The organism is Brucella sp. IR073 (assembly GCF_049065735.1).
GTDB lineage: Bacteria > Pseudomonadota > Alphaproteobacteria > Rhizobiales > Rhizobiaceae > Paramesorhizobium.
This window is the reverse complement of the sequence record NZ_JBAKHD010000005.1, coordinates 392,545-449,486: the sequence shown is the minus strand read 5'-3', so window position 1 is coordinate 449,486 and position 56,942 is coordinate 392,545. Positions and strand designations below refer to the sequence as shown.

Sequence of the window (56,942 nt, the reverse complement as noted above, 5' to 3'; positions counted from 1 at the left end):
GCGCAACGCCCTTGTCGATGGCGGCTTTGTAAGGCGCGATGTCGATGGCGAATGCGTCGTGGCGGTCCCTTGTCACGAGCGGAAGTCCAATATGGGAATCGACCGACGCTGACCCGTGCCCTGGAAAATGCTTGTACACGACGATCATTTGTTCGCTACGCATCCCGGCCACGAGCTGCTCCGCGAGCTCAGTCACAAGCGAAACGCTATCGCTGAACGAGCGGACATTGATGACGGGATTGTAGGGGTTGGTATTGACGTCGACGCATGGCGCGAAATTGGTGTTGATATAGAGCGACCGCATGGTCTGCGCTATGCTCTTCCCTTGGCGAAAGGCGAGATCGCTGCCGGCTCCGCCCATCGCAGCGGCGCCCAGCGCCATATTGCCCGGATAGGAAGGGTAGATCCACCGCGGAAGCCGGTAGACATCTCCGCCTTCATCATCCGCTCCAAGAAGCAGCCTCGCACCCTGCGCGGTTTCGATCGTGGACAGCCAGTCCGTCAGTCTTTTGATCTGCGTCGTGTCCTTCAGATTGTTCGAGAACAGGATCACGCCGCCGATATTGTTGCTGACGATGAGAGATTTGACGTCCGCATTCGGCTCCGTCATGTCCTCATCATTCCAGGTTCTGAAATCCAGCATGATCTTCTGGCCAATCTTTTCCTCTGTTGTCATCGAGGCGACCATGCGTTTGATATCGTCTGTAATATTCATAGCTAATATCTCTCCAGATGGGCATCGCGCCGCAGCGAAGGTCTACCACTGCAATCTTAAGACGATATTTATCGCAAGTATCAATTTATAGGCGTATCAACCAAAAACATGCGTCGCGATGGAAATCCACAATCCGAGCGTCAGCGCCGAAACGCCCGTGGCGATCACCATCGAAGTGGAGGCGAGTGCCTGCCCCGTGCCGAACCGCGTGGCGATGAGGTAGGAGTTGATGCCGGAGGGAAGCGCCGCCGCGGTGACGGCGACCTTGGCGGTCAGCGGCGGCAATTGCAGCATATAGGCGACAACAAGCACGATCGCGGGCATCAGCATAAGTTTCAGCGTCGCGACGAGGCATGCCGCCCGGACATTGCCTGATATGCCGAATTTCTTGAGGCCCATTCCCATGGCGAAAAGCGCCAGCGGCCCGGCCACGCCCGCCAGCATGTCGATGAGCGTAGCGGCGAATTCCGGCATGGCGAGCCCTGACAGGCGCCATGCCCAGCCGGAGAGGATGCCGACCACAAGCGGATTGCGCAGCAGGCTCTTGAAAAACGTCGTGACCGTCGCCGTAAGGCTCGTCTCGCCCTCGGCCACCCCGTCGCGCCGCGTCGCCCACTCATTGAGCGCGATGGAGGCCGCCATCATCGAGGGCATGTGGATGGAGATGATGAGCGAGATCGTAGTCACCCCCTCCTGCCCGAAGATACCGAGCATCAGCGGTATGCCAAGATAGACCAGATTGGAGAACGCGCCCGACACGCCTGCGACGACGCCCGCCCTGCGGTCACGGCCGAACACGGCGCGCACAGCGCCATGCGATATAGTCCACGCCCCCACCACGCCGGCGAAATAGGCCACCCACAATGCCCATGGCGCGCTGCCGTGGAAATCTGCCGTACTGGTGGTTTTAAAGAGAAGAAGCGGCGTCGAAATCACGAAGACGAATTCCGAAAGCCCATCCCCCGCCGCCTCGGAAAGCACGCGGAACCGCGCCGCCGCATAGCCGATAAAAATGATGGCGAAGATGATGAATATCGTGCCGGCGAGTCCCATATCCCCGCCATAGAATTTGGCCGGGCCGGATGCAACTGGAAACGAGGGGAATTTTAGCAAACGCTTTACTGATGGGGCCTAGAGCATGATCCTGAAAAGTTGGAGACTTTTCGGAGAAGATCATGCGAAAAACAAAAAAATTAGAGCGTGATGCCCGCACGGGCTTAATCGCATCACGCTCTAAGAGTGCGCCACGCGGAAAACACCTATCGCCTTTCACATCTTTCCCTCTCGCGCGAAAAACGCTAGACACGCGCCGATTGATTACAAAAACGCCTCTTTAGGGCGTGAGCCAAAAGGAATTGGATAGTGTCCTCCACCTTCGATAAAGTCGCCGACATCATTTCCGAAACCAGCGAGATCGACCGCGACACGATTACGCCCGAAAGCCATACGATCGACGATCTCGGCATCGACAGCCTCGACTTCCTCGACATCGTCTTCGCCATCGATAAGGCGTTCGGCATCAAGATCCCGCTTGAGAAGTGGACGCAGGAAGTCAACGAGGGCAAGGTTCCGACCGAGGAATATTTCGTCCTGAAGAATCTCTGCGCCAAGATCGACGAACTGGTTGCCGCCAAGAAGGCCTGATCGGAGCATGGTCCCGAGAAGTTGCAGGCTTTTCGGAAAGGATCATGCGACCGCTAAAAAAAGCTCGGGAATCATGCAGAACAACCAAGTCCTCATCACCGGCATCGGCATCGTCTCGTCGCTTGGCGAGGGGGTGGATGCTCACTGGAACGCGCTTTCTGCCAAACCGGAGCCGAAGCTCGACACCACGAGCTTTGCGCCCTACACAGTGCATCCGCTGGGCGAGGTGGACTGGAACCTGCAGATCCCCAAGCGTAGCGACCAGCGCCAGATGGAAACCTGGCAGCGGCTGGGAACCTATGCGGCGGGCCTCGCGCTCGAGGATGCGGGCATCAAAGAAGATGAGGCGCTGTGCGCGACCATGGACATGGTCGTGGCAGCCGGCGGCGGCGAACGCGATGTCGCCGTCGATACGCTGATCCTCACCGAGGGCCGCACCAGCAACGACCGCGACGTCATGCTGAACCAGAGGCTCTCAACCGAGCTTCGCCCGACGCTGTTTCTGGCGCAATTGTCCAATCTGGCCGCAGGCAATATCTCCATCGTCCATAAGGTGACGGGCTCGTCCCGCACCTTCATGGGCGAGGAAGCCTCGGGCATCTCGGCTCTCGAGACCGCGTCTGCCCGCATCCGCTCCGGCCAGAGCACTCATATGCTGGTGGGCAGTTCCTATAATGCCGAGCATTGGAACATGCTTTTGGGCCACGAGCTTGGCGGCTATTTGAAGTCCGATGGCTGGGCTCCGCTCTGGCAGCGCCAGGGCAGCACGGGTGGCGGGCTCGTCTCGGGATCGGGCGGCGTGTTCCTCGTGCTGGAAAGCGCCGAACATGCCGCAAAGCGCGGCGCGCGCGCCTATGCTGAAATTGAGCAGATCGTCGGCAGGCAGATTCGCCGCGGCCGCGACGATCTGGCCGGTTCCATCGGCGAGATCCTGAAAAAAGTGGCTCGCGACAGCGAAGCACCCTTCGTCGTCTCGGGCGCATCCGGCGCGCATGAACCCACGGCGGCGGAAAAGGCGGCGCTCGACGCCCTCCCCGGCGCGGCCATTCGCGGCATTTCCGGCATCACCGGCCATTTGCGCGAGGCGCAGTTCCCTCTCGCGGTCGCACTGGCTGCGCTTAGCGTTTCCAAGGGCGAGGCCTTCGGCCCGCTGGAGACGAGTGAAAAGCCGCTGGACCAGCCCCTGACCGCCGCCATCGCCACCACCATCGGCGTGACCCGCGCCGAGGGTGCGGCTCGTCTTGTGAAAGCCTGAGGGAGAAAGCAGATGGCGAAATATACCGATCATCTTGGCCGTCCGATCGTTGCCGTCACCGGCATCGGCATCGTCTCCTCGCTGGGGCAAGGCAAGGAAGACAATTGGGCGGCGCTGACAGGCGGACGCTCCGGAATCCATACCATCACCCGCTTCCCCACCGAGGGCCTCAACACCCGCATCGCCGGCACGGTCGATTTCCTGCCCGAGAGCAGCGCCGGCCCCGTGCCGCTCTCCGAGAAGCTCGCGGCCCTCGCCGCCGAGGAGGCCGTTTCGCAGTCCGGCCTGTCCCAAAGCGATTTCGGCGGCCCCCTCTTCCTCGCGGCTCCCCCGGTCGAGCTCGACTGGAAAGACCGCTTCGCGCTCGACCTCGCCACGGTCGAGGATGGCGAAGCGAGCTATGAACGCATTCTCGCCGCCTGCCGCGCGAACCCGAACCGGGATTTCTTCAACACCACCCAGTTCGGTTACATTGCCGAGCGCATCGCCGACAAATTCGGCACACGCGGCCTGCCGATCACGCTTTCGACCGCCTGCGCCTCCGGCGCCACCGCCATTCAGCTCGGCGTCGAAGCTATCAGGCGCGGCGAGAGCGACCGCGTGCTCTCCATCGGCACGGACGGCTCCGTTTCCGCCGAGGCGCTGATCCGCTTCTCCCTCCTTTCCGCCCTCTCCACGCAGAACGACCCCGCACACAAGGCGGCAAAGCCCTTCTCCAAAGACCGCGACGGCTTCGTCATGGCTGAGGGCGCTGGCGCGCTGGTGATGGAATCGCTGGAAAGCGCGCTGGCCCGTGGTGCCAAGATCCTTGGCTTCCTCACCGGCTGCGGCGAAAAGGCCGACGATTTCCATCGCACCCGCTCCAAGCCGGACGGCTCCCCCGCCATCGGCGCGGTGCGCGCGGCGCTCGCCGATGCTGGTGTCACCACCGATGAGATCGACTACATCAACGCCCACGGCACCTCGACGCCGGAAAACGACAAGATGGAATATCTGGCGCTTTCCACCGTCTTCGCCGACCGCATCGGCTCGATCCCGACCTCTTCTAACAAGTCGATGATCGGCCATACGCTGACGGCGGCGGGCGCGATCGAGGCGGCCTTCTCGCTGCTGACGATCCAGACCGGCACCCTGCCCCCCACCATCAATTACGACAATCCTGACCCCACCATCCTGCTCGACGTGGTGCCCAACGTGAAGCGCGAACAGCAGGTTTCGACCGTTCTCTCCAGCTCCTTCGGCTTCGGCGGCCAGAACACCTGCCTTGTCATGGGCGCGGAACCGGTCCTGTAATTAAGGGAGTAAGGGAATAGGGGAGTAAGTGAGTAGGGAAACATACTCCCCCTATTCCCTTACTCCCCTACTCCCTTTTCAAGTGAAGAAAGACACATGCGCGCACTGCAACTCATCGAAGACCGCCGCCTCGAACTGACCGACATCGCCCCGCCGCCTCCACCAGGCATTGGCGAGGTGACAGTGCGCATCAAGGCGGTGGCGCTCAATCATATCGATGTCTGGGGCTGGCGCGGCATGGCTTTCGCCAAGCGCAAGATGCCGCTCGTCATCGGGGCGGAAGCCTCCGGCGTGGTGGAATCGCTCGGCCCCAACGTGGCGGGCATTCGCCCCGGCCAGCTCGTCTCCATCTATGGCGCACAGACCTGCGGCCTCTGCCGCCCCTGCCGCGAAGGCCGCGACAATCTTTGCGAGCACGTCTCCGGCGTCCACGGCTTCCATCTCGATGGCTTTGCGCAGGAGAAGGTCAATCTCCCCGCCCGCCTGCTCGTCCCCGCCCCTCCCGGCGTCGATGAAATCGGAGCGGCGGTCGCTCCCGTAACCTTCGGTACGGTCGAGCACATGCTGTTCGACAATGCGAAGCTGGAACCGGGCGAGACGATCCTCATCCAGGCCGGCGGTTCCGGCATCGGCACGGCGGCGATCCAGCTTGCCAAGAAGATGGGCTGCACGGTCATTACCACGGTCGGCTCGGACGACAAGATCGAGAAGGCCAAGGCGCTCGGCGCGGACCACGTCATCAACTACCGCGAAGACCGTTTCGAGGGCGTCGTGCGCAAGCTGACGAAGAAGAAGGGCGTCGACGTGGTGTTCGAGCATGTCGGTGCCGACACCTGGGCCGGCTCCATGCTGAGCCTCAAACGCGGCGGCCGCCTCGTCACCTGCGGCTCGACCTCGGGCGTCTCCACCAACATGAACCTGATGATGCTCTTCCAGCAACAGCTGAAACTGCTCGGCTCCTTCGGTTGCCGCATGGAAAACATGGCCGACGCCATGCAGAAAATGGCGCGCGGCATTGTGCATCCCGTCATCGATACGGTCGTCGGCTTCGACGACATCGACACGGCGCTGAAGCGCATGGAAGGCCGGGATGTGTTCGGCAAGATTATTCTGCGTGTGGATTAAGTGGGTCCCGGTTTGATCGATTTGCGAGGCACCCCCCTCTGGCCTGCCGGGCATCTCCCCCTCAAGGGGGGAGATCACGCCTTCATCGACGCTCGGCGCCAATCGCACACGTTGGCGGGTGGCAGCGAAGCGTCGCGCCAGCCAATCTCCCCCCTTGAGGGGGAGATGCCCGGCAGGGCAGAGGGGGGTGAGCGCCAACGACAGAAAACGCGCACCCCATGCTAAAGCTCAAACTCCTCCTCTGGCGCTACTGGCAGAAACTGCGCCTGGCCAATTACTGGCTATGGGCGCAGGCGGTGTTTGCCGTGCTGGGCCTGCTGCGTTTTCTCCCCGCCCGCAGTGCCATCGAATTCACCGCCAAGGCAGGCCGCGCTCTGGGTCCCCTCGTCCCGCGCCACCGCGTCGCGGTCGAGAATCTGAAAAACGCCTATCCCGAGAAAACGCCCGCCGAGATCGAGGCCATCGCCCGCGACATGTGGGACGGCATGGCGCGGCTTTTTGCCGAATATATCTTCCTCGACGCGGTGTTCGATTACGACCCCGACGCCACCGAGCCGGGTCTGATCGAAGTCCAGGGCCGGGAAATCTTCGAGCGCCTGCGCGACGAGAAGAAGCCGCACATCTTCTTCACCGCCCACACCGGCAATTTCGAGCTGCTGCCCGTCTGCGCCGCGACCTTCGGGCTCAACGTCACCGCCCTCTTCCGCCCGCCCAACAACCCCTTCATCGCGAAGAAGGTCCTGCAGGCGCGGCGCACCAATATGGGCCATCTCGTGCCGTCAAAGGCCGGAGCGGCCTGGTCGCTGGCCCATGAGCTGGGGGAAGGCGGCAATGTCGGCATGCTGGTGGACCAGAAGTTCCGCCGCGGCGTGCCGTCAACCTTCTTCGGCCGTCCGGTCCGGACGAACCCGCTTGTCGCCAAGCTCGCCCGGCAGTTCGATTGCGACGTCTACCCCGCCCGCTGCATCCGCCTTCCCGGCGGACGTTACCGCCTGGAGCTTTACGACCGCATGGAACTGCCGCGCGACGAAAAGGGCCAGATCGACGTCGAAGCCACGGCGCAATTGCTGAACGACACGGTGGAAGGCTGGGTGCGGGAGTATCCGGGCCAGTGGATGTGGTTCCACAAGCGGTGGGGATAGGAATGCTTGCTGACGCCAATCACTCCCCTCTGCCCTGCCGGGCATCTCCCCCTCAAGGGGGGAGATCGGCCTGCATCGATGGCACCGCTCCTTTCTCCAATGTTGGCGATTGAGTGCCGAACGTCTATGAAAGCGTAATCTCCCCCCTTGAGGGGGAGATGTCCGGCAGGACAGAGGGGGGTACTGCCCCGCCGACATTCATTTGGATAGGGGGAGCAGCCATCATGATATCAGCAACCGCCCGCAAATATGCGTTTCTCGCGCTGGCCGCGTTTCTCCTGTCGGCCACGACTGCCGCCGCCCGCTCCGACCTGACCCTGGCGATGGTGCTTGAGCCGCCGCATCTTGATCCCACCGCCAGCGCTGCCGGCGCCATCGACGAAATCCTGTATGCGAACGTCTTCGAGGGCCTGACCCGCATCGGCCCTAATGGCGAAGTGGAACCCGCGCTCGCCGCAAGCTGGGACATCTCCCCTGACCGCAAGACCTATACGTTCCATCTTCGCAAGGGCGTCAAATTCCACGACGGCACGCCCTTCGACGCAGGTGACGTGAAATTCTCGCTCGACCGCGCCCGCGCGCCCGATTCCACCAACGCCCAGAAAGCGCTGTTCGAGGCCATCGATAAGGTGGAGGTCATCGACCCCGCCACGCTGAAGGTAACGCTCAAACACCCCTCGGGCGATTTCCTCTACAATATGGGCTGGGGAGATGCGGTGATCGTCGCGCCCGAGAGCGCCGCCACCAACAAGGAAAAGCCCATCGGCACCGGCCCGTTCAGGTTCGAAAGCTGGGCCAAGGGCTCGCAAATCGCCCTCACCCGCAATCCCGACTATTGGGGCGCCAGCCCTGCGCTCGACAAGGCGACCTTCCGCTTCATCCCGGACCCCGCCGCCGCCACTGCTGCCCTGCTGGCGGGAGACGTGCAGGCCTTCCCCTCCTTCCCCGCCCCGGAAGCGGTACCGCAATTCCAAGCCGACCCGCGTTTCCGAGTGGAAATCGGCACCACCGAGGGCGAGATCATCATGGGTGAGAACAATGCCCGTCCGCCCCTCGACAATCCCAAGGTGCGCCAGGCCATCGCCCACGCCATCGACCGCAAGGCGGTGATCGACGGCGCCATGTTCGGCTTCGGCACCCCCATCGGCTCCTTCTTCCCGCCGCACCATCAGGCCTATGTCGACCTGACGGGGACAAGAAAATACGATCCCAACCTGGCAAAGAAGCTCCTCGCCGAAGCAGGCTTTCCTGATGGATTCAAGACGACGCTGAAACTCCCGCCCCCGGTCTATGCCCGGCGCGGCGGCGAGATCATCGCGGCGCAATTGCAGGCGGTCGGCATTGAGGCGCGGATCATCCCCATCGAATGGGCGCAATGGCTCGACCAGGTGTTCAAGGCCAAGGATTACGACCTGACGATCATCTCCCATACAGAGCCGAACGACCTCAACATCTTCGCCCGCGACGACTACTACTTCAACTACCGCAGCCCCGCCTTCAAGGCGCTGCTGGCGGAGATCGCGGCGACGGAGGCTGGGGAGGCGCGCAACGGCCTTTATGGGAAGGCCCAGAAACTGCTCGCCGACGACGCGCCGGTGGCGTTTCTGATGCAGTTTCCTAAGATCGGCATCTGGGATGCGAAGCTGGAGGGGATGTGGAAGAATTACCCCATCCCGGCGAATGATTTGACGGCGGTGAAGTGGGCGGAGTGAGAGGAAATCCGGCGTATCACTTGAGAACGCGGATAAAGATGGCATCGCTGAACACCCCCCTCTTCCCTGCCGGGCATCTCCCCCTCAAGGGGGGAGATTGGCTGACACAACGCTCCGCCTCCCTTCTGCAGCGTTTGCGGTTAGTGCCGAACGTCGATAAAGACGTAATCTCCCCCCTTGAGGGGGAGATGCCCGGCAGGGCAGAGGGGGGTACTGTCCCGCCAACGTTTCCAATAAAGTCAAGGGGAGGCCTCCAATGCTCCCCCACCTCCTGAAACGCCTCACCATCGCCCTCGCCACCCTCGCCGTCGCCTCCATTACCGTCTTCGCAGTCATGGAAATCCTTCCCGGCGACCCAGCACGCCTGATGCTTGGCATCGGCGCGAGCGAGGATGCGGTAGCGGCGCTCCGGGACCAGATGGGCCTCGACCAGCCGCTCGTCCTGCGCTATCTCACCTGGGCCGGGCACATGCTGTCGGGCGATTTCGGCCGCTCCTACACCTATTCCGTGCCGGTCGCCCATCTCATCCTCGAACGCCTCGCCGTCTCCCTTCCCCTGGCAATCATGGCGCTCGCCCTCTCCACCGCCATCGCCATTCCCGTCGGGCTCTATGCCACCAACCGGCATGGCAGCGCGTCGGACGCCGCCGTCATGGGCGTCACCCAGCTCGGCGTCGCCATTCCGAATTTCTGGTTCGCGCTGCTGCTCGTCTATATCTTCGCCGTCAGCCTGCGCCTCGTGCCCGCCGGCGGGTTTCCCGGATGGGGCGGCGGCATCGGCCCCGCCCTGAAGGCCCTGATCCTCCCCGCCATCGCCCTCGCCCTGCCGCAAGCCGCCATTCTCGCGCGCGTCACCCGCTCCGCCCTCATCGAAACCCTGTCGGAAGACTATATCCGCACCGCTCGCGCCAAGGGGCTAGGGCAATGGGCCATCCTCTGCCGCCATGCGCTGCCCAATGCCCTGATCCCGGTGCTGACGATCATGGGCCTGCAATTCTCCTTCCTGCTGGCGGGCACCATCATCATCGAGAATGTCTTCTACCTGCCGGGCCTCGGGCGGCTGATTTTTCAGGCCATCGCCCAGCGCGATCTGATCGTGGTTGAAGGCGTCATCATGGTGCTGGTCGCCGCCATCATTCTCGTCAATCTGATCGTGGATCTCGCCTATGCTTTGGCCGATCCGCGTCTGAGGGATGGGCCATGAACCGCTCCCTCCTCATCGGCCTTGCCATCACGCTCGCCGTGGTCGCCATGGCGATGACCTCCCTTATATGGACGCCCTACGACCCCGTGGCCATCGACATCGCCGCCAAGCTGCAGGGACCATCGACGGCGCACTGGCTCGGCACCGACCATTTCGGCCGCGATATTCTCTCCATGATCATGGCCGGCAGCCGCAATTCCATCGCCGTGGCGCTCGTCGCTGTCGGCATCGGCGCCGGGCTTGGCATCCCGCTCGGCCTTTTCGCCGCCACACGCGGCGGCTGGCTCGACGAAATGCTGATGCGTTTGCAAGACCTCGTCTTCGCCTTCCCCGCGCTCATCACCGCGATCATGGTCACTGCCGTCTTCGGCCCCGGCGCCTTCAACGCAATCCTCGCCATCGGCATCTTCAACATTCCGGTCTTCGCGAGGGTGGCGCGCGGCGGCGCGCTGGCCGTGATGCAGCGCGAGTTCATTCTCGCGGCAAAGGCGCTCGGCAGGAGTCCGGGCGGCATCACGCTTCACCACATCCTGCCCAACATCGCGAGCCTGTTGATCGTCCAGGCGACGATCCAATTCGCCCTCGGCATCCTCGCCGAAGCCGGCCTTTCATATCTGGGACTGGGCGCGCCCCCGCCGAGCCCAAGCTGGGGCCGCATGCTGTTCGAGGCGCAGACCATGATCGGCCTCGCCCCGCACATGGCTCTGTTTCCGGGCCTCGCCATTGTGGTGACAGTGCTGGGACTCAATCTGCTGGGTGATGGGTTGAGGGATTTACTCGACCCAAAAGGGTAGAATAGAGTAATTGCACCTTATACGATTATAGGATATGGTCGTAATTGCATAGCAGCTTTAGAAACTCCTAAAATACAAATTTGCTCCGGTTAGAGCCGGATGCAATCAATTGAATCGGGCATTTTGCTCTAACTATTTGTTTTCGATGCATAATCTTACCCGGAATGTCTGCTCCTTTTTGCTGACGCTGACCTTCGGTTCGGGATCATGCTCTATTTCATCCAAATAGATAGGTTTCGCCATGACCAACGACCCTTCTTCCGCTTCCGGCCTGAGCGCACAAGATACCACCACCGTGCCGCTGGCACAGCTGGCGCTCGTGCCGTGGATTCCGGTTGTTTCCATGACTCTTACGAGTCCGCCGTCAGTTCCTATTGAGGGAGAGACCTATCTCGTGCCGGCAAGCGCCATTGGGTTCTGGGCCGGCCACTCCGGAGAACTCGCCCAGTGGCACGATAACGCATGGAGCTTCAGCGTGCCGGTTGACGGTCACGGCATCGGCTTGCCGGACGGGCAGGTGTTTGAGCGCGTGAATGGCGTCTATATCGAGAAGATTGCTCAGGACGCCCAGTCGGGCCAATGGACTTATGCGTTGGCTGGAGGTACGGCGAACGCCCTTATGGCAAGCTTGGCCCCTGCGCCCGCGGCTCTTGTTGCAGGCATGAAAATTGATTTGCTTATCTCCGCAACGAACACGGGAGCCGTCACCCTGGACCTGAACGGATTTGGGGCGAAGAATGTGTATTATAACGGATCGAACGAGGTGCGTGCCGGCGATCTGCAACAGGGCGCCATTGTCACTCTCATCTACGACGGCGCCAACTGGCAATTGACGCCGACCGGAAGCCCTAAACGCTACCTGTCAACTAACCTCTTCATAGACGGCGGTGAGATCATTCCTAATTTCCGTGTGCCTGCCGGCGTCTACACAATAGATGTCCAGGTCGTCGGCGCCGGCGGAGGCGGAGGCTATGCCGCGGCCGGGGGTGCGGCCGCAGGCGGCAATGGGGGCAATGTCGTGCAGTGGGGGCTAGCGGTAACGCCCGGCGAGACGATAAGTGTGAAAATAGGAAAGGGCGGAAGCGGCGGAACCCCGACGGCCGATGCCCAGCCGGGTGAAGACACATTTTTCGGCACGGTTGTGGCAAAAGGCGGAACCGCGCCCGCCAATGTCGGCGCCGTTGCCGGCTCTCCGGCAGCGATCACAACACAGACTGGGGGCCATGTTTCGTTAGGCGAAATGGCCGAGGGCGGCTTCGTTGCCGGGACGCAGCAATGGGGCGGCCGTGGCGGCCAATCCGCGGTAGGAGGCTTCGGCGGCATTGGAGCACGCGGTGGCCCCTCGCCCGGTGCAGATGGTTATGACCGGGGCGGCGGCGGTGGCGGTGGGGCCAACGGTTCGAATGGCGGCAAGGGCGGCGATGGCGCTATAATTTTACGGTATTAACATAACCCGATCAAACCCAGCAGCAGCACGATGGTTGCAAGCACCGTCATCGACATCCAGAACAGCCTTAGCGCCGCTTCGATATCGCCGGCGCCGGCATCCTGCCGGCCCGCGCCATTGACCATCGGCTCGCTGACGGTCTCGCCGCCATAGACCCGGGGACCCGCCAGCGCCACGTCCAGCGCTCCGGCATAAGCCGCCTCCGGCCATCCGGCATTGGGCGAGCGATGCAGGCGTGCGTCGCGCATCATCACCTGAAACGAGCGCTTTGCCGCACCGCGCCCGCCATGGAACCACGCGGCGAGTACGATCAGGCAGCCGGTGAGGCGCGCAGGTATCCAGTTCGCCGCATCGTCCAGCTGCGCCGCGAACCGCCCGAAGGCGCGATAGCGCGGGTTGAGATGGCCGATCATCGAATCCGCCGTGTTGAGAAGCTTGTAGGCGAAGAGCCCCGGCAGGCCGAGCAGCAGATACCAGAAGGCCGGCGCGATGATCCCGTCCGAGCTGTTTTCGGCAAGGCTTTCGACGGCGGCGCGGCTCACCCCGGCCTGATCGAGCGATTGCGGGTCGCGCCCGACGATCATGGCGACGGCGCGGCGGCCTCCGTCCAGCCCCTCCTCCCGCAAGGCGGTGGCGACGCGCGATACATGGTCGGCAAGGCTCTTCTGCGCCAGGAGGATCGCCACCAGCGCGATTTCGATGAGCGCGCCGAGCCAGGAGAGTTGCCGGAGAAAGGTCTGGAGCAGCATCCCCGCCACCACCGCCGCCAGCAGCAGCGCGACGATGGTCCAGATGCCGAACTTCTCCCGCTCCGCCTCGCTCTGGCGAGCATCGTTATAGCGTTTGTCGATGAAGGAAATGGCGCTGCCGAAGAGAACTACCGGATGCGGCACCTTGCGCCACAGCCATTCGGGATCGCCGAGGAACCGGTCGAGAACAAGCGCCAGAAACAGGATAATCAGCTTTATTTCCATGGGCTTACCCAAGAACTAGGCCAATGTGGCAACAATATGCAGGTAGGGGTTATGCATCCCGCAATGTGTCTTCAAAACGGCGCAACTGTGACTCATCGAGGATAAGTCCGATGCGCAGCCAGTCCGGCGCATAGTCGAACCGGCGCGTCAGAATATGCCGCCGGCAGAGATGCTCGTGCAGCGCATGGGCATCCGAGTGCCGGATAAGCGCAAACAGCGCCGTACCGCCGAGTTCTTCGAACCCTCCCCGCTGAAGAACCCTCGAAAGCCCGACGCGGCGGATAGAAATGCGCTGCCGAAACGCATCGAGATTAGGGCCCGTCTCAAACGCATGAACGGCAATCGCCAGCGCCGGGCCGGAAACCGCCCATGGACCGAGCCGTTCAGCCAGTTTCCGTGCCATGCCTGCGCCGGACACCGCAAAACCCAGCCGCAAACCGGCGAGGCCGAAGAATTTCCCAAATGACTTCAAGATGATAAGGCTATCGCCACCCGCCTCCCCCGCAACGCTCACCTCCGGATGCGCATCGGCAAACGCCTCGTCCACGACCAGAAACCCGCCTCGCCGTTCCAGCCTTTCCGCCAGCGCCAGCAGTTCATTTGCCGGCACGATCCGGCCGTCGGGATTGTTCGGATTGACCACCACGGCAGCCTTCGCCGTCGCCGGAACGGAGCCGATATCGGCGCAAGGCACCACCGCCCACCCGGCCCGCGCGAAGGCGGCGTGATGCTCCTGATAGGTGGGCGACAGGATGGCGACTTCACCGGGGGACGTCAGTTCCGGCACGATCTGGATCAAGGCCTGCGTGCCCGGCGCGGCGATGATGGCAGCCCCCTCAGCCGCGCCGTAATAGCCTCGCGCCGCCGCCAGCGCCCGGGCCAAAAGCGAGTCATCCGGAAGCCTGTTCCAGATATCGAGCGCCATGTCAGGCAGGGGAAGCGCTTCCGGATTGATGCCGGTGGAGAGGTCGAGCCAGTCCTCCCGCGCCCCGCCGAAACGCGCAATCGCCCGGTCGAGAGCCCCGCCATGCTCGATGGTCATATGCCGTCTCCAGCCATGTCGATCACATGCATGTAGGAGCCCGCCACGGACCCGACGCGCAGGCCCGCCTCGCCCAGATCCTCATCCAGCGCATCGGCAACCCGGAACAGGCGCTGCGCCGCCCCCTCCCGCACGATGCTGGCATAATGGAACTCATGGCCGCGCAGCGGCATTTGCCAGGGCGAGCCAGCAAGCGGCGTCAGCTTGCGGTAGCCCAGATGCAGCTTGCGGCGGGCAAAGCTCGTCTCGAGAGGTAAAAGGCCCAGCATTTCGTGCCGCCGCCCTTCCGCATCCTCCAGCCCTTCGCCCAGCACCATATAGCCGCCGCACTCGCCATAGATGGTAATGCCCTTCGCCGCCGCCTGCCGCAGCCCCTCGCGGAAGGTCGACGCAGAAGCAAGCCGTCCGCCATGCAATTCCGGATAGCCGCCCGGCAAGTAGATCGCATCCGCCTGAGTATCGGGCGCTTCATCGGCGAGCGGCGAGAAGAAGCTCAACGCAGCCCCGCGTCTGCGCCAGCCATCGAGAATATGCGTATAGGAAAAGGCGAAGGCATCGTCGCGCGCCACCGCGATATGCTGGCCGGGCGCATGATCCGGAAAAGTTGACCTTTCGGATAAGATCATTGCGTTCTGCCCAAATGGCGGCAGCCGAGGCACACCGGCGGGCGCAGGGTCCGTATGAGCCTGCCGCGCAATGTCTTCGATATGCTTCAAATCCAGCCGCTCGCCCATCACGCGGCCCGCATGGGCGATGAAAGCCTCGAGGTCGCCATGCTCGCCCGCCTGCACGAGGCCCAGATGCCGCTCCGGCAAAGCCAGCTTCTCGTCGCGCGGGATCACGCCCAGCACGCAGATACCCAGGGGCTCCAGCGCCGCCCGCAGCATCGCCTCGTGCCGCGCGCTGCCGACGCGGTTCAGCACCAGCCCGGCGATGAGAATATTCGGCCGGAAATCACGGAAGCCCCTGACCAGGGCCGCCACCGATTGCGACTGCCGGCTGCAATCCACCACCAGAATCACCGGCAGGCCCAGATGTACGGCAAGGTCCGCCGCCGAGCCCGTTCCGTCGATGGCCCCGTCGAACAGCCCCATCATCGCCTCCGCGACCAGCAGCTTGTCGCCTGTGGTCATGCGCGAGGCAAGCGCGCTCAAAAGGTCGGGCCGCATTGCCCATGGATCGAGATTGAAGCATGGGGCCCCGCTCGCCGCCGCGTGAAAGGCCGGGTCGATATAATCAGGGCCGGCCTTGCCAGGGGCAAGCGCCACACCCCGTTCTTTCAGCGCGCGCAACAGCCCGAGCGTCACCGTCGTCTTGCCCGAACCCGAGGACGGCGCGGCGATCAGAAATCCCTTCATTTGCCTGTCTGTTCCGTTTCACGAGGGGAGATTGACATAAGGCCGCTTGCCGCCCCCATCCAGTCGAGCGTTTCGCGTAACCTTACCACTTCACCAATGACGACGACCGCCGGCGGTTCCAGCCCGGCCTCTGCCGCGTCCGCTTCTGCGCGCGCCAATGTCGTCACCAGCACCCGCTGGTTCGCCATAGTGGCGTTGCAGATGAAGGCGGTTGGCTCGTCGGGCGACCGCCCCGCATCGATCAGCCGCTGCGTAATAAGGGCGATATGCTTCATCGCCATATACATCACGATGACAGGGGAGCCCTTAGCCGTCGCCTCCCAGTCGATCGTATCCGGCACGACGCCCGTCGCATCATGGCCGGTAAGAAACGTAATACTATGGTTGATCTCGCGCATCGTCGCCGGAATGCCCGCATAGGCCAGCCCGCCAATGCCGGCGGTAATCCCGGGCACGATCCGGAACGGGATTCCGTTTTCCACCAGCGTCAGCGCTTCCTCGCCGCCGCGCCCGAAGATGAACGGATCGCCGCCCTTCAGCCGCAGCACGCGCTTGCCCTCGCGCGCAAGCTCCACCAGCCGAAGCGAGATATCGCGCTGTTTCGGCGAAGGCTTGCCGCCGCGCTTGCCCGCATATTCGAGCACCGCCCCCTCCCGCGCCAGCGCCAGGCATTGCTCATCCACCAGCGCGTCATAGATGATCACATCCGCCTGTTCGAGCCCGTTGACGGCATGAAGCGTCAGCAGTCCGGGATCGCCCGGCCCCGCGCCGACCAGCCAGACATGGCCCGGCTCGAAGAGCGGCAGGCCTTTGCGCGCGCTCGTTGTGATCATTCTCGGTCTCCTAACGAGCTAGTGAGAGAGTCACTAACTAATTACTTATCAATCCGCTTGCTCTATAAAGCCCCCATGAACGACGAACCAGATGCCGGAACAAGAAAAACCGGCGACGAAAAAGCCCTGCGGCGCGGCTGGACCACCGGCGCCTGCGCCACCGCCGCGACCAAGGCGGCTTTGACGGCGCTCATTACCGGCGAGTTCCCCGATCCCGTCGGCATTATCCTGCCCAAGGGCGAAGTGCCATATTTCCCACTCGCCATCGAAAGCCTTGGCGATGGCTATGCCATGGCCGGCATCGTCAAGGATGCAGGCGACGATCCCGATGTCACCCACGGCGCGACCATAATCTCCACCGTCTTCCCGGCCCCGCCCGGAAGCGGCATTCTCTTTGCCGCGGGCGAAGGCGTCGGCACCGTCACCCGGCCCGGCCTGCCGATCCCGCCCGGCGAGGCGGCGATCAACCCCGTGCCAAGGGCTATGATGCAGGCGGTCTGCGAGGAAATTTGCGCGCAATATGGCCTCCCCGCTGATCTCGTCATCACCATTTCCGTGCCCGGTGGCGAAGAAATCGCCAAGAAGACCTGGAACCCGCGCTTAGGGATCATCGGCGGCATCTCCATTCTTGGCACCACCGGAATCGTCCACCCCTTCTCCTGCTCTTCATGGATCCACTCGATCCATCGCGGCATCGATGTCGCACGCGCCGCCGGACAAAAGCATGTGCTGGGCGCGACCGGCTCGACCTCTGAAGGCGCGGCGCAGAAAATCTATAATCTGCCCGATTTCGCGCTTCTAGACATGGGCGACTTCGCCGGCGGGCTCCTAAAATATCTCCGCGCCCACCCCATCGACCGCCTCACCATCGCGGGCGGCTTCGCCAAGCTGACCAAACTGGCGCAAGGCGCGCTGGACCTCCATTCCTCCCGCAGCCAGGTGGATATGGGCTTTCTCTGGGCGGAAGCGGAAAAAATCGGCGCACCGGCTGAGATGAAAGAGCGGATTCTGTCTGCCAACAGCGCGCTGGAAGTGCTTGAGATGACTCGGGAAACAGGCCTCGACCTCGCTCGCCCCATAGCCGAACGCGCCCGCGCCACCGGGCTGGAGGTGCTGCGGGGCGCGCCGGTGGAGGTGGAGGTGATTCTCACGGATCGCAAGGGGAATGTGCTTGCTAGGGTATAGTTTCAAATGAATGCGCCTTATGAGCACCCCCCTCTGTCCTGCCGGACATCTCCCCCTCAAGGGGGGAGATTAGCCTTCATCCGTGCCGGTACTTTATTTTGCAACATTGGCGATTGGCGAAAGCGGTCCTTCCAGCCAATCTCCCCCCTTGAGGGGGAGATGTCCGGCAGGACAGAGGGAGGTGTCACACGCTCGACGCTCGATCCGCTGTGACTCCCACCCTCCTCATTCTCGGCGGCACCACCGAAGCGTCGGAACTGGCGAAACGCCTCGCCCCCCTCCCCATCCGCGTTATCACCTCCCTCGCCGGCCGAACGCGTGATCCGGCTAAGCTTCCGGGCGAAGTGCGCAGCGGCGGCTTCGGCGGGGCGGAGGGTCTTGCCCGCTATATCGAGGCGGAAAATGTCACGCTGGTGGTCGATGCCACCCACCCTTTCGCCACGCGCATTTCTCCCAACGCGGCGAAAGCGGCCGAAATGACCAGGCGTCCGCTTATCCGGCTCGAACGCCCCGCGTGGAAAATATCCGAAGGTGATAATTGGCAGGAACTCGCCTCGCTGGAAGAAGCCGCGACGGCAATTCCATCGGGCGCCCGCGTCCTGCTTGCCCTCGGCCGCCAGCACATCGCCGGATTTGCCACGCGCCCGGACGTGCATTTTGTCGTGCGCATGATCGACCCGCCGGAAACGCCGCTGGGCCTTGCCTTCCATGAACTGGTGCTCGCCCGCCCCGGCAATGTGGAGAAAGAAACCGATTTTTTGCGCGAACGGCGCATCACCCATATCGTCTGCCGCAACTCAGGCGGCACGGCGTCCTACGCCAAGCTGGAAGCCGCCCGTCTGTTGCATCTGCCGGTCATTCTCATCGCCCGTCCGCCGCAGATCCACGCCAATGCGGTGAGTGATATCGAGGCTGTGCTGGAGTTCGTCAGGACCCACCTGGCGTAGCCGTCGCCTCGCCGTCATCCTCGGGCTTGTCCCACAGCTGTCCGGTTTAAATTTCTGGACAAGGTGCATGACATTGATTCTACTCGGTTTCAGACGTTTGGCATCGTTCTGGACACGAGTAGGAGACCAATGTCATGCGGCATGAGAATAGCGTTTTTCATGGCCTTCTGAAGCATATTGCGTGGAATGTGTTCGACCGGCTTGTGGACAAGTACAAAGCGGACCATCGGATTAGACGGCTCGACACGAAAAGCCAGTTCCTGGCGCTGTTGTTCGGACAGTTTTCGGGCGCGGCGTCCTTGCGGGAGATCGAGGCCGGGCTTGAGAGCCATCAAGCCCGGCTCTACCATCTGGGTGCCGGACGCCCGGCCCGCTCGACCCTTGCCGATGCCAATGCCAAAAGGCCGGCAGCTGTGTTCGCAGACCTCTTTGCCCATATGGCCGCGTCCGCCAGCCGCCGTACCCGCCGGCATGTGGCCGATGCGGTGCGCATTCTCGATGCCACGCGACTGCAACTGTCTTCGCTGAGCGATGGCTGGGTGGATACCGTCAAGGGCGCCCGCGCCATTAAGCTGCACATCGCCTTCGATCCGCGTGACGGCATTGCGCTGGAAGCCAGCCTCACCAGCCAGAAGATCAACGATATCACCCCGGCCAAGGCGATGACGATCGAACCAGGCATGACCTATGTGTTCGATCTGGGGTTTTATGATTTCCGCTGGTGGGCCGAACTCGACGCCAAAGGCTGCCGCTTCGTCTCCCGCCTGAAGAACAACACCATGATTGAGGTTGCCGCCGAACAGGCGATCCCCGGAGATAGCCACATCCTCAGCGACCGCATCGGCTTTCTGCCGCAGCGCACGGCCCATTCGCGCCGCAGTCCTTATCCCGATCCGGTGCGTGAAATCACCGTACGCATTGAAACGGGCACGATCATCCGTCTTGTCACCAATGATCTCGATGCACCCGTCGAGGAAATCGCCGATCTCTACAAGGAGCGCTGGCAGATCGAGCTGTTCTTCAAATGGATCAAGCAGAATCTCAGGCTGCGCCGGTTCCTCGGCACATCCGAGAACGCCGTGCGCATTCAGGTCTTCGTCGCCCTTATTGCTTATCTCGTGCTGCGCGCCGCTCAGGCCACGCAGCAAATCATAAAGCAGCCGCGCGCCTTCACTTGCCTCGTGCGCCTCAATCTCATGCATCGCCGCCCAATCGATGCCCTCAAAACACCGCCGACACCGTCTCCGATAGATCAAAGGCAAATGAGCTTGAATCTATGCGCGATTTAAACCGGACAGCTGTGGGACAAGCCAGAGAATGACGGCCGGATAGGCTACGTACTCCGTAGCGAGTGCACATGCTCCTTGTGATAAAGCGCTGAATCCCGGAAATTGCTCGGACCAAGCCCGCGCCCGACAAAGATCATGGCCGTGCGGCTGAGATTAGCGGCCTCGACCTTTTGCGCAATATCGCTAAGCGTTCCCTTGACGAACCGCTCGTCCGGCCAGCCGACGCGATAGGCGACGATGACCGGGCAGTCCGCGCCATAGAGCGGCGTCAACTCGCGCTTGATATGCTCCAGATTGCGAATGGAGAGGTGGATCACCAATGTCGCACCTGATTTGCCAAGCGTCGCCAATTCCTCGCCCTCGGGCATGCCCGAGGATTTCATCGAGGTCCGCGTCAGGATTACCGTCTGGTTGACTTCCGGGATCGTCAGTTCCTGCTTGAGCGCGGCGGCGGCGGCGGCGAAGGCGGGCACGCCGGGCGTCACGTCATAGGGAATCTCAAGCGCATCCAGCCGCCGCATTTGCTCTGCAATCGCGCCATAGATCGACGGATCGCCCGAATGCACCCGCGCCACGTCATGGCCAGCCTTATGCGCGGATTCCAGTTCCGCAATGATCTCGTCGAGCGTCAGGCTGGACGTATCGACCACCCGCGCATTTTCCGGCGCCGACGCCACCACCTCCCGAGGCACCAGCGATCCGGCATAAAGACAGACCGGGCAGCGCTCGATCAGTTTTTGGCCGCGAACGGTGATGAGGTCAGGCGCGCCTGGCCCGGCGCCGATGAAATGGATGGTCATGGCTGGAACACCCCCCTCTGCCCTGCCGGGCATCTCCCCCTCAAGGGGGGAGATTGGCTGATACCAACCGCGGCACCTCTCGCCAACGCCCGCGACTTATGCCAAGCGCCAATGAAGGCGTAATCTCCCCCCTTGAGGGGGAGATGTCCGGCAGGACAGAGGGGGGTGATGTGCCAGCCACGAACTTTTTCCATAAAAACCTACTACCTCACCGCCACTGCCACAGTCACGCCCTTCCCTCGCAGCTTCGGCACGATCAGCCTTGCCTCCGCCCCGGCCCCGGCCAGCGCCGCGCTTTCCGCCACGCCATGGCAGCCCACGGCGCGAAACACCGCCTCGGATGGGTTCAACAGCCGGGGCGTCTCCGCCTCCAGCCGTGCCACGTCGAAAAACACGATTCTACAGCCGAAATGTTCCGCCAGCGCCTGAATCGCCGGCTCGTCCTTTTTCCTGTCGAGCGAGAATATCCCCCCCAGCGAATCAACCGCGAGACCCGCTTCCTGCAAGGCGCGCTCCGCCAGACCGATCGCTTCCACCGGGTCCGCGCCCGTCTCGCACCCCACCCCAAGCGCCAGAAACGGTCTATTTCCGGTCTTTTCCCGGTGTTTTACTGGTTCATGCGACATTTCGGCCAAATATCATTTCTGCTAATCTTCGTCTCGCGAATCGGTTGTTTGTGTACGTGTCTGCTGCTTTGCAAACCAGCATGATCTTCCAGCTGTTGGATAAGATTATGCGGCTGATAAACGCCATGCAACTGATCCAGAGGGGACTTTATCTGGATGGTTGTTCACACCCTGAACCGACCCTCAAGGAGAGGAGCCTACTCATGAATCTTACCGCCCCCACACAGATCGTCTTTTTCCTCAGCGTCATCATCGCCATTCTGGCGCTGCTCGCATTCTACGGCACGCTGTCCTTCATTCCGCTCGCCGCCTTCTGGATCCTGCTGATCGCCTATGTGATCCTGGCCGTCGGCTGCCTGCTGAAGGGCGTGTAACATACCGATGCGGGCGGCCTCGCGCCGCCCGCTCCATATTAAAACTCGATTCCCTTCTGCGCCTTCACGCCTGAGCGGAACGGGTGCTTGATCATCTCCATCTCGGTGACGAGATCGGCAATCTCGATCAATTCTTCCTTGGCGTTGCGGCCGGTGATGATGACATGCTTCATGAAGGGCTTCTCCTTCAGCACCTCGATCACCTCCTCCACCGGCAGATAATCATACCGTAATACGATATTCAGCTCGTCGCAGAGCACCATGTCGTGCTTCTCGTCGAGGATCATTTTCTTCGCCTGTTCCCAGGCGTCGCGCGCCATAGCGATGTCGCGGACGCGGTCCTGCGTCTCCCAGGTGAAGCCCTCGCCCATGGCCGAAATCGTCACCTGCTCAGGAAATTTCTCCAGCACCCAGCGCTCGCCCGTATCCCACGATCCCTTGACGAACTGCACCACGCCGATCTTCATGCCATGGCCGAGCGCCCGGAACACCATGCCGAAGCCCGCCGTCGATTTGCCCTTGCCCTTGCCCGTGTTGACGATGACAAGGCCCTTTTCATCCGTCTTGGTGGCAAGGATCTTGTCGCGCGCGGCTTTTTTCTTCTTCATCTTCTCGGCATGGCGAAGATTGAGCTCCTCCTCGCTAAGGCCCAAAAGTTTTTCTGATTTTTCAGCCATTTGGCATCGCTCCCTGACTCACTTTATTAGAATTCGCTATTTCACTTAAATCGAAACGGGCGGAATTGGAGCGGGGCGTCCATAGCCCGCGATCGATGGCCTGCATCAGCTTCTGCGCCATCTCGCTGAGCGCCGCCGGGTTCTTGTCCGCGAGAAATTCGCGCACGTCGTTGTCCGCAAGCAAAGACTGATAGACCGCCTCGAAATGATGGTTCCTGACCGCGCCCGTCGTCGCGGCGAAGGCGAAGAGATAATCCACCGTCGCCGCCATCTCGAACGCGCCCTTGTAGCCATGGCGCATCACGCCGGCGATCCATTTCGGATTGACGACCCGCGCCCGCACCACCCGGCCGATTTCTTCCTCCAGCGTGCGGATCACCGGACGCTCCGGCCGGGAATGATCATTGTGATAAATTGTCGGCCTCACCCCATTGAGGTGCTCGACAGCCGCCGCCATGCCGCCTTCAAACTGATAATAATCGTCGGAATCGAGCAGGTCATGCTCTCGGTTGTCCTGGTTCTGAACCACCGCCTCGACCGATTTCAGCCGTTCCTCCAAGAGCCCGCGCTCGGCCCTGCCTTCCTCGCCCGCGCCATAAGCGTATCCGCCCCAGAGGAGCCAGCTTTCTGCCAGATCGCCTCGGTCCCGCCAGCCATTCTCATCCATCAGCGCCTGCAGCCCTGCGCCATAGGCCCCCGGCTTGGAGCCGAAGACGCGGTATCCCGCCTTGCGCCGCGCCGCCTTCTCCTCCTCGCCTTCGGCCTTCAGCCGCGTCTCCTCGCGCCGCATCCGCGCGGCTATGGGATTGTCGGCCTCGTCCTCATCGAGCGCGCCGACCGCCCGCACCGCCTGGTCGAAAAGCGCGATCTGGTCCGGAAAGGCATCGCGGAAGAAGCCGGAAATGCGCAAGGTGACATCCACACGCGGACGCCCCAGCACCGCCGGCGGCACGATCTCATAGCCGGTCACGCGCCGCGAGGCCATGTCCCAGACCGGCTTGACGCCGATCAGCGCCAGGGCCTGTGCGATATCGTCACCGCCCGTGCGCATATTCGAGGTGCCCCATGCGGTGAGCCCGAACGAGGTCGGCCATTCGCCGTGGTCCTGTGTGTAGCGGGTGACGAGCAACTCGGCCGATTTCCTGCCAAGCTCCCATGCGGCGGGCGTCGGCACGGCGCGGCTGTCGATGGAAAAGAAATTACGACCGGTCGGTAGTACATCCGGCCGTCCCCGCGTCGGCGCCCCGGACGGGCCGGGAGCGACGAACCGGCCATCGAGCGCGGTGAGCAGCGCTGATATCTCCGCCTCCCCGCAGGCTTCCACCACGGGCCGCAGACGCGAGGCGATGCCGTCGAGAACCGCCCTCGTGGCGGTCCACCCTTCCGGGCATGGGATATCGCCCGCCACCAATTTCGCCGCCAGCAGTTCGATCCGCTCGACGGTATCGCCGGTGATGCGCCATGGGTCGGTGGAGACGGATTGCAGGATTTCCGGTTTGGGGCCGGTCCATGGGGCGGCCATGTTGCAGTCGAGGGGATCGAACGCCGTAGCACCCCCCTCTGCCCTGCCGGGCATCTCCCCCTCGAGGGGGGAGATTGGCTGGCTCATAGCTCCGCCTTCATCCTGCAACGTCTGCGATTGGCGCGAAGGGCGATGAAGGCTGATCTCCCCCCTTGAGGGGGAGATGTCCGGCAGGACAGAGGGGGGTGCTGCCACGCACGACAGTCCCGCATCCTGCGCAATCGCCCGCTGCAAGCTCATATCCGCGTCGTTCAGCGTCCCGCGCGGCACCCGCGCCAGCGCCACGAGCAAATCCGTCAACAGCCTCCCCTCCGGCGATTGCCCGAACACATGCAATCCATCGCGGATCTGCATTTCCTTCAAATCGCAAAGATAGGCGTCGAGCTTTTGCAGCGCCAAATCCTCGCTATCGTGATCGTGAATGCCCGCGTCATGATCGAGGCCGATATCGCGCACCAGATCGAGGATCTGCCCCTTCAGCCGCCTGAGCCGCCGCGGATCGACGCCCGACGCCTCGTAATATTCGTCCACCAGCGCTTCGAGATCTTTCAGCGGCCCATAGCTCTCCGCCCGTGTCAGCGGCGGGGTCAGATGGTCGATGATGACAGCCACGGAGCGGCGCTTGGCCTGCGTTCCCTCGCCGGGATCGTTGACGATGAAGGGGTAAATATGCGGCACCGCGCCGAGCACCGCTTCTGGATAGCAAGTCTTCGACAGCGCCAGCGCCTTGCCCGGCAGCCATTCGAGATTTCCGTGCTTGCCCATATGGACGATGGCGTCCGCGCCGAACGCCTCGCGCAAGTAAGCGTAAAAGGCGAGATAGCCATGCGGCGGCACGAGGTCTGGCGAATGATAGCTGTCCTTCGGATCGATATTATAGCCGCGCGCGGGCTGGATGCCGACCAGCGTTTCGCCGAACCGCATGAGCGGCAGGGCAAAGCCGCTGATATCATCAAGAAAAAACGGGTCAAGCTCCGGCCCGCCCCATCGCGCGGTGATCTCACCTTGAATCTTTACCGGAAGCTTTTGAAGGAAGTGCTTATATTGATTCAGGGAAAGCGTTTCGCGGATTACCCTTCCGTCCGTCGCCGCATTGGTCGGCCCGGCCATGAGTTGCTTGATCAGCGCATCGCCGCTCTCGGGCAAATCAGCGACCGGGTACCCCGCCGCCTGCATCGCCTTCAACGCCTCCAGCGTTCCGGCGGGGGTGTCGAGCCCGACGCCATTGCCGAGCCGCCCGTCGCGGTTCGGATAATTCGCCATGACGATGGCGACGCGCCGTTCTTCCACCGGCTTGCGTCTCAACCGCGCCCAGCGAGCCGCCAGTTCCGCAACGAAAGCAACCCGATCCGCGCGCGGCTCATGCGTGACGATATTCGCCTCCACCGCCTCGTCATAGACCTGAGCCGATTTGAATGAGACCGCACGCGACAGCACCCGGCCATCCACCTCCGGCAGCGCCACATTCATGGCGAGATCACGCGCGGAAAGCCCCTGCGGCGAAGCCTCCCACGACTCGGCGGATGAGCCGGAGAAGATCGTCTGCAGCACAACAGCGCCGCGCTTTTCCAGCACCGTCGGCTCGCGGTGTGCTCCGGGAACCGAGACGGCAAAGCCGGTGGCGTTCAGCACCACGTCAGGGGGGAGTTCTTCGAAGATCGCATCGAGGGTTGCGACGGAAACGGGGTCCTTGAGGCTGGAGACGAAGACCGGGAGAGGGTTCAGTTCCTTGGCTGCGAGCGCCTCGACCAGCGCCTCCACGCCCTTGGTCTGGCCGCTCTGGACGAGGGCGCGGTAGAAGCAGATGGCGACTGTGGGATAGCCCGTATGGTTGATGTTCTGACGGCGGCCCTCACCCCCCTCTGCCCTGCCGGGCATCTCCCCCTCAAGGGGGGAGATTGGCTGGGAGGTCTCTTGGCTCCCATCCTTCAGCGCTTGCGATTGATGCGGACCTTGATGAAGGCTGATCTCCCCCCTTGAGGGGGAGATGTCCGGCAGGACAGAGGGGGGTATTGCAGCCCGCTGCCCTCTAACCTCCTCCACCGACACCACACCTCGCCTCGGCCACCACACCCCCGCCTTCAGCAGCGGCGCGGCCTCTGCTGGCTTCTCCCCGCGCCCCAGCATCGCCGCGCAAAATCCAAGAAACCCGCGCGCATTCTGCGCCCCGCCCTCGATCAGATAATGCCAGAGCGCATCGCGGTCTTCAGGTGCAATGGTCGAAAACCGATGCAGTCCCGCATCCGGCTTGTCATCCCCCGGCAGAACCGCCAGTTGAATGCCGTGATTGACCGCACAGGCATGCAGCGCCTCCAGCCCATAGGGCCAATAGCTCTCCCCGCCGATGACACGCACGACGATCAGCTTGGCGTACCGCGCGGTACGCTCGATGTATGTATCGACAGACATCGGATGCGCCAGCGCCATGATGCTGGCGAGCCGGAGGGTCGGCGCGCCCTCGCCTTGGCTGGCATGGGCCGCCGCAAGGCTGGCCAGTTCCGTATCCGCCGCCGAAAGGAACAGGATATCCCCCGGCGATTGGCCAAGATCCACCGCCTCACCGCCTTCGGCGATGGTTCCTTTCTGGGCTAGGAGAAGATGCATGTATGCTTCTCCTTCGCTGGCGTCGCTGGGAGATCGAAGAGCATATACTTTACCTAATTACGCGGCCGCCTTCACCGCCCGCTCAATCCCCTCCGCGTCGATATCATGCAGCCCGATCACCACCAGCCGCGAGGCGCGTTCCTCATCCGCGCCCCACGCCCGGTCAAAATAATGCTCGATCCGCGTCCCCACCGCCTGCACCACCAGGCGCATCGGCTTGCCGGGTACATCGACAAAACCTTTCAGCCGCAAAATGTCATGCGTCGCGATCACATCCTTCAGCTTCTCGACAAAAGCCTTCGGCTCCGCAACCGGCCCCAGCCCGACGACGAAACTGTCGAACTCGTCATGGTCATGCTCCTCGCCTGCCTCATGCTCCAACTCGTGATGGGACTTGCGGTTAGCGATATCGGCTTCCGTGCCGACGCCGAGGCCCAAAAGCACATCCGCGCCAAGCTTGCCGAAGCTCGCGGGCACCATGTTCGGCACCCGGGCGGCGCGGGCGGCGACGTCCTCGCGCACTTTTTCCAGTTCCACCAGATCGATGAGATCGGCCTTGTTGAGCACGATCAGATCGGCGGCGCGGATCTGGTCTTCGTAAAGCTCTTCCAGCGGGCTTTCATGATCGAGCGCGTCGTCCTCGGCGCGCTGCGCGTCCACTTTGTCATGGTCATCGGCGAAACGGCCCTCCGAGACGGCGGCGGCGTCGATGACGGTGATGACGCCGTCGACCGTCACCTGCGTCTTGATCTCCGGCCAGTTGAAGGCGGCGACGAGCGGCTGCGGCAGGGCGAGGCCGGAGGTCTCGATGACGATGTGATCGGGCCGGTCCGCCCGGTCGAGGAGCTTGGTCATGGTCGGAATGAAATCATCCGCCACGGTGCAGCAGATGCAGCCATTGTTGAGCTCGATCACATCCTCCTCGCGGCATGTCTCGATGCCGCAGCCTTTGAGAATGCCGCCATCGACGCCGAGATCGCCGAATTCATTGATGATAAGCGCGATGCGCTTGCCATTGGCATTCTCGAGCAGATTGCGGATCATCGTCGTCTTGCCCGAGCCGAGAAAGCCGGTGATGACGGTAGCCGGTATCTTTTGTCCCTGCATGGGATCATCCCTTCATCTTGAGCGGCAATCCCGCCGCTATGAAATAAACTTCGTCCGCTTGAGCAGCGACGGCTTGATTGAGCCGCCCGGCATGGTCGCGAAACGCCCGCGCCATTGCGTTATCAGGCACGATGCCAAGCCCCACCTCGTTGGAAACGAACAGCACCGTACCCTTGAGTTCGGTCATAGCCGCCGCGAGCCGCGCGGTTTCCGCCGCAATGTCCCGTTCGGCCATCATGAGATTGGTGAGCCACAGCGTCAGGCAATCCACCAGCACCACCCGCCCCTTGCCCGCATGGGCTTGAAGCGCGCCAATGAGGTCAAGCGGCTCTTCCGCCGTAGTCCAAATAGAGCCGCGACGCTCTCTATGCGCCGCGATCCGCTCTCGCATCTCGTCATCATAGGCCTGCCCCGTCGCGATATAGACCGCGTCGAGGCCGGATGCTTCAACAAGCCGCTCGGCAAATGCGGATTTGCCTGAGCGCGCGCCGCCGAGGATGAGAATGGTGGTTCCGGGCATTGATTAAAGCCCTTCACTTTCGGCGGGAATCGGCGGCTCCAAGACACCCCCCTCTGCCCTGCCGGGCATCTCCCCCTCAAGGGGGGAGATTACGCCTTCATCGACGTTCGGCACCAATCGCCAACGTTGCAGAAAGGTGGCGGAGCGTCGCGTCAGCCGATCTCCCCCCTTGAGGGGGAGATGTCCGGCAGGACAGAGGGGGGTGAACGACGCCTCCATCAAATCCTACCCCTCCAGCTCCCCACCGGCATAGCGCTGCAGCAGCCAGCCGAGCGCCAGTCCCAGCACCGCCCACATGAACAGATTGGTCGCAAGCGATGCCACTGCATATTCCGAGGCGAGCACGGCGGGAACCGGCGAGGAGATATCATCGGGCCGTGGCGGACCATAGAGATGCGGCAAAGCGATCAGCGCGAGGCCGGTCACCTTCGCCCAGGCTTCGTGCATCAGCGCGACGAGAGCGAGGCCGATGGCGGAGAACAGCACGGTGCCCCCCCACCAGAGCTGCCGCTCACTCAGATCGGCGGCGGGCATGGCCGGCAGTTCCGGCGCGAGGCCGAGCGACGGCGCTAAGGCGAAGACGAAGAAGCCCGCAAGGCCCCAATAGATGCCGTTCTTCGCCGTGATCCGCCGTCCCAGCAGCAGGGCCACGCCGCCGAGCGCCAGCGCGAAACCCGCGCCTGCCACGAGATTGGCGAGAATGGTATTGCCGAGACGGCCGAACGGTAGTTCAGCGCCAGCCTCCTCATGCTCATGCGCTTCGCCGGCAGCATGGGTGTGCGGCGCCGCCTCCGGTTCGTGGCTGTGCCCGCCAGCGGCGTCTTCATAGGTTTCCGCCTGCAGGATAAGCGGAACGGTGCGCAGATACATCGCAGGCGTGACGAGAAGCCCGGCAAAAAGGCCGGCGATGAGCGTGGCTAAGAGATAACGGATGTACATTTGGTCTGTCTCCCCCTGTGAACGGAGCGGAACCTTGCATCGCGATGCGGTTGGAGACACCCCCCTCTGCCCTGCCGGGCATCTCCCCCTCAAGGGGGGAGATTGGCTGGCATGCCCCTCGGCCTCTGATTATGAACGTTTGCGATTGGCGTAAACGTCGATGAAGGCGTAATCTCCCCCCTTGAGGGGGAGATGTCCGGCAGGACAGAGGGGGGTGTTCGGAACCGGCGTGTCCGTTCCTGTTCAAATTCTTACGTCAATGGCAAGGAAACCCATACGAATGGCGCGTGTCATGCGCCGAATCGTGCAGCGTGTCGGACTGGGCGAGCCCGACGCCATAGATCAGGAAAGCGCCGAGAAAGAGCGAGACCCCAGCGGTCGCGAGCCGCGTCGCCAGCGGCAGGGAAAGCGATTGGGAAACTTCAGTACGTGCAGCCATGACAACCTCCGTGCAGGCAGCGGGGGAAAACTCCCCTGAGGTAGCGGGCACTATTGCCCTCATGCGCCCGGCAGGTCTCCTGGCTCGCGGGTCAGAAGATCGGCGCCGCCTTCCCGGTTTCCCAGTGGCTCGCCGGGGCTATCCCGGCGCGTGGCATCGATCCTATCCGCTCTACAGTCGCGGGGTCGGCTGCGATATGGACGCCCGGCATGGGTCCGTCCGTCGCATTCCCTTTTGATCCCTAGGGCTTCCGCCCTCAGGAACCGAACGCAATGGCTGCACACTATGTTTTATGGCTGGTGCCGTCAATGACGCAGCACGCTTGCGCCCGCCTTTATGCAGGCCGCTTTGCTGGCATCGCGCCGGCTTTCCGTGCCCCCTTCCGCAGCGCGCTCGAATGGAATGCGAAAGCCGAAGGGCTGAAAATGCACCCCGCCGCGCTCAAGCCAATAGCCGTCGAGATCGGTGCGCATTCGGCAGCGCCGCTTCTCCGCGCGCTGGTTGATGGCGTGGCGGGCATTGGATACCGCCATGAGATAGGAAACGGCGCTGCGCGTCATCATGCCTCTGAGCCCGAGCAGTACTGCATCCTTGGGCCGGAGGCCGCCCAGATCGCGCGTGGCCGAGATCACCGCCCGCTTCGCCTCCTCACCGCGAGGGCCCTGCATGCCGCCAATGACGATGCTGTAGGAGCCGCCGCCTGCCGGGGTGAAGATGAAGCTGGCCATGCAGAGCGCCATGTCATCGGACCGCTTCAGGCAGAGCGAGAATGCGCCTTCATGACGGCAGCCGCAATTCTCGGCGAGTGAAAGCTCCAGCCGGTAGGTATGGTCGCGCCCGGCCACGTTTCCCGCATGGACGGTGCCGCCCTGCCAAAGCGTTTTCAACACTTTCGGCCGCAGGATTTCGCCGGCGATTTCGAAATGCTGCATCAGCAGGTCGAGCTTTTCGCGCCGCGGCATCCGATAGACCAGAAAGGTCGAGAGCGATTTGCGCAGGATATCGTCATGCGGCGGCATCCGCGTCTTGTGTTCGGTGAAAACAGCGAGAAACCGGAACCAGCGCAGCGTCAGCGCGGGAGAGATCAACGAACGCAGCCAGAAGGCCGCTGCTTTTCTCACCCGCAGCCGCAGGCCGAGGCCCGCCGCCTGACGCAGGATCGGATTGATGAGCGGCGCATGCTGCCAATGGCCGGCGCGCCCTTGCCTATGCATCGACATGTGTCACCATTCAGAAAGGAAAATTGGAGCGCCTCTCAGTCGGCCCATAGGCCGAATATTGCGCGGCGAATCGGGAGCCCGGCCCGGCGGATAACGCCATCGATCCTGCCGGCGCCAGCTGCGATGCGGCTCCACAGCCAGGCCATCGCCCAAAGCGTGCCGAACCATGCAATCAGCACGTCCGACAGGAAATGGGCTCCGAACAACACCCGGTTGAGCGCAACAACAAGTAAAAAGGGTGTGAACGCTATCCCAACGCTGCGGCGCAGAGCGACGGGCACGAACACCAGCACCGACAAAGCCGCCGCCGCCAGCGCCGCCTCGCCCGATGGAAACGAGCAATTGCGGCTGCAGAAGCCGGCAAATTGCCAAACCGGGGAAAACGCGGCCGTGCCCCCGAATTCGACGATGCCAGTGGGCCGGGGCCGCCCGATCAAACTCTTCGCCGCCTGCACCAGCAATCCCGGCCCCACCGCGAAACTGGAGATGACAAAGAGCGCCTTGTGCGGGGCGAGAAACGCCACCCGGCGCGGCAAGAGCGCATAGGCCAGGACAGCCAAGCTCATCAGCGGCAGCAGCCACCAGATCACCGCGCGGTTGAAATCCCGCAAAGCCTGCAAAAGCGGACTATCGGCCAGCGGAAACAGCGCGCCATCCGCGATGAGGCGCGTAGCCGCCAGATCGAGGCCGGGAAAGAGAATGAACACGAAGCTGACGACAAGAATGGTCAACCCCAGCCATGCCGTGGCGGGCGCGGTCTCATTCCAATGCTGCCTGTCATATAGTCTGAACGTCGTTTCCCGCATATCGAACACCTCAAAAGATTGGCTCGGCTGCGGTCTGGGCTCGTTTTGTCAAGAAACGGCCAAGGGCTGGTCGGTAGATCGTCAATGGGGAACGGTGAAGGGTCGGCGATTGGTTCCATTCACTATTCACCACTCACGATAAGCGCTATCAAACGGGACGCAGCGAACGGAGCTACATCGCGTGGACAACAGTCTCGTTCTGATCGTCGAGGATGAGCCGGAGATCGCCCGGATATTGGACGCATATCTGGTGCGGGAGGGCTATCGCACAGTGCGGGCCGCCGATGGCGAAACGGCGTTGCAGCACCATGCGCTGCTCGCGCCCGATCTGGTGCTGCTCGATGTCCGCATCCCCAGGCTCGATGGCTTCGGGGTGCTCGCCAGGTTGCGCCAGACCGGCAACACGCCTGTCATCATGGTGACGGCGCTGGCCGAAGACATCGATCGCCTAAGCGGCCTTAGGCTGGGCGCGGATGATTATGTGGTGAAGCCCTTCAACCCGCAGGAGGTCGTCGCGCGGGTCAAGGCCGTGCTGCGCCGCGCCCGGGGTGGCGCTGAGGAGAGCGTTCGCCGCTTCGGCGATATCGAGGTGGATTTTCACGCTCACGCGGCGTTCGTCCGGCAGGGCGACACGCGCCGGTCCATCCCGCTGACGCTGAGTGAATTCCGCATTCTCGCCTATATGATCCGCCGCCCCACCCACGCCTTCGACCGGGCCGACATTCTCGACGCCTGCCTGCCGGAGAGCGACGCGCTGGCCCGCACGGTCGATACCCACATCTCCAACCTGCGCCGCAAGCTGGAAGAGCTGGGGCAGAAGGGGCTGTTCCCTGCCGTGCGCGGCATCGGCTACCGCTTCTCGGAGCCCAAATGAAAACGCGCGCTCTGCCCCTGGCGAAAACCACGGCCCTCGTCATCGCGGCCATGCTGCTCTTGAGCGTCAGCCTCACCTATCTGGGCGTGAACTGGTACGCCAACCATCTGGAAGATGCGATCGTCGACAGCCTGCCGCCGCCGCAAATGGCGGAGACCTACCGCGCTGTAAACAATGGCGAGGTACCCGATGCCGCGGCGCTCCAGGAATTGCTCCGCTATCTCTCATCCGTCGATGGAGCCGTCGATTTCGACAAGCCCACCGATTTTGAGCTCCAGATGTCGGTGCTGGTGTGCAGCCTTCTGTCGGCCACCCTGTGCAGCCTGATCGGCGTCTGGCTTGCCCGGCGAATCGCCCACCCGCTCCAGAAATTAGCCGATGCGGCGGAAAGCCTGAAATCCGGCGATTTTTCCGCCCGCGTCGGCGTATCGCACGCCAACACGCGCGAGGTAGCGAGCTTGGTCGAAAGCTTCAATGCGCTGGCGGTCAGCCTTGAAACGATGGAAGAGCGCCTTCGCTTCAATAATATGGCGGTGGCGCATGAATTGCGCACGCCCGTGACGATCCTGCGCGGCTCAATACAGGGAATGCTCGACGGCGTGTTCCCGACCGAACCCAAAACCCTGTCAAGCCTGCTCACCCAGGTCGAAAGCCTCTCCCGGCTCATTGAAGACCTGCGCACCCTGTCGCTGGCCATCGGGCAGAAGCTGGTGATCGACCGGCAATCGCGCGATATCGCCAAGGAGGTTGAAATCGTCCTCGACTCGGCCAGATCCATGCTCGATGCAAGCGGCCTTGCCGTCGAAACCCGCCTCGCTCCCGCGCCTGCTCCGGTCGATGCCGAGCGCATCCGCCAGGCGGTCCTCGCGCTTGTGCAAAACGCCTGCCGCTACGCCGCCAAAGGCAAGCGCCTGCGCGTCGAGACCGGCGCGCTTCCAGACGGCCACATTATCATCCGCCTCACCGACCACGGCCCCGGCTTTCCCGCGGATATGGACCTCGCCGCCGCCGACCCGTTCTGGCGCGGCGACCCCTCCCGCTCCCGCGCCACCGGCGGCACCGGCCTCGGCCTCTCCGTCGTCCGCGCCATCGCCACAGCGCATGGTGGATCGCTCCGGCTGGAGAATGGAGAGCATGGCGGGGCGGTGGTTACGGTGGTGCTGCCGGCGTAAGGATTTTAATATGGAAACGTTGGCGCGGTGATACCCCCCTCTGCCCTGGCGGGCATCTCCCCCTCAAGGGGGGAGATTGGCTGTGAGGTCTGCTTTCGCCAATCGCCGACGTTGGAGAATAAAGGGCCGTCATCGATGAAGGCCGATCTCCCCCCTTGAGGGGGAGATGCCCGGCAGGGCAGAGGGGGGTGTTCTTGGCGCCTCCGTCGAACCACGAGGGCGTCTGGCACTACCTCCACCGCAGCCTCAGCAACCCCTCCACGTCCAGACACCCCGCCAGTTCCTCCGCCACCTCGTCCAGCGCCTGCTCCACCTGTGCGCGGTAGGACACCGTACCGCCGGTTACGCCGAGCGACCGCAAAAACGCCGCCCGGAACGCATCGGAGCTGAACAGCCCGTGCAGATAGGTGCCGAAAACGCGCCCATCCGGCGATACCGCTCCGTCAGGAACATTGTTCACGATAATGGCAGGCCGCGCGCAGTCGGGTCCGCTGGTCCGGCCGAGATGGATCTCATACCCCTCGAGCGGCACATCGAACATCACCGAATGCGCGGTCGAATTGCGCACCGTCTTTTCCGGCTCCATGATAGTCTCGATATCGAGCAGGCCCAGCCCCTCGATTTCGCGGATATCGCCTTCGATCCCGTCTGGATCGCGCACCGAGCGGCCCAGCATCTGGTAGCCGCCGCAAAGGCCGACGACATGGCCGCCGCGTCTCACATGCATCCGCAGATCGCGGTCCCAGCCATTCTCGCGGAAGCGCTTGAGATCGCCGATAGTGGATTTCGAGCCGGGGATGACCACCAGTCCGGCATCGGCAGGAAGCCGCTCGCCGCTGCGCACCATCACCACCTCCACCTGCGGCTCTGCCTTGAGCGGGTCGAGATCGTCGAAATTGGCGATGCGGTCGAGAACAGGCACGGCCACCTTCAGCGCCCTGCCCTCCCCCTTCGCCAGCCGCTCCAGCACCACCGAATCCTCCGCCGGCAGGCGCGCGGCGGCTTTCAGCCACGGCACCACACCGAAGGAGCGCCAGCCGGTGAAGCGCGTGATCGCGGCCAGGCCGTCATCGAACAGCGAGACGTCGCCGCGGAACTTGTTGATGAGAAACCCTGCAATCATCCGCCGGTCTTCTTCGGGCAGGATCGCATGGGTGCCGACGATGGAGGCAATAACACCGCCCCGGTCGATATCGCCCACGAGAACAACCGGCACCCCCGCCCGTGTCGCAAATCCCATATTGGCGATATCCCCGGCACGAAGATTTATCTCTGCCGGCGAGCCCGCCCCTTCGACGATCACGAGGTCAGCCCCGGTGCGCACCTCGTCCCAAGACTGCATCACCGCATCCATCAATCGCGGCTTCAAAAGCTGGTATTCGCGCCCCTTCGCCTGCCCTGCCACCTTGCCCTGCAGAACGATCTGGCTCCCCGTTTCCGATTGCGGCTTCAGCAGCACCGGGTTCATATGCACCGACGACGGCACGCCGCATGCCAGCGCCTGCAGCCATTGCGCCCGCCCGATCTCGCCGCCATCGTCGCTGACGGCGGCGTTGTTCGACATGTTCTGCGGCTTGAACGGGCGCACTTTCAGCCCCCGGCACGCCGCCCACCGGCACAGCCCGGCAACCAGCACCGTCTTGCCGACATCCGAACCCGTTCCCTGGAGCATGATGGCGCGTGTCATGCTTCTTTGACTAATCGCTGCCCGCCGCCGCGGCAACCGTGAAATTTACCAAAAAATCCGCCGATTCAGATTTGCTTAAGCTCTTGCTAACCTGACGGTAACGATGTGGCGCTAGAAAGGAACTCAAGACGGAAGCAACGCCGTCTCCGCTCCGGATCAGGTACTGCGTACCGGAGCTGAATCTCTCGCTGCCGCAGCGTTTCCGCGACAGCGCCATGCGTAATTTGGCAAGGCCGTGCTCTCCTCTGGGATGCACGGCTTTTGCCGTTTCACGGTGATTTTTTTCTAAACGCCGCCCTTCAGAGCATTTCACTTTTTGATGGAAACGATTGCGTATTCTTCCTCGTTGCGGCAGCATAGCTGTTGAGGCATGGATTCCTGTGACAAGCACAGGAATGACGGGCTGCTTTGCTGTTGGCGCCCAGTTTCCAACCTCCCGCTTGGCAAGAATGGTTTTTGGTGACGCGGAAAAAATCTCCACCCGTCATTCCTGTGCTTGTCACAGGAATCCATGCCTCAACAGCTCCGTTACAGCAACGGTGCCAAAGGGTATCCAGTGTTTCCATCAAAACATGAACGAGTCTAGCCCAAGCGAATCGCATCTCACAGCGCGGCGAAAAAATGGATGGCGAAAATCGGCGGATTCCGCTTTCGCAAGCGGAATTATCACAGGAATATCCCGGTGCGGCGATTTGGCGCGATGTCGCGCGTCAGCCAGCCGAACCGCGCCAGACCACGGACACCCGTGAAAGCAGCGACCGCGAACGGTTATCGTCGGCGCGAGTCTTGCTCCGCTCGGTTGAATTCCAGGCGATGTGAACGCGGCCGTTCCGGTTGAAAACGTAAAGCATTGCCGCACTCCGGGGCGATTTCATCGGTCGCTGCTGCAATGCGCCAAATTTCGCGCCGCGGCTGCTGCAAAGTCGCCGCAGCTTGTCGCAAATAGGCTAGCCCGACACAATTTCATGCGACCCGAGACAGCCCTTCGGATGGGCTGCCCAAAAACGTCTCAGCCACCCTCGCAGCACAAAAATTGGGAGAACCGGCCTTGAGTTTCCGGTTTCGATGGCCAATGCTTGGGGCAGATGCCGTTGAGCGGGGCGCTTGTGACGGCATTTATTCGTGCTCGACTGGAGCGCGTCGCGATCGGACTACTATCCGTCGTTATCAAGACGCTAATTCGCCAAGCGAGGAGTTTGCATGACCTTGGGAAAAAATTGTCCGTTGGCCGCACAGCACGCCAGCGGACGTAATAAATTTTCATGCTGTCGCAAATGGGAGACTACCTGATGAAGAAGCTGCTTGCTTCCACGATTCTGGCTGCCGGTATCGTGGGCCTGCCCGGTGCTTTCACAAGCGCCGCCTCCGCCGCCGAATGCGGCAATGTCACCATCGCCAACATGAACTGGCAGTCCGCCGAAGTGCTGGCCAATCTCGACAAGATCATCCTGACCGAAGGCTATGGCTGCTCCGCCGAGCTGGTCGTCGGCGACACGGTGCCGACCATTACCTCCATGATCGAAAAGGGCCAGCCCGACGTCGCGCCGGAAGGCTGGGTGGACTTCCTGCCTGACGTGGTCGCCCAGGGCACCAAGGAAGGCAAGATCGTCTCCGTTTCCAAGGCGCTTGCCGAAGGCGGCGTGTCGGGCTGGTGGATCCCCAAATACCTCGCCGACGCTCATCCTGACATCAAGACGATTCCCGATGCGCTGAAGCATCCAGAGCTCTTCCCCGCCCCTGAGGAACCCGGCAAGGGCGCTGTGTTCAACGGCCCGTCCGGCTGGGGCGGCACGCGCGTCACGACGCAGTTCTTCAAAGCCTATGGCGGCGAGAAGGCGGGCTTCGTGCTTGTCGATACCGGCTCCTCCGCAGGCCTCGATGGTTCCATTGCGAAGGCTTACGAGCGCAAGGAAGGCTGGATCGGCTTCTACTGGGAGCCGACCGCGCTGCTCGGCAAATATGACATGGTCAAGCTCGGCCACGCCGCGCCCTTCGACGAGGCGGAATGGAAGCGCTGCAACACGGTGGAAACCTGCAACGATCCGAAGCCGAACGAATGGCCGAAGGATAATGTCGAGACGCTGGTCACCAAGGGCTTCGCCGACCGCGCCGGCCCTGCGCTCGATTATCTGAAGGCCCGCTCCTGGTCCAACGCCACCGTCAACAAGCTGCTCGCCTGGATGACCGACAACCAGGCCACCGGCGAGGATGGCGCGAAATATTTCCTCAAGAACAATGAGGATGTGTGGACTAAGTGGGTCACGCCGGAAGCTGCCGAGAAGATCAAGGCGGCGGTGAAATAAGGGAGTAAGGGAATAGGGGAATAAGGGAGTATGTTGTTTCTAGACACTCCCTCTACCCCTGTTCCTTCCCCTACTCACATACTCCCTTATTCCCTTACTCCCTTCCAAAGGAGACGTATCACCCAATGGAATGGCTGACCCGCTTCCCTCATCTTGATGACGCGACGCTGACCGCGTTGAAGAAGTCGATCGATGAGGGCTTTCGAGCGTTCACGCGCGCTTATGGCGACCGGATCGAGGCGTTGTTCGATCCGCTGCAATATTTCCTGATCCAGTCCGAGCGTTTCATGACCGGAACGCCCTGGCCCATCATCCTCGCGCTCATCGCGGGCATCGCCTGGTTCGCCAGCCGCAGCTGGAAGATCGTGGCAGGCACGGTCGTCACCCTTCTTCTCATCGGCCTCTTCGACATGTGGACCGATACGATGAAGACGGTCTCGATGATCTTCGTCTGCACCGTGCTTTCCATCGCCATCGGCATTCCCACCGGCATTCTCATGTCACGGTCCGACCGGCTGCAGAAGATCATCAATCCGGTGCTCGACGTGATGCAGACGATGCCCAGCTTCGTCTATTTGATTCCGGTGGTGATGCTGCTTGGCATCGGCCGCGTTCCGGGACTGATCGCCGTTGTCATCTATGCCATTCCGCCCATCATCCGCTTGACCAATCTTGGCATCCGCCTTGTGGACAAAGATGTGCTGGAAGCCGCCGACGCCTTCGGCTCGTCAAGCTGGCAGCGGCTCAAGAACGTGCAGATGCCGCTGGCGCTCCCAACCATCATGGCCGGCATCAACCAGACCATCATGATGGCGCTCGCCATGGTCGTCATCGCCTCCATGATCGGTGTGCAGGGGCTTGGCCAGCCGGTGCTGAAGGCCATCGCCAACCAGTATTTCACGCTCGGCATTTTCAACGGCCTCGCCATCGTCGGCATTGCCATCATCTTCGACCGGGTCAGCCAGGCCTATGGCAAGCGCCTGCAGAAGCATCTGGAGACGGTTCATGGCTGATATTCAGGCGACCGGAATTACCATCCGCAACCTCTATAAGATCTTCGGGCCAAATCCGAAGGCGCATATCGACGCTGTCAAGGCGGGCATGTCCAAGGCGGAGCTGAACGCCCGTCATGGCCATGTGCTGGGCCTGAAGGACATCAACATCGACATGCCCGCCGGGTGCATTCAGGTGGTGATGGGCCTGTCAGGCTCGGGTAAATCCACGCTCATCCGCCACATCAACCGCCTCATCGACCCGACCGCCGGTGAGGTATTGGTCGACAATATCGATGTGGTGAAGATGAACGAAGGCGAGCTGCGCCAGTTCCGCCGCCACAAGACGGCAATGGTGTTTCAGAAATTCGCGCTCCTGCCGCACCGCACCGTGCTGGAAAACACCGTCTACGGGCTGGAAATCCAGGGCATTCCCCGGGCGAAGCAGCTGGAGGCGGCGAGGCGCTGGATCGCCCGCGTCGGTCTGGAAGGCTTCGAGGACAGCTATCCCAACCAGCTATCGGGGGGCATGCAGCAGCGTGTCGGGCTGGCGCGTGCGCTCGCCAATGACGCGCCGATCCTATTGATGGACGAGGCATTCTCCGCGCTCGATCCCTTGATCCGCATGGACATGCAGTCGGTCCTCCTCGACCTCCAGAAGGAAATCCGGAAAACCATCGTCTTCATCACCCATGATCTGGACGAAGCGCTGCGCCTCGGCGACCGTATCGCCATCCTGCGAAATGGCGAGATCGTGCAGCAGGGCACCGGGCAGGACATCGTGCTGAAGCCCGCGGACGATTATATCGAAAGCTTTGTCAAGGAGGTCAATCGCGGCCGTGTCATCCTCGTCGATGCGGTCATGACATCGGGTGTTTATAATGAGGGCGCGAGCCTGCCCTCCGTTTCCACCGGCACGGTCCTGGAGCAGGCCGCGCGCGTCATGGCGAAGGAGCGCGTGGACAAACTCCATATACGCGACGCGGACGGGAAACCCGTCGGCCATGTCGACATGCCAAGCATTCTGTCCGCCATGGTGACGGAATCGTAAGAATAGGCTGTTGACATCGTTTTCGCCCTTCCCGTTTTTCCCCGCTTGAGCCTCCACTTTGCTTAAGTTCAATCGTGGAACACCGGGAAAGGGCATGCTCGTATCTGGATAAGCCTTAATCACCGTTCACTATCGCGCTATCTCGCCGCTTCATTGTCATTCAGCCGTTGTAATCCTGCCAGGATTTTGGGAAAAGACTGCCCGGCGGGTTATGTGTTGGGAGCAGGGGCATATTATTCTCCTGAATGGCATGATGCATTCTACAGGATCGACGGCTTTCATGAAACCGGACGAGACGATATCGACGGCCTCTCCCCGGCGCATGCTTGGCATGCACCCGGCCTTGCTGTTCGTCCTGGTCTATTTCGCTTTTCAAGCCATTTTCGTTGCCTTCATTTCCAATGGCGCAGGGCTCGATGACGCCGAGCAGCTCGCCAATATCGGCTATCTCGCCTTGGGTTACGGCGGCTCGCAGCCGCCGCTTTATACCTGGATCAGCAGCCTGGCGTCTGCAGTCCTCGGCACCAGCCTTCTGACCTTGCAGATCGTCAAATTCAGCCTGCTCGCCAGCATGTTCGCCAGCGTCTATGGCGGCATGCGTCTGCTGGGCCTGCCGCGCAATGTTGCCGCCGCCGGAATGCTGGGCCTGTTCCTGATCCCCCAAATCGGCTGGGAATCGCAGCGGGCGCTGACGCACTCCGTCGCCGGCACCACGGGCTGCGCCTGGGCTTTCCTGGCCTTCGCCTGGCACATGCGCGCCCGATCTCCCCTCTCCGCCGGGCTCTTCGGGCTGGCCATGGCCGCCGCCCTGCTCGGCAAATTCAATGCCGGCTTCTTCCTCGTCACCCTCGTTCTGGCGGCGCTGACAATCCCGGCCTACAGGGCCGCTCTCCTTTCGCGCCAGACCTTCATTTCCATTGGCGTGTTTGCCCTCTGCCTCGCGCCGACCGGCATCTGGATGCTGCACCACCGGAACGCCGTCCTCGCCCGCTCAGGCAAATTCGAGATCGGCGCAACGGGCAATTTCCTGCTTGACCGTCTGGCGGGTGTCGCTCGTCTCATCGAGGTGAGCTTTCTCTTTTCCATCCTCGCCGTGGCCGTGGCCGTCATTGTCTTCCTGCTTTATCGCAAAAAGAGAGCGCCGCTCCTCAGCCTTCCCAAGCCGCTACCAGGTGACAGCTTCATACCCCGGCTTATCATGATCGGCTTCGTGCTGGTCTTCGTCGGCGTTTGCCTGACCGGTGCGACCAATGTGAAGGATCGTTGGCTGCAGCCGGTGCTGTTTTTGCTTCCCGCTTGTCTTGCCTGGCTGCTTCATCGCTACCGGCTGACGGGACCGGCCTTGCGGGACTTCAGCATCGGGAGCGTTATCGTCGCATGTCTGGTTCCGCCTGTTCTGGCATTCAACCTGACTTATGGCGGCGGCCCGGGCGATCCCCCCATCGGCCAGCTCGATTATGCCCAACTGTACCGGCAGGTGCGTGAAAAAGGGAATTTCAACGTCGTGTTGGCGGATAAACCCCAGATAGCGGGTAATTTCCGGCTTTACGATCCGTCCCTGGGCGTAGCCTATCCGGAAGCGCCTGATGCCGTGACACGCATAAAAAAGCCGCTCCTTGTCCTGTGGTTCAGCGGCGCAGTGCCGCCGCAAAATGTCATGGACATTCTGAACGCAGCGCATATCGTACTGCCGCAGAGCCAAGTCACGGCGACTGAACTGCCCTATCGCACCCATCCGGACATCAAAAGGCCGGTGCATTACGTCATCGTCAACTGAGCCATCGGAACGAATATGAACGCCTCTTTGCCGAACGTGCTGACCGACCTCATCGCTGAAAAAGGCGTGCTGCTTGCCGATGGCGCGACGGGCACGAACCTTTTCGCCGCGGGGCTCGAATCCGGCGAGGCGCCGGAGCTCTGGAACGAGAGCCATCCGGAGAAGATCGAGGCGCTGCATCAGGGCTTCGTCGACGCCGGGGCGGACATCATCCTTACCAATTCCTTCGGCGGCACGCGGCATCGCCTGAAATTGCATCACGCGCAGGACCGTGTGTTCGAGCTCAACAAAAAGGCCGCCGAACTTGCCCGCACCGTCGCCGGCCGGGCGGGCCGCAAGGTGATCGTCGCCGGCTCCGTCGGCCCGACCGGCGAGCTGCTGGTGCCCCTCGGCGCCCTCACCTATGAGGATGCCGTCGCCGCATTCAGGGAACAACTCGAAGGACTGAAGGCAGGCGGCATCGATATTGCCTGGATCGAAACCATGTCCGCGCCGGATGAAATCCGCGCTGCCGCCGAAGCCGCGATTTCGCTGGATCTGCCTTATGTCTATACCGGCTCCTTCGATACGGCGGGCAAGACCATGATGGGCCTCCATCCCAAGGACATCCATCACGTCGCAGACGGGCTGGCGCGGAAGCCCGTGGCGGTCGGAGCCAATTGCGGCGTTGGCGCAGCGGACATCCTCTCCTCGCTTCTCGACATGACTGCTGCCGACCCCGCCGCCGCCATCGTCGTCAAGGGCAATTGCGGCATTCCGGAATTTCGCGGCTCGGAGATCCATTATTCCGGCACGCCGGACCTGATGGCGAACTACGCCCACATGGCGATCAACGCCGGAGCGAAGATCATCGGCGGCTGCTGCGGCACCTCCTTCGCTCATCTCGCCGCCATGCGTCAGGCGCTGGATAACCACGTCGCGGGCCCTCGCCCGACCATCGAGACGATCATCGAGGTCATCGGCCCGCTGCGTAACAAGGCTGCAGGAGACGGCACCGAGGTTTCAAGGCGGGAACGGCGTGGGCGGCGGGGATAAAGCTCCGCTCAGCGCGCCCTCCTAGGGGCTGCCAGCCTCTCCAGTCTTTACCGCGTTCCGACAAACGCGGCCATGTGAAACTGCTGCTGCGCGGGCGTATAGGCATATTCCCGTCCGACCGGGCAGGCGAGGCGCGCAAGGCATCCACCATCCCGGCAGGTCTTTCCCGCCTCGGTCACGAGATAATCCCGGCAGCGCTCGACCGCATAGCCGGCGCCGTCGAAGGCCTCGACCGGACAGGCGGCAAGGCACGGCTTCGCCATGCACTGATCGCAAGGATGTTCAGACTCGCCCCGCGCCGGAAAGTCGATCGCCCCATCGAACAAGAGCGCCCCGCGATAGGCATGCCATAGCCCGTAAGCGGGATGGATAAGCAGGCCGAGCGGCGAAGGTTTCAGCCCTTCCGCCCGCTTCGCCCATTGCTGGAACGGCAGCCATGGCTTGTCCGATGGAAACACCGCCCGCGCGCCCAGCCTCCGTGCCGCCTCGCCCAATACCTGCTTCGACCAGTCATCGAGCGGATCGGCCCGGCCCCAGCCCTCATTGGCATGCCAGCGGGAAAAATGCGGCCAGATCGACGAGCCGGCATGGCCGACCAGCACGGCGCATTTCGCCGGGTTTGAGCCGGTAGCGTGTGGGGCGTCCTCGCCATCCGCGAAAACGAAACCGCCGCGCGGGATAAGGCCGAAGGGGGCGAGCGCGGCTGCGATGAATTTGAGGGTAATCATGCCCTTTCGTTCCGCTCCGACTCTCCATTAAACAGCTTGGCGCTCTACGTCGCCCCCCTCTGCCCTGCCGGGCATCTCCCCCGCAAGGGGGAAAGATTAGGCCTTCATCAGCACTCGGCACCAATGGCAAACGTTGCAAGAAATGAGGCGGAGCGAAATGACAGCCGATCTCCCCCTTGCGGGGGAGACCCCCGGCAGGACGGAGGGGGGTGTCATAGAGCGCAAACGTATCCGCCGTATCCGCTCAGTCTGCGTCCCCCCGTATCGCTGTCCGCCACACCTCGCGATGGATCAAATCGGCCACTTTAGCCCGGCCGTCTTCGGGCTTCTTTCAAGTGAAAGCATCAGGCATCGAAGCCTTCTTCTCCGCAATGAATGCTTTCAGCGCTTCGTCGATAGCAGGATCGAGATAAGGCGCCTGATAGCTGTCCAGCCAGCGCCGCGCCAGCTCGTTGGCGCGCTGGTCGGCCCGCTTTTCGCCCTCGGCCAGCCATTGCTCGAAGGAATTGTTGTCGGCAATAGACGAGCGGTAGAACGCCGTCTGGAAATTCGCCTGCGTGTGCGTGCAGCCGAGATAATGGCTTCCCGGCCCCACTTCGCGAATGGCGTCCATCGCCTGCCCGTTCTCGGACAGATCCACCCCTTCGGCGAATTTCTGGCTCATGCCCAGCTGGTCGATATCCATCATAAATTTTTCATAGGACGACACCAGGCCGCCTTCGAGCCAGCCCGCCGCGTGAAGCACGAAATTCGTACCCGCCAGCAGGGTCGAGTTCAGCGTATTGGCGCTCTCGTAGGCCGCCTGCGCATCCGAAAGCTTGGAGGCGCAGAGCGAGCCGCCGGTGCGGAACGGCAAGCCAAGCCGCCGCGCCAGCTGCGCCGCGCCATAGGAGACGAGCGACGGCTCCGGCGTGCCGAAGGTGGGCGCGCCCGACTGCATGGAGATGGATGAGGCGAAGGTGCCGAAAATGACCGGCGCGCCGGGACGGATGAGCTGCGTCAGCGCCGCGCCCGCCAGCACTTCCGCCAGAATTTGCGTCAGCGTCCCCGCCACCGTCACCGGGCTCATCGCGCCTGCAAGGATGAACGGCGTCACGATGCAGGCCTGGTTATGCCGCGCATAGACCTTCAGCGCGCCCAGCATCGTCTCGTCGAAGACCATCGGCGAATTGGCGTTGATAAGGCTTGTAAGAACCGTGTTGTTCTCGACAAAATCCTCGCCGAACAGGATCTTGCACATGGAAATGGTGTCTTCCGCCCGCTCCGGCGCGGTCACCGAGCCCATGAACGGCTTGTCGGAATAGCGCATATGCGCATAGATCATGTCGAGATGGCGCTTGTTGACCGGTACGTCCACCGGCTCGCACACCGTCCCGCCCGAATGATGAATATTCGGCGCCATATAGGCGAGCTTCACGAAATTCTGGAAATCCTCGATGGTCGCATAGCGCCTGTTGCCGTCGAGGTCGCGCACAAAGGGTGGCCCATAGACCGGCGCGAACACCGTCGCATCGCCGCCGATCTGCACCGAGCGCTCCGGGTTGCGTGCGTGCTGCGTATAGATCGAAGGCGCGGTCTTGAGCAGCGAGCGGCAAAGCCCTTTCGGGAAATGCACGCGCTCGCCCTTCACATCCGCGCCCGCCTGACGCCAAAGCTCAAGCGCCTCCGCATCGTCACGGAATTCGATGCCGACTTCTTCGAGCACCGTGTCGGCATTGGCCTCGATCAGAGCCAGCCCTTCCTCGTTCAGCACCTCATAGACCGGCACCTTGCGCGTGATATAGGTCAGCGACTTGCCGGGACCGCCCCCGGACCGCGCCGCGCGCCGCGCCGCCGCGCCGCCGCTAGCCCCGCGTCCGCGACGCCCGCCGCGCTCTTCACCGGTTTCGACAGATGCTTCCTGATCCATTCAATTCTCCCGCGCCCCACAAACGGCACGGGCTCCCTTAGCATGAGATATATGAACATCCACCCTAATCCCGGCGGAAGAAAGAACGTTTCCGTGCGCGGCAAGTGAAGTCGCTTTTGAGCGATGGATTTTTGCCGCTTCCAGGATATGTGATAGATATGCGATTGGCCCGTCCGGGCTTGAAACTTAGGGAATGCGTCCATGGCCGACGATGAAATCATTCTTTCCGAACTTTCCGACGAGGAACTCGTCGAGCAGATGCATGACGATCTCTATGACGGCCTGAAGGAAGAGATCGAGGAAGGCACGCGCATCCTCCTCGAGCGCGGCTGGGCGCCTTACAAGGTGCTGACCGAGGCGCTTGTTGAAGGCATGCGCATCGTCGGCGAGGATTTCCGTGACGGCATCCTCTTCGTGCCGGAAGTGCTGCTTTCGGCCAATGCGATGAAGGCGGGCATGGCCATCCTGCGTCCCCTCCTCGCCGCTACTGGCGCGCCGAAACAGGGCAAGCTCGTCATCGGCACGGTCAAGGGCGATATCCACGATATCGGCAAGAACCTCGTCGGCATGATGATGGAGGGCGCCGGCTTCGACGTCATCGATCTCGGCATCAACAACCCCGTCGAAAACTATCTCGCCGCCATTGAGGAGCATAAGCCCGATATCATCGGCATGTCGGCGCTGCTGACTACGACCATGCCCTATATGAAGGTCGTCATCGACACGATGAAGGAAAAAGGCATCCGCGACGATTATGTCGTGCTCGTCGGCGGCGCGCCGCTCAACGAGGAATTCGGCAAGGCCGTCGGCGCCGATGCTTACTGCCGCGATGCGGCGGTGGCCGTGGAAACCGCCAAGGATTTTATGAAGCGCCGGCATAATCAGCGCGCGGGGTAGAAGAACCTGGCGCCCTCCTTTCCCCCTTGCGGGGAGTGAGGAGCGTTCCGCCGTAGGCTGAGGAAAAGCCAACGATTTGGCTTTTCCAGCGACGAACGCGCGGAGCCATAGCGGAGCGCTGTCTGCGGAGCAGACGGATGGGGGTGGCGACGCTAGGTGGGACGCCGCAAGCAATGTGCTGCTGGATATGCCGTCGGTTTCTGAGATGAATTGCGGCAGTGCTTGCCGTAACCACCCCCACCCCTAGCCCCTCCCCGCAGGGGGGAGGGGAACTAGCGGCGGCGCTTAATTCACCGCCTTCTTCACCGCGTGGGCGGTGCTTTTGACATCCTTGCTCACGCCGGTAACCGTATTGGCGCAGGCGGCAAGCGAAAACGCGCATGCAAGGGCAATCAAGGGCGCGACGAGCGATGGCTTCATGGATGTTGCCTTCCTATATGATAGATTCGTGATCGGCGGACTCATGCTCCGCAGCGGGAAGGTATCGCGATGACAGACATTGGCAAGATGGCGGCGGACCAGGGGCAGGTTTCCCCACCGGAGAAAGTGCGGGTCATCGCCTGTGGCATGATTGCGCGGGAAATTCTCGCTATCCGCGAGCAGTTCGGGCTCGACCATCTTGACCTCAAATGCCTCCCGGCCATCTACCATCACTACCCCGACAAGATCGCGCCCGCCGTCGAGCGGGCGATCAAGCGGGCGCGGCGCCAGGGCATCGAACACATTTTCGTGGGCTATGCCGATTGCGGCACCGGCGGGATGCTCGACAAGGTCTGCGAGCAATATGGCGTGGAGCGCATCGCCGGGCCGCATTGCTTTTCCTTTTATGCCGGCAACGCGGCTTTTGCGGAGCGCTGGGATGACGACATGACATGCTTCTTCATGACGGATTTCCTTGCCCGCCAGTTCGAAGCGTTTCTGGTGAAGCCGCTCGGTCTCGACCGCCATCCGGAACTGCGCGATATGTATTTCGGCAATTATTCCAAGATGATCTATCTGGCGCAGACCGACGATCCGGAACTATCGCGCAAGGCGGAGGAAGCGGCGCGCTTTCTGGGCCTCGCCTATGAGCGCCGCTTTACCGGCTTCGGCGATCTCATCCCGGCGATCCAAAAAGCCGGGGGCGGAAAAGCGCTGGACTGAAGAGTGTGAACACCCGCCGCCCTGTCATTGAAATATCACCATTGGCGGGCGATATGGTGGGCATGGATCATACGCTCCCCTCGCCCAAACATCGTGAAAAATCTGGCCCGCGCCGCATATCGGACCGTCGGCCATTGTCGCAGGTCTTTGAAGATCTGGCGGAAAATGCGAAGGAGCCGATCAGCTTCGGGCAGATCGAGCAGGCGCTTTCGGATCGCAGCTTCGCCACGCTTCTCACTTTCTTCGCCTTGCTCAACCTTCTGCCCCTGCCGCCGGGCACCGGCATCATCACCGGCATTCCGCTGGTTCTGATCTCCGGCCAGATGGTGCTGGGCTTCGAGACGCCCTGGCTGCCGCGCATCATCCGCGAGCGCTCGCTGGCGCCGGAGCGCTTCCGGCAATTATCCGAAAAAGGCACGCCATGGCTGCGGCGCATCGAGCGCATCATCCGCCCCCGTTTATGGCCCTTCGCCCGCCGCCATGGCGACCGCTGGCTGGGCTTGCTGACGCTGATCCTCGGGCTGGCCGTGGTGTTTCCTATCCCACTCTCCAACTGGCTTCCCGCCTTCGCCACTGCCATCATCGGCGTGGCACTTACCGAGCGCGACGGCCTCTTGATGAGCCTCGGCGTGCTGATCGGCTTCGTCTCCCTCGGCATCATCGCCGGGGTGCTGTTCACCGCCGGGGCGCTGCTCACCAAGCTGCCCTTTATCGGCGAGCTCTGGTCGCAAATAAGCTAGCTGCCAACGTCGCTTTTAAAGTGCCCGCACGTCGCGCGCGAGCCGGTGGAAACCCGTGTTTCCAGCGATGCTGGCGAATATCGAGGAGAATGAAGCATGGCCGACCTCGTTGTCGTTTATTGGCGTGATATCCCGGCGCAGGTGATCGTGCGGGAGGGCCGCAAGACTGCCAAGCGGGAACTGCCGCTACGGTTCACCGAGGCGATAGACATGTGCGCCATGCGGGTGGGAGCGCAGGACACGGACGCCTATCTCGCCGAATGGCGGCGCGGCGCGCCTGTGCCTGTCGGCTCGGACCTCGAAGCGGAAGCGGATGCGGCGTTGGAACGCCTCGACCGCGAATATGACAAGGATCGCCTTGTGGCGCTGGTAAAGGCAGGTGGACATGACCATCCATGAATTGAAGTCTCGTGAAAGAAGCCGCATCGCCGCATCCATCGAGCTGGCGCCGAAGCAGGCCATCGAATCCGCCGAACTGCCGGGCCTGTTTCCGCCGGGCAGCCGGGTCTACATTACCGACATCGGCACGGACACGATCGATACGCTGACATCAGCCGCCAAGCGCGTCCGCGATCTCGGCTACAAGCCCGTCCCGCACATCGCCTGCCGCCGCCTCACCACCCGCGAGGCGCTCGAAAACCGCCTTCGGCGCGCTGCCGACGAGGCGGGCGTGACAGATGTGCTCGTCATCGGCGGCGGGCTTGAGCGCCCGGCTGGCGCGTTCAACTCCACCATGCAGGTGCTCGAAACCGGCTTTTTCGACCGTTTCGGCATCACCGAGATCGGCGTCGCCGGCCATCCCGAGGGTAGCCCCGACTTTTCCGAAACCGTCGCGCTGGAAGCTCTGAGACTTAAGAAAAATTTCGGCGAGCGCACCGGCGCGAAACTGCGCATCGTCACGCAGTTCGGCTTCGACGCGGAGCATTTCATCCGCTGGGCGGAAGCGCTGCGCGAAGCGGGCATCGATCTGCCTGTCCATCTGGGCGTCGCCGGGCCCGCCAAGATCACGACGCTCATCAAATATGCGGCGATGTGCGGAGTGGGCAATTCCATCACCTATCTCAAGAAGAACGCGCTGGCGCTGACGGCGCTTGCCACCACCCATTCGCCCGAAGGCGTCGTCGGTCCCATCGAGCGCCATGTTCTCGACAACCCGACGAGCAATATCAAGCAGGTCCACGTCTTCCCCTTCGGCGGCATCAAAAAAGCCTCCGAATGGCTGGTGGAACGTGGTACCTGGAACCTGAATAATTCATCGCCCATCGCCGCCGCGCAATAAGGGAACGAGCACATATGACCCGCACCATCGTCGCCTCCGCGACCCGAGAGATCGTTATCGGTTTCGACCAGCCCTTCTGCGTCATCGGCGAGCGTATCAATCCCACGGGCCGCAAGAAACTCGCCGCCGAGATGGTCGCCGGCAATTTCGAGACGGTCATCAAGGACGCGCTGGAGCAAGCGGCGGCGGGCGCAACCATGCTAGACATCAATGCCGGCGTCACCGCCGTCGATCCCAATGCGACCGAGCCGGCGCTGCTGGTGCAGACACTGGAGATCGTGCAGGGGCTGGTCGATCTGCCGCTTTCCATCGACTCTTCCGTCAGCGCCGCCATCGAGGCGGGGCTGAAGGTCGCCAAGGGCCGTCCGCTGGTCAATTCCGTGACAGGTGAAGAGGAGAAGCTGGAAGCCATCCTGCCGCTGGTCAAGAAATATGACGTGCCTGTCGTGGCGATCTCCAATGACGAGACCGGCATTTCCGAGGACCCGGATGTGCGCTTCGAGGTGGCCAAGAAGATCGTCCAGCGCGCCGCCGATTACGGCATCAAGGCGCATGACATCGTGGTCGATCCGCTGGTCATGCCCATCGGCGCAATGGGCACGGCGGGCCTGCAGGTATTCAAGCTGGTGCGCCGCCTCCGCGAAGAACTCGGCGTCAACACCACCTGCGGCCTCTCCAACATCTCCTTCGGCCTGCCGCACCGCCACGGCATCAACGCCGCCTTCATTCCCATGGTCATCGCCAGCGGCATGACATCAGCCATCATGAACCCCTGCCGCCCGCAGGAAATGGAAATGGTCCATGCAGCGAACGTGCTCAACGGCACCGACCCCAATTGCGGCAAGTGGATCATGAAATACCGCGATCATCAGCCATCAAACGCCGCCAATGCCAATGCGGGACAGCCCGCAGGTGATACCAGTGGCCGCCGTCGCGGCGGACGGGAAGCCAGACGTGGAGCGATTGCGACTGCCTGAGCGGCCGATAAAAAATGAGTGATCCTCTGATTCTCTTTATGCCCTCCGGCAAGCGCGGGCATTTTCCTGTCGGCACGCCCGTCCTCGAGGCCGCCCGCGCGCTCGGCGTCTATGTCGAAAGCGTCTGCGGCGGGCGTGCTACCTGTGGGCGCTGCCAGGTGGAAGTGCAGGAGGGCCGCTTCGCCAAGCATGGCATCACCTCATCAAACACCCACATCTCCGAACTCGGCCCGAAGGAAATCCGCTATGCCGAAAAGCGCGAGCTGAAACCAGGCCGCCGCCTCTCCTGCTCGGCCACCATTCAGGGTGATCTCGTCATCGACGTGCCGCAGGATGTGCAGGTCAATGCGCAGGTGGTGCGCAAGGAGGCGGATACCCGCGTTATCGAGCGCAATCCCGCCATTCGCATGTGCTATGTCGAGGTCGAGGAGCCGGACATGCACAAGCCGCTGGGCGATCTCGACCGGCTGAAAGCGGCCATCGAGAAGGATTGGGGGTACAAGGATCTGCAGGTTGACCCTTACCTCCTGCCCCGCATCCAGAAAATCTTGCGCGAGGGGAAATGGGCCGTCACCGCCGCCATCTATCAGGATGAGACAGGCGACCGCCCTGCCCTGATCGCGCTCTGGCCGGGCTTGAAAAACGAAGCCTATGGCATCGCTTGCGACATCGGCTCGACCACCATCGCCATGCATCTTTCCTCGCTGCTCTCGGGCCGCACGCTCGCCTCGGCGGGCGCCTCGAACCCGCAGATCCGCTTCGGCGAGGATCTGATGAGCCGCGTCTCCTATGTCATGATGAACCCTGATGGCCGCGAGGCGATGACGTTGGCGGTGCGCGAGGCGGTGAACGGGTTGATCGACAAGGTATGCTCGGAGGGCGGCATCTCGCGTGAGGATATTCTCGACGCGGTGTTCGTCGGCAATCCGATCATGCATCACCTCTTCCTCGGCATCGACCCGACCGAGCTTGGCGGCGCGCCCTTCGCGCTTGCCGTCTCCGGCGCGGTGCATCTGAAATGTCAGGATATCGGGCTACCGCTGAATCCGGGTTCCCGCGTCTATATGCTCCCCTGCATCGCCGGCCATGTCGGAGCCGACGCCGCCGCCGCGACGCTTGCCGAAGGCCCGCACCGGCAGGATGAGATGATGCTGCTGGTCGATGTCGGCACCAATGCCGAGATCGTTCTGGGCAACCGGGAGCGCACCGTCGCCGCCTCCTCCCCCACCGGCCCCGCCTTCGAAGGCGCGGAAATTTCCGGCGGACAGCGCGCCGCCCCCGGCGCCATCGAGCGCGTGCGCATCGATGCCACAACGCTGGAGCCGAAATTCCGCATCATCGGCGTCGAGCAATGGTCCGATGAGCCCGGCTTCACGGAGGCCGCCGCCCGAACCGGCATCACCGGCATCTGCGGCTCGGCCATCATCGAAGTCATCGCGGAAATGTATCTGACGGGCATCATTTCCGAGGATGGGGTCATAGACGGCTCCCTCGCCGCCCGCTCGCCGCGTGTCACAGCCAATGGCCGCACCTTCTCTTACCTGCTCCACGACGGCAGCCCGCGTATCGCGATCACGCAAAACGACGTGCGCGCCATCCAGCTCGCCAAGGCCGCGCTTTATGCGGGTGTGAAACTGTTGATGGACAAGCTCGGCATCGATCATGTCGACCAGATCCGCTTCGCCGGAGCGTTCGGCTCCTTCATCGATCCGAAATATGCGATGGTGCTGGGCCTCATCCCGGATTGCGATCTCCAAAACGTCAAGGCGGTGGGCAATGCAGCGGGAACCGGCGCGCGCATGGCGCTGCTCAACCGCGATTACCGCCGCGAGATCGAGGAAACCGTCCGCCGCATCGAGAAGATCGAAACCGCACTGGAGCCGAAATTCCAGGAGCATTTCGTTCACGCCATGGCGCTCCCCAACAAGGTCGATCCTTTCCCGAAGCTCTCGGCGGCTGTGAAACTGCCTGAGCGCAAGCTGGACGCCGAAACCGATGCATCCGGCGACGCAGCCCCCCGCCGCCGTTCGCGCGAGGAGCGGGCTGCGAGGCGGAATCGAGGCTAAGCCTTCCTTTCCGGCCAAAATAGGCGCACAATGCGCCCCCTTTGATGGGAAAGGGCAAGAGCTATGTCTTTTAACGTGCTCATCATCATGGTCGCCGCGGCGGTTTGTTGTGCCTTTTTCAGATGGCGCCTCGCCGCGCGAACGCTGCTGACGCTCGCCGTCGTGCTGTTTCTCGCAATAGGCTGCGGTCCGCTTACATCGCTTATCCTGGGAAATCTGCAGGGCCCCTATCTCACGCCCCAGCCGGTCCAATGGGGCAAACGCAACGCAATCGTGCTTTTGGGCGGCGGACTTGAAAAGGTCGGCGAGACCCATCTCGTGGAGCCTGAAATCATCGCCTATGGACGCATCGTCAAGGCGACGGAGCTCTATGATGAGTGTCGGAAGACGGCGGCGGATTGCAAAATCCTTGTGACGGGAGGCGATCCGCTTAACACCGGTGAGAGCGAGGCGAACGTATACAAAGGCGTTCTCACTAGGATCGGTGTGGACCCGGCGGATGTGATGACTGAAGACAAGTCCAAAAACACCTGGCAGAACGCCCAGTTCTCAAGGCCGCTGTTGGAAGCCTACGGTCCGGACCGGATTGTTCTCCTCACCTCGGCCATCCACCTACGCCGCGGCCTGCTCTATTTTTCTCATTTCGGCATTGGGGCCACGCCGGTGCGCGGAGATTATATCGGCGCCGTCCTGTCACCGGTGCCCAGGTCATATAATTTCGCAGTCGCAGACTTCGCTTTGCACGAATATGCCGGCATCCTGCGCTATTATGTCTACAATGCGCTCGGCTGGAACCCGGCTCGCATCAAGGCCGGTCAGGCGTGAAGGCGGGATTCCCTTACCTTCATTAATTTCAAAACTTCCTCGTCCGCCGGTATGTCTCGAAAATTCCGCGCAGATGCTGGGCGACGACCTGCACATGCTGGCCGGCATTCCTGGCGACGATCATGCCCAGCTGATATTGGCCGAGGGGCGGCAGGCCATGTTCCGGTCCCAGCACGGCGATCCCTTCGCTGACCAGCGACTTGCTGAACGGCGCCACGGCAAGGTCGGCGAGGATGGCCGAGCGCTGTCCGGTCGAATGGGCGCTCATATAGGCCACCCGATAATCGCGCCCCGCCTTTTCCAGCGCCTCCAGCGCATTGCCGCGCCAGGCGCAGCCTTCCTCCCACATCGAGAGCGGCAGCGGATCGCGCTCATAGGCCGTGCCGCCCTTCGCACCGACCCAGACCAGATCCTCCGTCATCAGCACTTCCATGTCGCTGCTTTCCGCGCCCGAGCAGGCGACATTGACCATTGTGATGTCGAGACGCTGCTCCTCCAGCCGCCGGCGCAGATTGAGGCTGCGGTCGATGATTACATCGACAGTCACATTCGGATGGGTTTCCGCAAAGCGCTTCAAAACGAAGGGCAGCACCCATTCACCGATATCGTCAGGCGAGCCGAGCCGTACCAGACCCGACACGGTTGGCGCCACGAATTTCGCCACCGCTTCGCGGTTGAGCGCCAGCATCCGCCGCGCATAGCCAAGCAGCAACTCGCCATCGCTGGTCAATGACACAGAGCGCGCATCCCTGTCGAGCAGCGTCGTGCCGAGCGTCTCCTCCAGCTTCTTGATCTGCATCGACACCGCCGAGGGCGTGCGGAACACGGCATTCGCCGCCGCGGAGAAACTTTTCGTCTCCGCGATCATAACGAAAGTGCGCAGCACATCCAGGTCGAGGATCGGCAGCGGATGGTGCATCGGGGCGGTCATGATAGCCTCATCAAATATTCTGAACTTATAGGTTCATCAATTTCGTTTGATTGAACATACTTCCCACTCCATAGTCAAGGCGGTAAACGAAGTCACTTCAGGAGAAGAACCCATGATCATCGCCGGGATATTGCGCTTCTACAGGCTCATATTGGCAAGGAAGCGCGAGCGGGAAACCTACCGCGCCCTTTACGCCCTGCCCGAGAATATCCTGCAGGATATCGGCTGGCCGGCGTTGGATCGTAGAGCCGACGGAAACAAGCTTAAGAAGGACATTTGAGGCGTTTTCTTTTTGCGACAGCCACTACGTCGCACTTCCCTCGGAAATAGTTCTATGGTTCAATGGTTTCGGTCGTAAAGAAACCAGAATAATGGTTCATAAGCGACGGGGAACGACAATGGTGACCGGCCATGCATCAGAAAACGCTTATAAAGCGCTCATTCGTCTTTTTTCTTGTTCCTGATTTCTCGATGATCGCGTTTGCGACGGCCATCGAACCCTTACGCATCGCCAACCGGATGCTGGGCTACAATGCCTATCGCTGGCGTCTGGCCTCGGCGGATGGCAAGCCGGTGCGGGCGTCGAATGGCGTGGAGTGCGCCGTGGACGCCTCGCTGGAGGACGAGCGCCGCTATCTGACCGGCGAGGAGCGGCCGTCGATGGTGCTAGTCTGCTCCGGCGTCAATGTCGAGAAATTCCAGAACAAATCGGTCTTCGCCTGGTTGCGCGAGGAGTATAATCGCGGCGTGGCGGTGGGCGGCCTTTGCACCGGCGCGCATATTCTCGCCGCAGCCGGCCTCCTATCCGGCAAGCGCTGTGCCATCCATTGGGAGAACCTGCCCGGCTTCGCCGAGGCTTTTCCGAAGGCCGATGTCTATGCCGATCTTTTCGAAGTTGACGGCAATCTCTACACCTGCGCTGGCGGCACCGCCGCGCTTGACATGATGCTGAAGCTGATCGGCGATGATTTCGACGACAATCTCGTCAACCGCGTCTGCGAGCAGGCGTTGACCGACCGGGTGCGCAACCCGCACGACCGCCAGCGCCTGCCTTTGCGCGCGCGACTGGGCGTGCAGAACTCCAAGGTGCTGACGATCATCGAGTTGATGGAGGCGAGCCTGACGGAACCGCTCTCGCTCATCGAAGTGGCGGAGCATGTCGGCCTGTCGCGCCGCCAGATCGAGCGCCTGTTCCGGCAGGAGATGGGCCGCTCCCCTGCCCGCTATTATCTGGAGATCCGCCTCGACCGCGCCCGGCATCTGCTGATCCAGTCCTCCATGCCAGTGGTAGAAGTCGCCGTCGCCTGCGGCTTCGTCTCCGCCTCGCATTTCTCCAAATGCTACCGGGAACTCTATGGGCGATCCCCGCAGCAGGAGCGGGCGGAACGGAAGCAGCCGATGGCGGCGTGAGGTTTGACTTAAACGGGACCGTCGGCGCTCTACGGCACCCCCCTCTGTCCTGCCGGACATCTCCCCCGCAAGGGGGGAGATTACACTGTCATTTCCGCTTCCGCCAATCGCAAACGCCGCAGAATAGGCGGTGATCGTCGTGCCAGCCAATCTCCCCCCTTGCGGGGGAGATGTCCGGCAGGACAGAGGGGGGCGCCGTAGAGCGCCGACGTTTAACGATCTTACGCCCTCAACCGCTCATTCTCCGCATCGAACGGCGATTCCGCAATGACAGTCGCCTTGTGCGGCTTGCCGAGAATGCGAATATCAAGCTCCGTACCCGCGGCGGCAAATTCCGGCTTGACCATCGCCAGCGCCAGGCTCTTGCGCAGCCGCCAGCCATAAGCGCCATTGGTCGCTCGGCCGATGAGTTTGCCGCCATGATAGATCGGCTCGGAGCCGCGTGCATCAGCATCCGTCACGCCATGCACTTCCAGCGTCACGAAATTCCATTTCAGGCCCTCCTCGCGCGCCTTCACCACCGCATCACGCCCGATGAACTCACCCTTGTTGGGATGCACGAAGCGGTCGAGGCCGGATTCATAGGCGTTGTATTCGATGGAGAGTTCGCGCGGGATCAGGCGATAGGATTTCTCCACGGCCATCGTCGTCATCGCGCGGATGCCGAACGGCTTGATACCGAATTCCGCGCCGGCTTCCATCAGCAGGTCGTAGATCGTGTTCTGCTGCTCGATCGGGTGATGCAGTTCCCAGCCAAGCTCGCCGACGAAATTGACGCGCAGCGCATGGGCCGTCGCCGGGCCGACATTGATCTGCTTGCCCGAGAGCCATGGGAAATCCTCGTTGGCAAGGCTCGTGCGGGTCAGCTTCTGCAGGACCTTGCGGCTGTTCGGTCCGGCCAGAACCAGCACGCCCAGCTTCTGTGTAACGGGGCGAAGCTGCACCGAGCCATCGGCGGGAAGCAGCTTATGGAGATAGTCGTGGTCGTGATTTTCATAAGCACCGGCGGAAACCAGATAGAACGAGCCCGGATAATATTCATAGACAGTGAATTCCGAGCGTACCCCGCCATTCTTAGTCAACAGATGACAAAGCGCGACACGGCCCTGCTTTTTCGGGATGCGGTTGGCGAGGATCGAGTCCAGCCACGCCCGCGCACCGGGACCGGAAACCTCCATCTTGGCGAAAGCCGACATATCGAGCAGGCCGACATTTTCGGTGACGTTCTTCACCTCATTGCCGACATGCTCGAAATAGTTCGAGCGGCGGAACGACCAGATTTCCTTGACCTTGCCTTCCGCATCGGGCTTCGGATGGTTTCGGTTGAGCAGCACATCCGGCTTGTCGAGGCTGGCGACATCGATGCCATAGCCCTCGGGCGCGAACCAGTTCGCCCGTTCCCAGCCATAGACCGAGCCGAACACCGCGCCCAACGCCTTCTGCCGGTCATAGGAGGGCGAGCGCTTCAGAGGCCGCGCCGCGCCGCGTTCCTCGTCCGGGTAATGGATCGAGAAGACTTCCGCATAGGCTTCCTCGTTCTTCTCCTTCAGATA

At 62.3% G+C, this 56,942-nt stretch carries 53 protein-coding genes and 1 riboswitch (2 of these 54 only partly in view); of the genes, 30 read left to right on the top strand and 23 right to left on the bottom strand.

Annotation, left to right across the window (positions count from 1 at the left end; all coding sequences use genetic code 11):
* Both ACOWVG_RS14070 and ACOWVG_RS14065 read right to left on the bottom strand, forming a co-directional pair.
* Window positions 1-715: the 5' portion of a glycoside hydrolase family 3 N-terminal domain-containing protein gene (locus ACOWVG_RS14070; protein WP_420962851.1), read on the bottom strand. The gene continues 1,067 nt to the left of window position 1, outside the view; the window shows 715 of its 1,782 coding nt (coding positions 1-715); it begins with the start codon at window positions 713-715; its stop codon lies off the left edge, out of view.
* Between the two features lie 96 nt (window positions 716-811).
* Window positions 812-1,768, bottom strand: a complete 957-nt coding sequence (locus ACOWVG_RS14065; protein ID WP_420962850.1) for an AEC family transporter — start codon at window positions 1,766-1,768, stop codon at window positions 812-814.
* Window positions 1,769-2,077: 309 nt separating this feature from the next.
* On the opposite strand from ACOWVG_RS14065, the gene ACOWVG_RS14060 reads away from it, so the two are divergent.
* From ACOWVG_RS14060 to ACOWVG_RS14020, 9 genes are all read left to right on the top strand, one after another.
* Window positions 2,078-2,359, top strand: coding sequence for an acyl carrier protein (locus ACOWVG_RS14060; RefSeq protein WP_188821922.1), 282 nt, complete (start codon window positions 2,078-2,080; stop codon window positions 2,357-2,359).
* Window positions 2,360-2,432: 73 nt separating this feature from the next.
* Window positions 2,433-3,614, top strand: coding sequence for a beta-ketoacyl-ACP synthase (locus ACOWVG_RS14055; RefSeq protein ID WP_420962849.1), 1,182 nt, complete (start codon window positions 2,433-2,435; stop codon window positions 3,612-3,614).
* A gap of 12 nt (window positions 3,615-3,626) precedes the next feature.
* The gene (locus tag ACOWVG_RS14050; protein WP_420962848.1) at window positions 3,627-4,907 is read left to right on the top strand and encodes a beta-ketoacyl-ACP synthase; all 1,281 of its coding nucleotides are present in this window, start codon (window positions 3,627-3,629) and stop codon (window positions 4,905-4,907) included.
* Window positions 4,908-5,003: 96 nt separating this feature from the next.
* Complete coding sequence (locus tag ACOWVG_RS14045) at window positions 5,004-6,032, top strand: zinc-binding dehydrogenase (protein ID WP_420962847.1); 1,029 nt, start codon at window positions 5,004-5,006, stop codon at window positions 6,030-6,032.
* Between the two features lie 218 nt (window positions 6,033-6,250).
* Entirely contained in the window at window positions 6,251-7,174 is a 924-nt protein-coding gene (locus ACOWVG_RS14040; protein WP_420962846.1) for a lipid A biosynthesis lauroyl acyltransferase, read from the top strand.
* 224 nt (window positions 7,175-7,398) lie between these two features.
* Window positions 7,399-8,886 (top strand): ABC transporter substrate-binding protein, encoded by a 1,488-nt coding sequence (locus tag ACOWVG_RS14035; RefSeq protein ID WP_420962845.1) that lies wholly within the window; start codon window positions 7,399-7,401, stop codon window positions 8,884-8,886.
* A gap of 256 nt (window positions 8,887-9,142) precedes the next feature.
* Window positions 9,143-10,090, top strand: coding sequence for an ABC transporter permease (locus tag ACOWVG_RS14030; protein WP_420962844.1), 948 nt, complete (start codon window positions 9,143-9,145; stop codon window positions 10,088-10,090).
* On the top strand, window positions 10,087-10,884 hold the full coding sequence (locus tag ACOWVG_RS14025) for an ABC transporter permease (RefSeq protein ID WP_420962843.1): 798 nt from the start codon (window positions 10,087-10,089) through the stop codon (window positions 10,882-10,884). Before ACOWVG_RS14030 ends, ACOWVG_RS14025 begins: the two co-directional genes overlap by 4 nt.
* Window positions 10,885-11,125: 241 nt before the next feature.
* Complete coding sequence (locus tag ACOWVG_RS14020; RefSeq protein ID WP_420962842.1) at window positions 11,126-12,331, top strand: DUF2793 domain-containing protein; 1,206 nt, start codon at window positions 11,126-11,128, stop codon at window positions 12,329-12,331.
* On the opposite strand, the gene cbiB is transcribed toward ACOWVG_RS14020, so the two are convergent.
* Genes cbiB through cobA form a run of 4 tightly spaced genes read right to left on the bottom strand, consistent with a single transcriptional unit; the run spans window position 12,328 to window position 16,538 of the window.
* Window positions 12,328-13,305, bottom strand: coding sequence for an adenosylcobinamide-phosphate synthase CbiB (gene cbiB / locus ACOWVG_RS14015; protein ID WP_420962841.1), 978 nt, complete (start codon window positions 13,303-13,305; stop codon window positions 12,328-12,330). The two genes, ACOWVG_RS14020 and cbiB, sit on opposite strands and share 4 nt — an antisense overlap.
* Window positions 13,306-13,354: 49 nt before the next feature.
* Window positions 13,355-14,347, bottom strand: coding sequence for a threonine-phosphate decarboxylase CobD (cobD, locus tag ACOWVG_RS14010; protein ID WP_420962840.1), 993 nt, complete (start codon window positions 14,345-14,347; stop codon window positions 13,355-13,357).
* Entirely contained in the window at window positions 14,344-15,705 is a 1,362-nt protein-coding gene (locus ACOWVG_RS14005) for a cobyrinate a,c-diamide synthase (protein WP_420962839.1), read from the bottom strand. The genes cobD and ACOWVG_RS14005 overlap by 4 nt, the downstream gene beginning before the upstream one ends.
* On the bottom strand, window positions 15,702-16,538 hold the full coding sequence (cobA, locus tag ACOWVG_RS14000; protein ID WP_420962838.1) for a uroporphyrinogen-III C-methyltransferase: 837 nt from the start codon (window positions 16,536-16,538) through the stop codon (window positions 15,702-15,704). Before cobA ends, ACOWVG_RS14005 begins: the two co-directional genes overlap by 4 nt.
* Window positions 16,539-16,613: 75 nt before the next feature.
* Here cobA and ACOWVG_RS13995 point away from each other — a divergent pair, with 75 nt between their 5' ends.
* The 3 genes from ACOWVG_RS13995 (at window position 16,614) to ACOWVG_RS13985 (ending at window position 19,959) form a co-directional block, all read left to right on the top strand.
* Window positions 16,614-17,723, top strand: coding sequence for a cobalt-precorrin-5B (C(1))-methyltransferase (locus tag ACOWVG_RS13995; RefSeq protein WP_420962837.1), 1,110 nt, complete (start codon window positions 16,614-16,616; stop codon window positions 17,721-17,723).
* A 209-nt stretch (window positions 17,724-17,932) separates the two neighbouring features.
* Complete coding sequence (locus ACOWVG_RS13990; protein WP_420962836.1) at window positions 17,933-18,670, top strand: cobalt-precorrin-6A reductase; 738 nt, start codon at window positions 17,933-17,935, stop codon at window positions 18,668-18,670.
* Window positions 18,671-18,804: 134 nt separating this feature from the next.
* The gene (locus ACOWVG_RS13985; protein ID WP_420962835.1) at window positions 18,805-19,959 is read left to right on the top strand and encodes an IS4 family transposase; all 1,155 of its coding nucleotides are present in this window, start codon (window positions 18,805-18,807) and stop codon (window positions 19,957-19,959) included.
* Between the two features lie 44 nt (window positions 19,960-20,003).
* On the opposite strand, the gene cobM is transcribed toward ACOWVG_RS13985, so the two are convergent.
* Together cobM and ACOWVG_RS13975 are read right to left on the bottom strand one after the other, a co-directional pair.
* The gene (gene cobM / locus ACOWVG_RS13980) at window positions 20,004-20,759 is read right to left on the bottom strand and encodes a precorrin-4 C(11)-methyltransferase (protein WP_420962834.1); all 756 of its coding nucleotides are present in this window, start codon (window positions 20,757-20,759) and stop codon (window positions 20,004-20,006) included.
* 203 nt (window positions 20,760-20,962) lie between these two features.
* On the bottom strand, window positions 20,963-21,385 hold the full coding sequence (locus tag ACOWVG_RS13975) for a cobalamin biosynthesis protein (RefSeq protein WP_420962833.1): 423 nt from the start codon (window positions 21,383-21,385) through the stop codon (window positions 20,963-20,965).
* Between the two features lie 203 nt (window positions 21,386-21,588).
* Between ACOWVG_RS13975 and ACOWVG_RS13970 the strand changes: the two genes are divergently transcribed.
* Window positions 21,589-21,759, top strand: coding sequence for a hypothetical protein (locus ACOWVG_RS13970; RefSeq protein WP_420962832.1), 171 nt, complete (start codon window positions 21,589-21,591; stop codon window positions 21,757-21,759).
* 38 nt (window positions 21,760-21,797) lie between these two features.
* Here ACOWVG_RS13970 and cobO read toward each other — a convergent pair whose 3' ends face one another.
* The 8 genes from cobO to ACOWVG_RS13930 form a co-directional block, all read right to left on the bottom strand.
* Entirely contained in the window at window positions 21,798-22,436 is a 639-nt protein-coding gene (gene cobO / locus ACOWVG_RS13965; protein ID WP_420962831.1) for a cob(I)yrinic acid a,c-diamide adenosyltransferase, read from the bottom strand.
* A complete protein-coding gene (gene cobN / locus ACOWVG_RS13960; protein WP_420962830.1) occupies window positions 22,429-26,562 on the bottom strand; it encodes a cobaltochelatase subunit CobN in 4,134 nt (1,377 codons plus the stop codon). Before cobN ends, cobO begins: the two co-directional genes overlap by 8 nt.
* 57 nt (window positions 26,563-26,619) lie before the next feature.
* The gene (gene cobW / locus ACOWVG_RS13955; protein ID WP_420962829.1) at window positions 26,620-27,669 is read right to left on the bottom strand and encodes a cobalamin biosynthesis protein CobW; all 1,050 of its coding nucleotides are present in this window, start codon (window positions 27,667-27,669) and stop codon (window positions 26,620-26,622) included.
* Window positions 27,670-27,673: 4 nt separating this feature from the next.
* A complete protein-coding gene (gene cobU / locus ACOWVG_RS13950; protein ID WP_420962828.1) occupies window positions 27,674-28,189 on the bottom strand; it encodes a bifunctional adenosylcobinamide kinase/adenosylcobinamide-phosphate guanylyltransferase in 516 nt (171 codons plus the stop codon).
* 225 nt (window positions 28,190-28,414) lie between these two features.
* Window positions 28,415-29,128 carry a CbtA family protein gene (locus tag ACOWVG_RS13945; protein ID WP_420962827.1) on the bottom strand — a complete coding sequence of 238 codons (714 nt, stop codon included), beginning with the start codon at window positions 29,126-29,128 and terminating at the stop codon, window positions 28,415-28,417.
* 256 nt (window positions 29,129-29,384) lie between these two features.
* Entirely contained in the window at window positions 29,385-29,567 is a 183-nt protein-coding gene (locus ACOWVG_RS13940) for a CbtB domain-containing protein (protein ID WP_420962826.1), read from the bottom strand.
* A gap of 51 nt (window positions 29,568-29,618) precedes the next feature.
* A riboswitch (cobalamin riboswitch) is annotated at window positions 29,619-29,850 on the bottom strand.
* A 22-nt stretch (window positions 29,851-29,872) separates the two neighbouring features.
* Complete coding sequence (locus tag ACOWVG_RS13935; protein ID WP_420962825.1) at window positions 29,873-30,787, bottom strand: DUF535 family protein; 915 nt, start codon at window positions 30,785-30,787, stop codon at window positions 29,873-29,875.
* A gap of 35 nt (window positions 30,788-30,822) precedes the next feature.
* A complete protein-coding gene (locus ACOWVG_RS13930; protein WP_420962824.1) occupies window positions 30,823-31,593 on the bottom strand; it encodes a phosphatase PAP2 family protein in 771 nt (256 codons plus the stop codon).
* Between the two features lie 181 nt (window positions 31,594-31,774).
* Here ACOWVG_RS13930 and ACOWVG_RS13925 point away from each other — a divergent pair, with 181 nt between their 5' ends.
* Window positions 31,775-32,467, top strand: a complete 693-nt coding sequence (locus ACOWVG_RS13925) for a response regulator (protein ID WP_420962823.1) — start codon at window positions 31,775-31,777, stop codon at window positions 32,465-32,467.
* Window positions 32,464-33,639 (top strand): ATP-binding protein, encoded by a 1,176-nt coding sequence (locus ACOWVG_RS13920; RefSeq protein WP_420962822.1) that lies wholly within the window; start codon window positions 32,464-32,466, stop codon window positions 33,637-33,639. The genes ACOWVG_RS13925 and ACOWVG_RS13920 overlap by 4 nt, the downstream gene beginning before the upstream one ends.
* 229 nt (window positions 33,640-33,868) lie before the next feature.
* On the opposite strand, the gene ACOWVG_RS13915 is transcribed toward ACOWVG_RS13920, so the two are convergent.
* Window positions 33,869-35,326, bottom strand: a complete 1,458-nt coding sequence (locus ACOWVG_RS13915) for a cobyric acid synthase (RefSeq protein WP_420962820.1) — start codon at window positions 35,324-35,326, stop codon at window positions 33,869-33,871.
* A gap of 10 nt (window positions 35,327-35,336) precedes the next feature.
* Window positions 35,337-35,807, bottom strand: coding sequence for a hypothetical protein (locus tag ACOWVG_RS13910; RefSeq protein WP_420962819.1), 471 nt, complete (start codon window positions 35,805-35,807; stop codon window positions 35,337-35,339).
* An 808-nt stretch (window positions 35,808-36,615) separates the two neighbouring features.
* On the opposite strand from ACOWVG_RS13910, the gene ACOWVG_RS13905 reads away from it, so the two are divergent.
* From ACOWVG_RS13905 to bmt, 5 genes are all read left to right on the top strand, one after another.
* Entirely contained in the window at window positions 36,616-37,629 is a 1,014-nt protein-coding gene (locus ACOWVG_RS13905) for an ABC transporter substrate-binding protein (protein ID WP_420962818.1), read from the top strand.
* A 125-nt stretch (window positions 37,630-37,754) separates the two neighbouring features.
* Window positions 37,755-38,642, top strand: coding sequence for an ABC transporter permease (locus ACOWVG_RS13900; protein WP_420962817.1), 888 nt, complete (start codon window positions 37,755-37,757; stop codon window positions 38,640-38,642).
* Window positions 38,635-39,672 (top strand): quaternary amine ABC transporter ATP-binding protein, encoded by a 1,038-nt coding sequence (locus tag ACOWVG_RS13895; RefSeq protein WP_420962816.1) that lies wholly within the window; start codon window positions 38,635-38,637, stop codon window positions 39,670-39,672. The genes ACOWVG_RS13900 and ACOWVG_RS13895 overlap by 8 nt, the downstream gene beginning before the upstream one ends.
* Window positions 39,673-39,952: 280 nt before the next feature.
* Window positions 39,953-41,449, top strand: coding sequence for an ArnT family glycosyltransferase (locus ACOWVG_RS13890; protein WP_420962815.1), 1,497 nt, complete (start codon window positions 39,953-39,955; stop codon window positions 41,447-41,449).
* Between the two features lie 15 nt (window positions 41,450-41,464).
* On the top strand, window positions 41,465-42,484 hold the full coding sequence (gene bmt / locus ACOWVG_RS13885) for a betaine--homocysteine S-methyltransferase (protein WP_420962814.1): 1,020 nt from the start codon (window positions 41,465-41,467) through the stop codon (window positions 42,482-42,484).
* A gap of 47 nt (window positions 42,485-42,531) precedes the next feature.
* Here the strand turns inward: bmt and ACOWVG_RS13880 are convergent, their stop codons facing one another.
* Window positions 42,532-43,212: a hypothetical protein gene (locus ACOWVG_RS13880; protein WP_420962813.1), complete on the bottom strand. Its 681-nt coding sequence runs from the start codon at window positions 43,210-43,212 to the stop codon at window positions 42,532-42,534.
* 331 nt (window positions 43,213-43,543) lie between these two features.
* A complete protein-coding gene (locus tag ACOWVG_RS13875) occupies window positions 43,544-45,121 on the bottom strand; it encodes a trimethylamine methyltransferase family protein (protein ID WP_420962812.1) in 1,578 nt (525 codons plus the stop codon).
* 201 nt (window positions 45,122-45,322) lie between these two features.
* Here ACOWVG_RS13875 and ACOWVG_RS13870 point away from each other — a divergent pair, with 201 nt between their 5' ends.
* Window positions 45,323-46,018 (top strand): corrinoid protein, encoded by a 696-nt coding sequence (locus tag ACOWVG_RS13870; protein ID WP_420962811.1) that lies wholly within the window; start codon window positions 45,323-45,325, stop codon window positions 46,016-46,018.
* Window positions 46,019-46,303: 285 nt separating this feature from the next.
* Here ACOWVG_RS13870 and ACOWVG_RS13865 read toward each other — a convergent pair whose 3' ends face one another.
* The gene (locus ACOWVG_RS13865) at window positions 46,304-46,438 is read right to left on the bottom strand and encodes an EncA/B family entericidin (RefSeq protein ID WP_420962810.1); all 135 of its coding nucleotides are present in this window, start codon (window positions 46,436-46,438) and stop codon (window positions 46,304-46,306) included.
* Between the two features lie 69 nt (window positions 46,439-46,507).
* Here ACOWVG_RS13865 and ACOWVG_RS13860 point away from each other — a divergent pair, with 69 nt between their 5' ends.
* The 7 genes from ACOWVG_RS13860 to ACOWVG_RS13830 all read left to right on the top strand — a co-directional run bounded on the left by ACOWVG_RS13860 (window position 46,508) and on the right by ACOWVG_RS13830 (window position 53,048).
* On the top strand, window positions 46,508-47,161 hold the full coding sequence (locus tag ACOWVG_RS13860; protein WP_420962809.1) for a DUF1638 domain-containing protein: 654 nt from the start codon (window positions 46,508-46,510) through the stop codon (window positions 47,159-47,161).
* 5 nt (window positions 47,162-47,166) lie between these two features.
* Complete coding sequence (locus tag ACOWVG_RS13855) at window positions 47,167-47,901, top strand: exopolysaccharide biosynthesis protein (protein WP_420962808.1); 735 nt, start codon at window positions 47,167-47,169, stop codon at window positions 47,899-47,901.
* 96 nt (window positions 47,902-47,997) lie between these two features.
* Entirely contained in the window at window positions 47,998-48,300 is a 303-nt protein-coding gene (locus ACOWVG_RS13850; RefSeq protein WP_420962807.1) for a virulence factor, read from the top strand.
* On the top strand, window positions 48,287-49,180 hold the full coding sequence (locus ACOWVG_RS13845) for a methylenetetrahydrofolate reductase (protein ID WP_420962806.1): 894 nt from the start codon (window positions 48,287-48,289) through the stop codon (window positions 49,178-49,180). The genes ACOWVG_RS13850 and ACOWVG_RS13845 overlap by 14 nt, the downstream gene beginning before the upstream one ends.
* A 14-nt stretch (window positions 49,181-49,194) precedes the next feature.
* The gene (locus ACOWVG_RS13840) at window positions 49,195-50,157 is read left to right on the top strand and encodes a methyltetrahydrofolate cobalamin methyltransferase (protein WP_420962805.1); all 963 of its coding nucleotides are present in this window, start codon (window positions 49,195-49,197) and stop codon (window positions 50,155-50,157) included.
* Window positions 50,158-50,171: 14 nt separating this feature from the next.
* Window positions 50,172-52,223 (top strand): ASKHA domain-containing protein, encoded by a 2,052-nt coding sequence (locus ACOWVG_RS13835; protein WP_420962804.1) that lies wholly within the window; start codon window positions 50,172-50,174, stop codon window positions 52,221-52,223.
* A gap of 63 nt (window positions 52,224-52,286) precedes the next feature.
* Window positions 52,287-53,048: a YdcF family protein gene (locus ACOWVG_RS13830; protein WP_420962803.1), complete on the top strand. Its 762-nt coding sequence runs from the start codon at window positions 52,287-52,289 to the stop codon at window positions 53,046-53,048.
* A gap of 28 nt (window positions 53,049-53,076) precedes the next feature.
* Here the strand turns inward: ACOWVG_RS13830 and ACOWVG_RS13825 are convergent, their stop codons facing one another.
* Window positions 53,077-53,979 carry a LysR family transcriptional regulator gene (locus ACOWVG_RS13825; protein WP_420962802.1) on the bottom strand — a complete coding sequence of 301 codons (903 nt, stop codon included), beginning with the start codon at window positions 53,977-53,979 and terminating at the stop codon, window positions 53,077-53,079.
* Window positions 53,980-54,091: 112 nt separating this feature from the next.
* Between ACOWVG_RS13825 and ACOWVG_RS13820 the strand changes: the two genes are divergently transcribed.
* Both ACOWVG_RS13820 and ACOWVG_RS13815 read left to right on the top strand, forming a co-directional pair.
* Window positions 54,092-54,259, top strand: a complete 168-nt coding sequence (locus tag ACOWVG_RS13820; protein ID WP_420962801.1) for a hypothetical protein — start codon at window positions 54,092-54,094, stop codon at window positions 54,257-54,259.
* Between the two features lie 131 nt (window positions 54,260-54,390).
* A complete protein-coding gene (locus ACOWVG_RS13815) occupies window positions 54,391-55,389 on the top strand; it encodes a GlxA family transcriptional regulator (protein ID WP_420962800.1) in 999 nt (332 codons plus the stop codon).
* A gap of 221 nt (window positions 55,390-55,610) precedes the next feature.
* Here the strand turns inward: ACOWVG_RS13815 and ACOWVG_RS13810 are convergent, their stop codons facing one another.
* Window positions 55,611-56,942: the 3' portion of a GcvT family protein gene (locus ACOWVG_RS13810; RefSeq protein WP_420962799.1), read on the bottom strand. The gene runs 1,179 nt beyond the window's last position; the window shows 1,332 of its 2,511 coding nt (coding positions 1,180-2,511); its start codon lies off the right edge, out of view; the stop codon is at window positions 55,611-55,613.

Coding starts and splice junctions, on each gene's coding strand:
- ACOWVG_RS13905 (WP_420962818.1), top strand. CDS start 36,616: ATGAAGAAGCTGCTTGCTTCCACGATTCTGGCTGCCGGTATCGTGGGC.
- ACOWVG_RS13820 (WP_420962801.1), top strand. CDS start 54,092: ATGATCATCGCCGGGATATTGCGCTTCTACAGGCTCATATTGGCAAGG.
- ACOWVG_RS13895 (WP_420962816.1), top strand. CDS start 38,635: ATGGCTGATATTCAGGCGACCGGAATTACCATCCGCAACCTCTATAAG.
- cobN (WP_420962830.1), bottom strand. CDS start 26,562: ATGCATCTTCTCCTAGCCCAGAAAGGAACCATCGCCGAAGGCGGTGAG.
- ACOWVG_RS13930 (WP_420962824.1), bottom strand. CDS start 31,593: ATGCGGGAAACGACGTTCAGACTATATGACAGGCAGCATTGGAATGAG.
- ACOWVG_RS14025 (WP_420962843.1), top strand. CDS start 10,087: ATGAACCGCTCCCTCCTCATCGGCCTTGCCATCACGCTCGCCGTGGTC.
- ACOWVG_RS14045 (WP_420962847.1), top strand. CDS start 5,004: ATGCGCGCACTGCAACTCATCGAAGACCGCCGCCTCGAACTGACCGAC.
- ACOWVG_RS13845 (WP_420962806.1), top strand. CDS start 48,287: ATGACCATCCATGAATTGAAGTCTCGTGAAAGAAGCCGCATCGCCGCA.
- cobD (WP_420962840.1), bottom strand. CDS start 14,347: ATGACCATCGAGCATGGCGGGGCTCTCGACCGGGCGATTGCGCGTTTC.
- ACOWVG_RS13860 (WP_420962809.1), top strand. CDS start 46,508: ATGACAGACATTGGCAAGATGGCGGCGGACCAGGGGCAGGTTTCCCCA.
- ACOWVG_RS13840 (WP_420962805.1), top strand. CDS start 49,195: ATGACCCGCACCATCGTCGCCTCCGCGACCCGAGAGATCGTTATCGGT.
- ACOWVG_RS14055 (WP_420962849.1), top strand. CDS start 2,433: ATGCAGAACAACCAAGTCCTCATCACCGGCATCGGCATCGTCTCGTCG.
- ACOWVG_RS14020 (WP_420962842.1), top strand. CDS start 11,126: ATGACCAACGACCCTTCTTCCGCTTCCGGCCTGAGCGCACAAGATACC.
- ACOWVG_RS13835 (WP_420962804.1), top strand. CDS start 50,172: ATGAGTGATCCTCTGATTCTCTTTATGCCCTCCGGCAAGCGCGGGCAT.
- ACOWVG_RS13920 (WP_420962822.1), top strand. CDS start 32,464: ATGAAAACGCGCGCTCTGCCCCTGGCGAAAACCACGGCCCTCGTCATC.
- cobU (WP_420962828.1), bottom strand. CDS start 28,189: ATGCCCGGAACCACCATTCTCATCCTCGGCGGCGCGCGCTCAGGCAAA.
- ACOWVG_RS14050 (WP_420962848.1), top strand. CDS start 3,627: ATGGCGAAATATACCGATCATCTTGGCCGTCCGATCGTTGCCGTCACC.
- ACOWVG_RS13830 (WP_420962803.1), top strand. CDS start 52,287: ATGTCTTTTAACGTGCTCATCATCATGGTCGCCGCGGCGGTTTGTTGT.
- ACOWVG_RS14005 (WP_420962839.1), bottom strand. CDS start 15,705: ATGAAGGGATTTCTGATCGCCGCGCCGTCCTCGGGTTCGGGCAAGACG.
- ACOWVG_RS14065 (WP_420962850.1), bottom strand. CDS start 1,768: ATGGGACTCGCCGGCACGATATTCATCATCTTCGCCATCATTTTTATC.
- ACOWVG_RS13900 (WP_420962817.1), top strand. CDS start 37,755: ATGGAATGGCTGACCCGCTTCCCTCATCTTGATGACGCGACGCTGACC.
- cobM (WP_420962834.1), bottom strand. CDS start 20,759: ATGACCATCCATTTCATCGGCGCCGGGCCAGGCGCGCCTGACCTCATC.
- ACOWVG_RS13875 (WP_420962812.1), bottom strand. CDS start 45,121: ATGGATCAGGAAGCATCTGTCGAAACCGGTGAAGAGCGCGGCGGGCGT.
- ACOWVG_RS13975 (WP_420962833.1), bottom strand. CDS start 21,385: ATGTCGCATGAACCAGTAAAACACCGGGAAAAGACCGGAAATAGACCG.
- ACOWVG_RS13870 (WP_420962811.1), top strand. CDS start 45,323: ATGGCCGACGATGAAATCATTCTTTCCGAACTTTCCGACGAGGAACTC.
- cbiB (WP_420962841.1), bottom strand. CDS start 13,305: ATGGAAATAAAGCTGATTATCCTGTTTCTGGCGCTTGTTCTCGACCGG.
- ACOWVG_RS13970 (WP_420962832.1), top strand. CDS start 21,589: ATGAATCTTACCGCCCCCACACAGATCGTCTTTTTCCTCAGCGTCATC.
- ACOWVG_RS13915 (WP_420962820.1), bottom strand. CDS start 35,326: ATGACACGCGCCATCATGCTCCAGGGAACGGGTTCGGATGTCGGCAAG.
- ACOWVG_RS14035 (WP_420962845.1), top strand. CDS start 7,399: ATGATATCAGCAACCGCCCGCAAATATGCGTTTCTCGCGCTGGCCGCG.
- ACOWVG_RS13890 (WP_420962815.1), top strand. CDS start 39,953: ATGAAACCGGACGAGACGATATCGACGGCCTCTCCCCGGCGCATGCTT.
- ACOWVG_RS13940 (WP_420962826.1), bottom strand. CDS start 29,567: ATGGCTGCACGTACTGAAGTTTCCCAATCGCTTTCCCTGCCGCTGGCG.
- ACOWVG_RS13985 (WP_420962835.1), top strand. CDS start 18,805: ATGCGGCATGAGAATAGCGTTTTTCATGGCCTTCTGAAGCATATTGCG.
- ACOWVG_RS13815 (WP_420962800.1), top strand. CDS start 54,391: ATGCATCAGAAAACGCTTATAAAGCGCTCATTCGTCTTTTTTCTTGTT.
- ACOWVG_RS13995 (WP_420962837.1), top strand. CDS start 16,614: ATGAACGACGAACCAGATGCCGGAACAAGAAAAACCGGCGACGAAAAA.
- ACOWVG_RS14040 (WP_420962846.1), top strand. CDS start 6,251: ATGCTAAAGCTCAAACTCCTCCTCTGGCGCTACTGGCAGAAACTGCGC.
- cobA (WP_420962838.1), bottom strand. CDS start 16,538: ATGATCACAACGAGCGCGCGCAAAGGCCTGCCGCTCTTCGAGCCGGGC.
- ACOWVG_RS13880 (WP_420962813.1), bottom strand. CDS start 43,212: ATGATTACCCTCAAATTCATCGCAGCCGCGCTCGCCCCCTTCGGCCTT.
- cobW (WP_420962829.1), bottom strand. CDS start 27,669: ATGCAGGGACAAAAGATACCGGCTACCGTCATCACCGGCTTTCTCGGC.
- ACOWVG_RS13865 (WP_420962810.1), bottom strand. CDS start 46,438: ATGAAGCCATCGCTCGTCGCGCCCTTGATTGCCCTTGCATGCGCGTTT.
- ACOWVG_RS14030 (WP_420962844.1), top strand. CDS start 9,143: ATGCTCCCCCACCTCCTGAAACGCCTCACCATCGCCCTCGCCACCCTC.
- ACOWVG_RS13945 (WP_420962827.1), bottom strand. CDS start 29,128: ATGTACATCCGTTATCTCTTAGCCACGCTCATCGCCGGCCTTTTTGCC.
- ACOWVG_RS13935 (WP_420962825.1), bottom strand. CDS start 30,787: ATGTCGATGCATAGGCAAGGGCGCGCCGGCCATTGGCAGCATGCGCCG.
- bmt (WP_420962814.1), top strand. CDS start 41,465: ATGAACGCCTCTTTGCCGAACGTGCTGACCGACCTCATCGCTGAAAAA.
- ACOWVG_RS13825 (WP_420962802.1), bottom strand. CDS start 53,979: ATGACCGCCCCGATGCACCATCCGCTGCCGATCCTCGACCTGGATGTG.
- cobO (WP_420962831.1), bottom strand. CDS start 22,436: ATGGCTGAAAAATCAGAAAAACTTTTGGGCCTTAGCGAGGAGGAGCTC.
- ACOWVG_RS13850 (WP_420962807.1), top strand. CDS start 47,998: ATGGCCGACCTCGTTGTCGTTTATTGGCGTGATATCCCGGCGCAGGTG.